The sequence below is a fragment of the Enterobacter sp. QK-SA4 genome (assembly GCF_056856775.1).
The window spans coordinates 1,484,834-1,542,504 of record NZ_JBXFXH010000007.1 but is presented as its reverse complement, the minus strand read 5'-3'; the positions used below and the strand labels follow the sequence as shown (position 1 = coordinate 1,542,504).

Annotated in this window: 46 protein-coding genes, 1 tRNA gene and 1 pseudogene (2 of these 48 running past the window's edge); 27 read left to right on the top strand and 21 right to left on the bottom strand. The window is 56.9% G+C overall.

Annotation, left to right across the window (positions count from 1 at the left end; all coding sequences use genetic code 11):
• The 9 genes from AC1VYI_RS08945 to yejF all read left to right on the top strand — a co-directional run.
• Positions 1-878, top strand: the 3' portion of a protein-coding gene (locus tag AC1VYI_RS08945; protein ID WP_226484061.1) for a mannitol dehydrogenase family protein. Its footprint begins 589 nt before the window's first position; the window shows 878 of its 1,467 coding nt (coding positions 590-1,467); its start codon lies beyond the left edge, outside the window; it ends in the stop codon at positions 876-878.
• Between the two features lie 124 nt (positions 879-1,002).
• Positions 1,003-1,989: a CobW family GTP-binding protein gene (locus AC1VYI_RS08940; RefSeq protein ID WP_196350664.1), complete on the top strand. Its 987-nt coding sequence runs from the start codon at positions 1,003-1,005 to the stop codon at positions 1,987-1,989.
• Between the two features lie 33 nt (positions 1,990-2,022).
• Complete coding sequence (locus tag AC1VYI_RS08935) at positions 2,023-2,724, top strand: phosphatase PAP2 family protein (protein WP_169815238.1); 702 nt, start codon at positions 2,023-2,025, stop codon at positions 2,722-2,724.
• Between the two features lie 427 nt (positions 2,725-3,151).
• On the top strand, positions 3,152-3,721 hold the full coding sequence (gene mepS / locus AC1VYI_RS08930; protein WP_008500946.1) for a bifunctional murein DD-endopeptidase/murein LD-carboxypeptidase: 570 nt from the start codon (positions 3,152-3,154) through the stop codon (positions 3,719-3,721).
• Between the two features lie 127 nt (positions 3,722-3,848).
• Positions 3,849-5,405, top strand: a complete 1,557-nt coding sequence (locus AC1VYI_RS08925) for a cyclic di-GMP phosphodiesterase (protein ID WP_134867353.1) — start codon at positions 3,849-3,851, stop codon at positions 5,403-5,405.
• Between the two features lie 74 nt (positions 5,406-5,479).
• The gene (locus AC1VYI_RS08920) at positions 5,480-7,285 is read left to right on the top strand and encodes an extracellular solute-binding protein (protein WP_134867352.1); all 1,806 of its coding nucleotides are present in this window, start codon (positions 5,480-5,482) and stop codon (positions 7,283-7,285) included.
• A gap of 9 nt (positions 7,286-7,294) precedes the next feature.
• Complete coding sequence (locus AC1VYI_RS08915) at positions 7,295-8,389, top strand: microcin C ABC transporter permease YejB (protein ID WP_023312491.1); 1,095 nt, start codon at positions 7,295-7,297, stop codon at positions 8,387-8,389.
• Positions 8,389-9,414, top strand: coding sequence for an ABC transporter permease (locus AC1VYI_RS08910; protein ID WP_032641492.1), 1,026 nt, complete (start codon positions 8,389-8,391; stop codon positions 9,412-9,414). Before AC1VYI_RS08915 ends, AC1VYI_RS08910 begins: the two co-directional genes overlap by 1 nt.
• Before the next feature lies 1 nt (position 9,415).
• On the top strand, positions 9,416-11,005 hold the full coding sequence (gene yejF / locus AC1VYI_RS08905) for a microcin C ABC transporter ATP-binding protein YejF (RefSeq protein ID WP_134867351.1): 1,590 nt from the start codon (positions 9,416-9,418) through the stop codon (positions 11,003-11,005).
• Between the two features lie 3 nt (positions 11,006-11,008).
• Here yejF and AC1VYI_RS08900 read toward each other — a convergent pair whose 3' ends face one another.
• From AC1VYI_RS08900 to rsuA, 3 genes are all read right to left on the bottom strand, one after another.
• The gene (locus AC1VYI_RS08900) at positions 11,009-11,353 is read right to left on the bottom strand and encodes a YejG family protein (protein ID WP_023312494.1); all 345 of its coding nucleotides are present in this window, start codon (positions 11,351-11,353) and stop codon (positions 11,009-11,011) included.
• Between the two features lie 279 nt (positions 11,354-11,632).
• Positions 11,633-12,829, bottom strand: a complete 1,197-nt coding sequence (locus tag AC1VYI_RS08895; protein ID WP_008500953.1) for a Bcr/CflA family multidrug efflux MFS transporter — start codon at positions 12,827-12,829, stop codon at positions 11,633-11,635.
• A 15-nt stretch (positions 12,830-12,844) separates the two neighbouring features.
• Positions 12,845-13,552 carry a 16S rRNA pseudouridine(516) synthase RsuA gene (gene rsuA, locus AC1VYI_RS08890; protein ID WP_045354252.1) on the bottom strand — a complete coding sequence of 236 codons (708 nt, stop codon included), beginning with the start codon at positions 13,550-13,552 and terminating at the stop codon, positions 12,845-12,847.
• Positions 13,553-13,704: 152 nt separating this feature from the next.
• Between rsuA and radD the strand changes: the two genes are divergently transcribed.
• Both radD and rplY read left to right on the top strand, forming a co-directional pair.
• Positions 13,705-15,465: a DNA repair helicase RadD gene (gene radD / locus AC1VYI_RS08885; RefSeq protein WP_045354254.1), complete on the top strand. Its 1,761-nt coding sequence runs from the start codon at positions 13,705-13,707 to the stop codon at positions 15,463-15,465.
• 125 nt (positions 15,466-15,590) lie between these two features.
• On the top strand, positions 15,591-15,875 hold the full coding sequence (rplY, locus tag AC1VYI_RS08880) for a 50S ribosomal protein L25 (RefSeq protein WP_023312497.1): 285 nt from the start codon (positions 15,591-15,593) through the stop codon (positions 15,873-15,875).
• Positions 15,876-15,927: 52 nt separating this feature from the next.
• Here rplY and yejK read toward each other — a convergent pair whose 3' ends face one another.
• Entirely contained in the window at positions 15,928-16,935 is a 1,008-nt protein-coding gene (yejK, locus tag AC1VYI_RS08875; protein WP_134867350.1) for a nucleoid-associated protein YejK, read from the bottom strand.
• Positions 16,936-17,069: 134 nt separating this feature from the next.
• Between yejK and AC1VYI_RS08870 the strand changes: the two genes are divergently transcribed.
• From AC1VYI_RS08870 to AC1VYI_RS08860, 3 genes are all read left to right on the top strand, one after another.
• Positions 17,070-17,297, top strand: a complete 228-nt coding sequence (locus AC1VYI_RS08870) for a YejL family protein (RefSeq protein ID WP_008500958.1) — start codon at positions 17,070-17,072, stop codon at positions 17,295-17,297.
• 19 nt (positions 17,298-17,316) lie between these two features.
• Complete coding sequence (yejM, locus tag AC1VYI_RS08865; protein WP_134867349.1) at positions 17,317-19,077, top strand: LPS biosynthesis-modulating metalloenzyme YejM; 1,761 nt, start codon at positions 17,317-17,319, stop codon at positions 19,075-19,077.
• A 72-nt stretch (positions 19,078-19,149) separates the two neighbouring features.
• Positions 19,150-19,226 (top strand) — tRNA-Pro (locus tag AC1VYI_RS08860).
• Positions 19,227-19,262: 36 nt separating this feature from the next.
• Here AC1VYI_RS08860 and AC1VYI_RS08855 read toward each other — a convergent pair.
• A complete protein-coding gene (locus tag AC1VYI_RS08855; RefSeq protein ID WP_023312499.1) occupies positions 19,263-20,450 on the bottom strand; it encodes an MFS transporter in 1,188 nt (395 codons plus the stop codon).
• A 137-nt stretch (positions 20,451-20,587) separates the two neighbouring features.
• Positions 20,588-20,848, bottom strand: a complete 261-nt coding sequence (locus AC1VYI_RS08850) for a DUF2534 family protein (protein ID WP_008500962.1) — start codon at positions 20,846-20,848, stop codon at positions 20,588-20,590.
• 209 nt (positions 20,849-21,057) lie between these two features.
• Here AC1VYI_RS08850 and eco point away from each other — a divergent pair, with 209 nt between their 5' ends.
• Complete coding sequence (gene eco, locus AC1VYI_RS08845) at positions 21,058-21,561, top strand: serine protease inhibitor ecotin (protein ID WP_033146052.1); 504 nt, start codon at positions 21,058-21,060, stop codon at positions 21,559-21,561.
• 135 nt (positions 21,562-21,696) lie between these two features.
• Here eco and mqo read toward each other — a convergent pair whose 3' ends face one another.
• The gene (gene mqo / locus AC1VYI_RS08840; RefSeq protein WP_029740950.1) at positions 21,697-23,346 is read right to left on the bottom strand and encodes a malate dehydrogenase (quinone); all 1,650 of its coding nucleotides are present in this window, start codon (positions 23,344-23,346) and stop codon (positions 21,697-21,699) included.
• 187 nt (positions 23,347-23,533) lie between these two features.
• Here mqo and AC1VYI_RS08835 point away from each other — a divergent pair, with 187 nt between their 5' ends.
• Positions 23,534-24,823 (top strand): SulP family inorganic anion transporter, encoded by a 1,290-nt coding sequence (locus AC1VYI_RS08835; RefSeq protein WP_047744219.1) that lies wholly within the window; start codon positions 23,534-23,536, stop codon positions 24,821-24,823.
• Here the strand turns inward: AC1VYI_RS08835 and mgtE are convergent.
• The 6 genes and pseudogenes from mgtE to AC1VYI_RS08805 form a co-directional block, all read right to left on the bottom strand.
• On the bottom strand, positions 24,786-26,222 hold the full coding sequence (gene mgtE, locus AC1VYI_RS08830; protein ID WP_023312503.1) for a magnesium transporter: 1,437 nt from the start codon (positions 26,220-26,222) through the stop codon (positions 24,786-24,788). The genes AC1VYI_RS08835 and mgtE overlap by 38 nt on opposite strands.
• 142 nt (positions 26,223-26,364) lie before the next feature.
• Positions 26,365-28,008, bottom strand: a complete 1,644-nt coding sequence (locus tag AC1VYI_RS08825; RefSeq protein ID WP_047174165.1) for a multidrug ABC transporter permease/ATP-binding protein — start codon at positions 28,006-28,008, stop codon at positions 26,365-26,367.
• A 69-nt stretch (positions 28,009-28,077) separates the two neighbouring features.
• Positions 28,078-28,734, bottom strand: a complete 657-nt coding sequence (gene alkB / locus AC1VYI_RS08820) for a DNA oxidative demethylase AlkB (protein ID WP_045354262.1) — start codon at positions 28,732-28,734, stop codon at positions 28,078-28,080.
• Positions 28,734-29,792, bottom strand: coding sequence for a bifunctional DNA-binding transcriptional regulator/O6-methylguanine-DNA methyltransferase Ada (gene ada / locus AC1VYI_RS08815; RefSeq protein WP_134867348.1), 1,059 nt, complete (start codon positions 29,790-29,792; stop codon positions 28,734-28,736). The genes alkB and ada overlap by 1 nt, the downstream gene beginning before the upstream one ends.
• A gap of 72 nt (positions 29,793-29,864) precedes the next feature.
• Positions 29,865-30,920 carry an FAD:protein FMN transferase ApbE gene (apbE, locus tag AC1VYI_RS08810; RefSeq protein ID WP_023312507.1) on the bottom strand — a complete coding sequence of 352 codons (1,056 nt, stop codon included), beginning with the start codon at positions 30,918-30,920 and terminating at the stop codon, positions 29,865-29,867.
• Between the two features lie 114 nt (positions 30,921-31,034).
• Positions 31,035-32,060 (bottom strand): annotated as a pseudogene (locus AC1VYI_RS08805) (porin OmpC); the annotation flags it as partial.
• Positions 32,061-32,125: 65 nt separating this feature from the next.
• Between AC1VYI_RS08805 and AC1VYI_RS08800 the strand changes: the two are divergent.
• The 4 genes from AC1VYI_RS08800 to rcsB all read left to right on the top strand — a co-directional run bounded on the left by AC1VYI_RS08800 (position 32,126) and on the right by rcsB (position 36,807).
• Positions 32,126-33,106, top strand: coding sequence for an IS5-like element ISKpn26 family transposase (locus AC1VYI_RS08800; RefSeq protein ID WP_000019450.1), 981 nt, complete (start codon positions 32,126-32,128; stop codon positions 33,104-33,106).
• Positions 33,088-33,285, top strand: a complete 198-nt coding sequence (locus tag AC1VYI_RS08795) for a hypothetical protein (protein ID WP_319003431.1) — start codon at positions 33,088-33,090, stop codon at positions 33,283-33,285. The genes AC1VYI_RS08800 and AC1VYI_RS08795 overlap by 19 nt, the downstream gene beginning before the upstream one ends.
• Positions 33,286-33,467: 182 nt before the next feature.
• Positions 33,468-36,140, top strand: a complete 2,673-nt coding sequence (rcsD, locus tag AC1VYI_RS08790) for a phosphotransferase RcsD (protein ID WP_058841535.1) — start codon at positions 33,468-33,470, stop codon at positions 36,138-36,140.
• A gap of 16 nt (positions 36,141-36,156) precedes the next feature.
• On the top strand, positions 36,157-36,807 hold the full coding sequence (gene rcsB / locus AC1VYI_RS08785; protein ID WP_006176468.1) for a response regulator transcription factor RcsB: 651 nt from the start codon (positions 36,157-36,159) through the stop codon (positions 36,805-36,807).
• Positions 36,808-36,897: 90 nt separating this feature from the next.
• Here rcsB and rcsC read toward each other — a convergent pair whose 3' ends face one another.
• Together rcsC and gyrA are read right to left on the bottom strand one after the other, a co-directional pair.
• Entirely contained in the window at positions 36,898-39,744 is a 2,847-nt protein-coding gene (gene rcsC / locus AC1VYI_RS08780; protein WP_134867347.1) for a two-component system sensor histidine kinase RcsC, read from the bottom strand.
• Positions 39,745-39,879: 135 nt separating this feature from the next.
• A complete protein-coding gene (gene gyrA, locus AC1VYI_RS08775; RefSeq protein WP_045354270.1) occupies positions 39,880-42,516 on the bottom strand; it encodes a DNA topoisomerase (ATP-hydrolyzing) subunit A in 2,637 nt (878 codons plus the stop codon).
• A gap of 146 nt (positions 42,517-42,662) precedes the next feature.
• Between gyrA and ubiG the strand changes: the two genes are divergently transcribed.
• The 4 genes from ubiG to yfaE all read left to right on the top strand — a co-directional run bounded on the left by ubiG (position 42,663) and on the right by yfaE (position 47,458).
• Entirely contained in the window at positions 42,663-43,391 is a 729-nt protein-coding gene (ubiG, locus tag AC1VYI_RS08770) for a bifunctional 2-polyprenyl-6-hydroxyphenol methylase/3-demethylubiquinol 3-O-methyltransferase UbiG (RefSeq protein WP_023312512.1), read from the top strand.
• Positions 43,392-43,738: 347 nt separating this feature from the next.
• The gene (gene nrdA / locus AC1VYI_RS08765; protein ID WP_023312513.1) at positions 43,739-46,024 is read left to right on the top strand and encodes a class 1a ribonucleoside-diphosphate reductase subunit alpha; all 2,286 of its coding nucleotides are present in this window, start codon (positions 43,739-43,741) and stop codon (positions 46,022-46,024) included.
• A 49-nt stretch (positions 46,025-46,073) separates the two neighbouring features.
• On the top strand, positions 46,074-47,204 hold the full coding sequence (gene nrdB / locus AC1VYI_RS08760; RefSeq protein ID WP_023312514.1) for a class Ia ribonucleoside-diphosphate reductase subunit beta: 1,131 nt from the start codon (positions 46,074-46,076) through the stop codon (positions 47,202-47,204).
• Positions 47,204-47,458, top strand: a complete 255-nt coding sequence (gene yfaE / locus AC1VYI_RS08755) for a class I ribonucleotide reductase maintenance protein YfaE (protein ID WP_008500234.1) — start codon at positions 47,204-47,206, stop codon at positions 47,456-47,458. Before nrdB ends, yfaE begins: the two co-directional genes overlap by 1 nt.
• Positions 47,459-47,563: 105 nt before the next feature.
• On the opposite strand, the gene glpQ is transcribed toward yfaE, so the two are convergent.
• Both glpQ and glpT read right to left on the bottom strand, forming a co-directional pair.
• Entirely contained in the window at positions 47,564-48,622 is a 1,059-nt protein-coding gene (gene glpQ / locus AC1VYI_RS08750) for a glycerophosphodiester phosphodiesterase (protein WP_134867346.1), read from the bottom strand.
• 11 nt (positions 48,623-48,633) lie between these two features.
• Complete coding sequence (gene glpT, locus AC1VYI_RS08745) at positions 48,634-49,986, bottom strand: glycerol-3-phosphate transporter (RefSeq protein WP_045354273.1); 1,353 nt, start codon at positions 49,984-49,986, stop codon at positions 48,634-48,636.
• 252 nt (positions 49,987-50,238) lie between these two features.
• Here glpT and glpA point away from each other — a divergent pair, with 252 nt between their 5' ends.
• Genes glpA through glpC form a run of 3 tightly spaced genes read left to right on the top strand, consistent with a single transcriptional unit; the run spans position 50,239 to position 54,261 of the window.
• On the top strand, positions 50,239-51,867 hold the full coding sequence (glpA, locus tag AC1VYI_RS08740; protein ID WP_134867343.1) for an anaerobic glycerol-3-phosphate dehydrogenase subunit A: 1,629 nt from the start codon (positions 50,239-50,241) through the stop codon (positions 51,865-51,867).
• The gene (gene glpB, locus AC1VYI_RS08735) at positions 51,857-53,074 is read left to right on the top strand and encodes a glycerol-3-phosphate dehydrogenase subunit GlpB (RefSeq protein WP_134867342.1); all 1,218 of its coding nucleotides are present in this window, start codon (positions 51,857-51,859) and stop codon (positions 53,072-53,074) included. The genes glpA and glpB overlap by 11 nt, the downstream gene beginning before the upstream one ends.
• Positions 53,071-54,261: an anaerobic glycerol-3-phosphate dehydrogenase subunit GlpC gene (glpC, locus tag AC1VYI_RS08730; protein ID WP_134867341.1), complete on the top strand. Its 1,191-nt coding sequence runs from the start codon at positions 53,071-53,073 to the stop codon at positions 54,259-54,261. Before glpB ends, glpC begins: the two co-directional genes overlap by 4 nt.
• 33 nt (positions 54,262-54,294) lie before the next feature.
• Here glpC and AC1VYI_RS08725 read toward each other — a convergent pair whose 3' ends face one another.
• The 4 genes from AC1VYI_RS08725 to menC form a co-directional block, all read right to left on the bottom strand.
• Positions 54,295-55,494, bottom strand: coding sequence for a nicotinamide mononucleotide deamidase-related protein YfaY (locus tag AC1VYI_RS08725; protein ID WP_029740926.1), 1,200 nt, complete (start codon positions 55,492-55,494; stop codon positions 54,295-54,297).
• Between the two features lie 93 nt (positions 55,495-55,587).
• Positions 55,588-56,127, bottom strand: coding sequence for a YfaZ family outer membrane protein (locus tag AC1VYI_RS08720; RefSeq protein ID WP_029740927.1), 540 nt, complete (start codon positions 56,125-56,127; stop codon positions 55,588-55,590).
• A 124-nt stretch (positions 56,128-56,251) separates the two neighbouring features.
• Positions 56,252-57,613, bottom strand: a complete 1,362-nt coding sequence (menE, locus tag AC1VYI_RS08715; RefSeq protein WP_134867340.1) for an o-succinylbenzoate--CoA ligase — start codon at positions 57,611-57,613, stop codon at positions 56,252-56,254.
• A protein-coding gene (menC, locus tag AC1VYI_RS08710; RefSeq protein ID WP_134867339.1) for an o-succinylbenzoate synthase crosses the window boundary here: on the bottom strand, positions 57,610-57,671 show its 3' portion. The gene runs 904 nt beyond the window's last position; the window shows 62 of its 966 coding nt (coding positions 905-966); its start codon lies off the right edge, out of view; its stop codon occupies positions 57,610-57,612. Before menC ends, menE begins: the two co-directional genes overlap by 4 nt.

Genomic DNA, 57,671 nt, shown 5'->3' with positions numbered 1-57,671 from the left:
ACGCGGTGCTGGGCATGGCGCAAAAGCGTTCCGCAGCGCTTTCTGAATGGATTGACAGCCACGTGAGCTTTCCGGGGACGATGGTCGACAGAATTGTGCCCGCCGCGACGGAGGCCTCGCTGGCGGAAATCACCGACGCGCTCGGCGTTGAAGATCCGTGCGCCATCAGCTGTGAACCGTTTATTCAGTGGGTGGTGGAAGATAATTTTGTCGCCGGCCGTCCGGAGTGGGAAGTAGCGGGCGTTCAGATGGTGCAGGATGTTCTGCCCTGGGAGCAGATGAAATTGCGCATGCTCAACGGCAGCCACTCTTTCCTGGCGTATCTGGGGTACCTCGCGGGCTACGCCCATATTAATGAATGCATGGAGGACGCTGCGTTCCGCGAAGCCGCCCGTCGGCTGATGCTGGACGAACAGGCGCCGACGTTACGCATTAAGGATGTCGACCTCACCGCCTACGCAGATAGCCTGCTGGAGCGCTTTGCCAACACGGCACTCCAGCATCGGACCTGGCAAATCGCGATGGACGGTAGCCAGAAGCTGCCCCAGAGAATGCTTGACGGGATCCGCGTTCATCTTGAGCGAAATACACCGTGGTCGCTGCTGGCCCTGGGCGTGGCTGGCTGGATACGCTACGTCAGCGGTACCGACGACCATGGCAATGCGATTGACGTTCGCGATCCCCTCAGCGATAAAATCCGCGCCATCGTTGACGCCAGCAGCGATACCGACCGCGTTAACGCGCTGCTGGGGCTCAGCGAGGTCTTTGGTCACGATCTCGCACAAAACAGCGTCTTTGTGGAGGCTGTCAGCCAGGCATACCAGCGCATCACCCGCCACGGCGCACGTCAGGCTGTTATCGAAACGTTAAATGTTTAACGATTATTGCGCTTAACGCGAACGGATGAGATCTCCGTTCGCCCTTCCCCTTCTCACCGGTCACGTTTTTCGCCAGGATAGAGAGAATAGTGTTATAGCATCACCATTCTCATCTGGAGCGCACGTGACCAAAACCAACCTCATCACCGGTTTTCTCGGCAGCGGTAAAACCACCTCAATTCTCCACCTGCTGGCAAATAAAGATCCGGCCGAGAAATGGGCCGTGCTGGTCAATGAATTTGGCGAGGTGGGCATTGACGGCGCGTTGCTGTCATCCAGCGGCGCGATGATTAAAGAGATCCCCGGCGGATGCATGTGCTGCGTCAATGGCCTGCCGATGCAGGTCGGGCTTAATACCCTGCTGCGTCAGGGCAAACCTGACCGCCTGCTGATTGAACCCACCGGGCTGGGTCACCCCAAGCAGATCCTCGATTTACTGACCGCCCCGGTTTACGAGCCGTGGATCGATCTGCGCGCCACCCTGTGCCTGCTCGATCCGCGTCAGCTTCTGGATGACAAGACGGTGGCCAATGAGAATTTCCGCGATCAGCTCGCCTCGGCTGACGTTATTGTCGCGAATAAAGCAGATCGCGCCACGCCTGAAAGCCAGGCCGCGCTGGACGCGTGGTGGCAACATTTCGGCGGCAACCGCACGCGGGTGCAGGCCACACAGGGGAATATTGATAACGCCCTGCTTGACCTTCCTCGTCTGAACCTCACCGAGCTGCCTGCCAGTGCGGCTCATTCGCACAGTCATCCGGTTAAGCAGGGTTTAGCCGCTCTCAGCCTGCCGGAACATCAGCGCTGGCGTCGTAACCTGAACAGCGGCCAGGGATATCAGGCCTGCGGATGGATATTTGATGCTGAAACCGTTTTTGACACCATTGGGATCCTGGAGTGGGCCCGACTTGCTCCCGTCGATCGCGTGAAAGGGATCATGCGCACCCCAGACGGGCTGGTAAGGATCAACCGTCAGGGTGACGATTTCTTTATTGAAACGCAGAATGTGGCGCCGCCTGACAGCCGAATAGAGTTAATTAGTGCGGTTAACGCCGACTGGAATGCCCTCCAGTCCAGCCTGTTGAGGATTCGTTTAAGTTCGGGCGGCTAACGTTGCCCCAGTTTTCACTCTATGCAGAACGTTATGACAACTCGATTTCCCCTGATATTACTGCTTAATGTCGCCGGTCTGGCGCTTTTCTTCTCCTGGTATATCCCGGCGGATCATGGTTTCTGGTTCCCGCTGGATTCTGCCATTTTTCACTTCTTCAACCAGGAGCTGGTGAAGAGCAACGCGTTCCTGTGGCTGGTGGCAATTACCAACAATCGCGCCTTCGACGGCTTCTCGCTGCTGGCCATGGGCTGCCTGATGCTCTCTTTCTGGCTGAAAGAGGATAAAGCCGGGCGTCGGCGTATTCTCATTATCGGTCTGGTAATGCTGCTGTTTGCCGTCGCCATTAACCAGCTGGCAACCGCGATTATTCCGGTTAAGCGCTCAAGCCCAACGCTATTCTTCACCGATATTTATCGCGTCAGCGAACTGCTGCATATTCCAACAAAAGATGCGTCGAAGGACAGTTTCCCCGGCGATCACGGTATGATGCTGCTTATTTTTTCCGCCATTATGCTTCGCTATTTTGGCAGAAAAGCCTTTGCCATAGCCCTGATTATTTTTGTGGTTTTTGCCTTCCCGCGCGTAATGATTGGCGCTCACTGGTTTACCGATATTGCCGTCGGTTCGCTCTCCGTGGCGCTGATTGCGCTGCCGTGGTGTTTAATGACCCCACTGAGCGACAGGATAATAGCGCTGTTCGATCGCTATCTTCCCGGCAGGGCGCAACAATAATTAAACAAATAACTAACCTAAATTAACGTGAGCTATCAGGGATCGACATGATCCCTGATAGCGTTCTCGCCGCGATCGTTTCTCACTGTCATATTCCTGTCATCACATTCATGATAAAAATGAATCAATTACGCGATTACGCGGCGGATCTGCCGGTATTTTGAGCATTTCCATGTTTTTACTTTCTGTATCACATTTTCTTATAAAAAAAAGGCTTTTTTTACTCGCATTACCCCAGGCAATCGGTTAATCTCGAACTCGTTTTGCCCCATAGAGATAATTATTTCAATGGCGAATAATTTTGTGCGCTGAGCCACAAATGTGACCAGAAAGAATTGTCTCAATGTGAACAGATAATTAGTCTCGTCACGTTTGGCATTTTTATAACGATATTTGTCGTTAAGGACTTCAAGGGATAATAAACAAAATGGTCAAATCTCAACCGTTTCTGAGATATATCTTACGGGGGATCCCGGCGATAGCAGTCGCGGTACTGTTGTCTGCATGTAGTACATCTAACACCGCAAAGAATATGCATCCTGAGACGCGTGTTGTGGGAATGGAAGATTCCTCGTCACTGCAAGCCTCTCAGGATGAATTTGAAAATATGGTACGTAATCTGGACGTGAAGTCCCGCATTATGGACCAGTATGCTGACTGGAAAGGCGTGCGCTATCGTCTTGGCGGCAGCACAAAAACAGGTATTGATTGTTCCGGTTTTGTACAGCGTACGTTCCGTGAGCAATTTGGGTTAGATCTTCCGCGTTCAACCTATGAACAGCAGGAGATGGGCAAGTCGATTTCACGTACTAAACTGCGCACCGGTGATTTAGTCCTGTTCCGTGCCGGTTCTACAGGTCGACATGTTGGCATCTACATTGGTAATGACCAGTTTGTACATGCCTCCACCAGCAGCGGTGTGACCATTTCCAGTATGAATGAACCTTACTGGAAGAAGCGCTACAACGAAGCACGCCGCGTACTGACCCGCAGTTAATATGACTATCGTATCGTTGGTTATCCCTTGGCTGGCGATATGATGAAAAAAAGCACTGCTTCGGCAGTGTTTTTTTTTGCCCGTTACACTGAATACATCCAGCGGCATTTCAGGAATCACGACGTCTATGTTCACCCGCTATTTCTCCAGCAATCGAAAAATACTGATCCTCAGCATTATCACAGGCCTGATCGCCGCCCTGCTCCTGGGTTCGTTGCAATTTTTCTGGAGCTACCACAAGCGGGAAGTCAAATTCGACACCCTGATCCACGATGTGAGCATCTATATGGAGAGCTATTTCGATGAGTTAAAAAATTCTATCGATGTGCTCCAGCCGCTCACGTTAAACAGCTGCCACGACGTCAATCAGGAACTTACCTCGCGCGCTGCCTTTAGCGTTAACGTTCGCGCATTTCTGCTGGTCAGAGACAAAATGGCGTTCTGCTCTTCTGCCACGGGGCCGATGAATTCCCCGATGGAGGAGCTGATCCCCGAGCTGCACATCGAAAAACAGATTGATATGGCGTTGCTTCCAGGCACCCCAATGTTGCCCAACAAGCCAGCGATTGCCATCTGGTACCGTAACCCGCTAGTGAAGGACGGCGGCGTCTTCACCTCGGTGAATCTCAATCTGACGCCTTACCTGCTCTACACCGCTCGCCAGGACGAATTTGCCGGCATCGCCATCATCATTGGCGATCACGCGCTGTCAACGCAGTCCGGCACGCTGGTCAACGCGCAAGATCTGCACGAAACGCCGACCCGAACCGCGACGCTGAAAGACGTCCCCCTGACCATAAACCTGTATGCGGACGCATGGACCAGCGATGAAATTCTCTATGCCCTGTTCTTCGGGCTGGTATGCGGCATTTGTGCCGGATCGCTCAATTACTATATCCTCAGCATTCGCCTCAACCCGGGTAAAGAGATTTTAAGCGCCATTAAGCGCGGTCAGTTTTATGTGGTTTATCAGCCCGTCGTCGATGCTAAATCGCTCCAGATGACCGGGCTTGAAGTGCTGATGCGCTGGAAACACCCGACGATGGGGGAAATTCCGCCGGACGCGTTTATCAACTTTGCCGAAGCGCAGAAGCTGATTGTCCCGCTGACGCTGCATCTCTTTGACCTTATCATTCACGATGCGCCCGTGTTACAAACCCTGTTACCTCCGGGAGCAAAGGTGGGCATCAACATTGCGCCGGGGCATCTGCATGCAGAAAGCTTCAAAGACGATATGCGCACCTTCAAAGCGCTACTGCCGCAGGATTACTTCCAGATCGTGCTGGAAATTACCGAACGCGACATGCTCAATCATCGGGAAGCCAACAGCCTCTTCGAATGGCTACACAACGAAGGGTTTGAGATAGCCATTGATGATTTTGGCACCGGCCACAGCGCGCTGATTTATCTTGAGCATTTCACCATGGACTATCTCAAGATCGACCGCGGCTTTGTTAATGCAATTGGCACTGAGACCGTGACGTCGCCGGTGCTGGATGCCGTCCTGACGCTGGCAAGACGACTGAATATGTCGACCGTCGCTGAAGGGGTGGAAACGCCGGAACAGGCCGCCTGGCTACGCGAACACGGCGTTAATTTCCTGCAGGGATACTGGATTAGCCGCCCGATGCCGCTGGCGCAGTTCCGCGAATGGCGGCCTGATATTTCGCCCGGGGGTGATTAATTTCACATTGCCCGTGACGTCACTTATTATTCAGCTTAACCGAGTCGGACTGTAAAAGAGGGAGCCGCCGCGAGATGCTTATGCGCTTCATGTTGCTGATGTTGGCACTAACGAGCCTGTCCAGCCAGGCGCAAGCCATCAAAGAAAATATCGCCTTCGCGGTGATTGGCGAGCCGAAATATGCGGTCAATTTTACGCACTTCGATTACGTTAACCCTGCCGCGCCGAAGGGCGGAAAGGTCACGCTTTCCGCCACGGGAACATTCGACAACTTCAACCGCTTCGCCCTGCGCGGCGTGGCGGCCGCGCGAACGGAATCGCTTTACGATACGCTCTTCGTCACGTCGGATGATGAGCCCGGCAGCTATTATCCGCTGATTGCCGAGAACGTGCGTTACGCCGATAACTTCGCCTGGGCGGAAATCTCGCTGAATCCGCGAGCACGTTTTCACGATGGTACGCCGGTGAAGGCCAGCGACGTGGCGTTCACCTTCCATAAATTCATGACCGAAGGCGTCCCCCAGTTCCGCATCGTGTATAAAGGCGCATCCGTTAGAGCCATCGCGCCGCTCACCGTACGCATAGAGCTGAGCGAACCGAACAAAGAGAACATGCTTAGCCTGTTCTCGCTGCCGGTGATGCCTGAATCGTTCTGGAAAAATCATAAGCTAAGCGACCCGCTTTCCACGCCGCCGCTGGCAGGCGGCCCATACCGCATCACCGACTGGCGAATGGGGCAATATGTCGTTTACTCCCGCGTTAAAGACTACTGGGCGGCAAATCTGCCGGTTAATCGCGGGCGCTGGAATTTCGACACCCTTCGCTATGATTACTACCTCGACGATAACGTGGCGTTTGAAGCGTTCAAAGCCGGTGCCTTCGATTTACGCGTAGAAAGCAGCGCCAAAAACTGGGCGACCCGCTATATCGGCAAAAATTTCGCAAAAGGCTATATCGTCAAAGACGAGCACAAAAATGAGTCTGCCCAGGACACCCGCTGGCTGGCGTTTAATATTCAGCGTCCGGTATTTAATGACCGCCGGGTGCGCGAAGCCATTTCCCTGGCCTTTGATTTTGAGTGGATGAACAAAGCGCTGTTTTACGGGGCTTACAGCCGCGCCAACAGCTATTTCCAGAACACCGAATATGCCGCGCGCGATTACCCGAAAGCCGACGAGCTGGTCCTGCTGGCCCCGCTGAAAGCGGAGCTACCGCCGGAGGTTTTCACCACCGTGTTTCAGCCGCCCGCGTCGAACGGTGACGGTTACGACCGCGACAACCTGCTGAAGGCCAGCAAACTGCTGGATGACGCGGGCTGGCACCTGAAAAATCAAAAGCGTGTGGATGCCAAAACGGGCAAGCCTCTCAGCTTTGAGCTGCTGCTCTCGTCCGGGGGCAACGATCAGTGGGTACTGCCGTTTAAGCACAACCTTGAGCGGCTGGGCGTGACCATGAACATTCGCCAGGTTGATAACGCGCAGATCACCAGCCGCATGCGCAGCCGTGATTACGACATGATGCAGCGCCTGTGGCCCGCCCAGCCGTGGCCCAGCTCGGACCTGCAAATCTCCTGGGCCTCCAGCTACATCGACTCCTCATACAATGCGCCGGGGGTAAAAAGCCCGGCGATTGACGCGCTGATTGCCAAAATAGTGGCGGCGCAGGGGGATAAAGAAAAGCTCCTGCCTCTCGGACGCGCCCTCGACAGGGTCTTAACCTGGAACTACTACATGCTGCCGATGTGGTATATGGGCGAAGATCGCCTTGCGCGCTGGGACAAGTTCTCCGTGCCTGCCGTGCGCCCTGTCTACTCCCTGGGCTTTGATACCTGGTGGTATGACGTTAACAAAGCCGCCAGACTTCCCGCTGAGCGGCGATAAGGAATCATCATGGGTGCCTATCTTCTCCGTCGTCTCCTGCTGATTATCCCCACCCTGTGGGCTATCATCACGATTAACTTTTTTATCGTGCAAATCGCCCCCGGCGGCCCGGTCGATCAGGCGATTGCCGCCATTGAATTTGGCAACAGCGGCGGCATGCCCGGCGGCGGCAGTGAAGGGATGGGCGCGAGCCATGCGCGAACCGGCGTAGGGAATATCAGCGAAAGCCATTATCGCGGCGGACGCGGGCTGGATCCGGAGGTGATCGCCGAGATCACCCACCGCTACGGCTTTGACAAACCGATTCACGAGCGCTATTTCAAGATGCTCTGGGATTACATCCGCTTTGATTTTGGCGACAGCCTGTTTCGCAGTGCGTCAGTATTAACGTTGATCAAGCAAAGCCTGCCGGTTTCGATAACGCTGGGGCTGTGGGGAACGCTGATTATCTATCTGGTCTCTATACCGCTCGGGATCCGCAAAGCGGTGTATAACGGCAGCCGGTTTGATATCTGGAGCAGCACGTTCATCATTATCGGCTACGCCATCCCGGCGTTTCTGTTTGCCGTCCTGCTGATTGTCTTTTTTGCCGGGGGGAGTTATTTCGACCTCTTCCCGCTGCGGGGGCTGGTCTCCGCCGATTTCAGCTCCCTGCCGTGGTATCAGAAAATCACTGACTATCTCTGGCATATCACGCTGCCGGTGCTGGCCACGGTCATCGGCGGGTTCGCGGCCCTGACCATGTTGACCAAAAACGCCTTTCTCGATGAAATTCGTAAACAGTACGTCGTCACGGCCCGCGCCAAGGGCGTGAGCGAGAAGCAGATCATGTGGAAGCACGTGTTCCGCAACGCCATGCTGCTGGTGATCGCCGGATTTCCGGCCACGTTCATCGGCATGTTTTTTACCGGCTCGCTGCTGATAGAGGTGATGTTCTCGCTCAACGGCCTGGGGCTGCTGGGCTATGAGGCTACCGTGTCGCGCGACTATCCTGTGATGTTTGGCACACTCTATATTTTCACCCTGATTGGCCTGCTGCTGAATATCATCAGTGATATCAGCTATACGCTGGTCGATCCCCGCATTGATTTTGAGGGCCGCTGATGCCGCGTTTAAGCCCCGTCAACCAGGCCCGCTGGGCCCGCTTTCGCCACAACCGCCGCGGCTACTGGTCGCTGTGGATTTTTGCCGTGCTGTTTGCCTTAAGCATGTGTTCGGAGCTGATCGCCAACGACAAGCCGTTGCTGGTGCATTTTAACGACCGCTGGTACGTGCCGGTTATCGCCAACTACAGCGAAAGCGACTTCGGCGGCCCGTTTGCAACACCGGCGGAGTATCAGGATCCGTGGCTTCGCCAGCAGATCGAACAGCACGGCTGGGCGCTCTGGGCGCCGGTGCGCTTTGGCGCCAACAGCATTAACTTTTCCACCACGACTCCGTTCCCTTCCCCGCCCTCCGCGCAAAACTGGCTGGGAACCGATGCTAACGGCGGCGACGTGCTGGCGCGCATCCTGTACGGCACGCGAATCTCGCTTCTCTTTGGGCTGATGCTGACGATCTTCTCAAGCGTAATGGGCGTCGTGGCGGGCGCCGTTCAGGGCTACTACGGCGGGAAAATTGACCTGTGGGGCCAGCGGGTTATTGAAGTCTGGTCAGGCATGCCTACGCTGTTTCTGATCATCCTGCTTTCCAGCGTGGTGCAGCCTGGCTTCTGGTGGCTGTTAGGTATCACCGTCCTGTTCGGCTGGATGGCGCTGGTGGGCGTGGTGCGCGCGGAGTTCCTGCGTACCCGCAATTTCGACTACATTCGCGCCGCGCAGGCGCTTGGCGTGAGCGACCGGGGGATTATCTTCCGCCACATGCTGCCCAACGCGGTAGTGGCAACGCTCACCTTCCTGCCGTTTATTCTGTGCAGCTCGATCACCACCCTCACCTCGCTGGATTTTCTTGGTTTCGGGCTACCGCTGGGTTCCCCGTCGCTCGGCGAACTGCTGCTGCAGGGTAAAAACAACCTGCAGGCGCCGTGGTTAGGCATCGCCGCCTTTCTTTCCGTGGCCGTGCTGCTGTCGCTGCTGATTTTTATTGGCGAAGCCGTGCGCGATGCCTTCGATCCGAACAAGGCGGTATAAAATGACCCAGCCTCTTCTCAGTATTGATAACCTGTCGATTGCTTTTTCAAAGCAGGGCGAGACGCGCACCGTGGTCACCGACCTGTCGCTGCAGATCCAGACCGGGGAAACGCTGGCCCTGGTGGGCGAGTCGGGTTCAGGCAAGAGCGTTTCGGCACTCTCTATCCTGCGCCTGTTGCCGTCCCCACCGGTGAGCTACCCGCAAGGGGATATTCTGTTTCACGGCAGCTCGCTGCTGCATGCCGATGAACAGACCCTTCGCGGTATTCGCGGCAACAAAATCGCCATGATCTTCCAGGAGCCGATGGTTTCCCTCAACCCGCTGCACAGCCTGGAGAAACAGCTCTATGAAGTGCTCTCCCTGCACCGGGGGATGCGCAAAGAGGCCGCGCGGGGAGAAATTCTGGATTGTCTGGAACGAACAGGCATACGCAACGCGGCCAAACGGCTGAATGATTTTCCGCACCAGCTCTCCGGCGGCGAACGCCAGCGCGTGATGATCGCCATGGCCCTGCTCACGCGACCCGAGCTGTTGATTGCAGACGAGCCCACAACGGCGCTGGACGTGACGGTACAGGCGCAAATATTGACGCTGCTGCGGGAGCTGCGTGACGAGCTGAACATGAGCCTGCTGTTTATCACGCACAACCTGAGCATTGTGAGAAAGCTGGCCGACAGCGTCGCGGTGATGCAAAACGGACGTTGCGTTGAACAGAATACCGCGTCCACGCTGCTGAGCGCGCCGCAGCACCCCTATACGCAGCGTTTGCTCGACAGCGAACCCTCCGGCGACCCGGTTCCCCTCAAGGCGGACAGCACACCGCTGCTGCGCGTTGAGGATCTGTCCGTCTCGTTCCCGATCCGCAAAGGTATTTTGCGACGCATCGTCGACCAGAATCCGGTGCTGAAACACATCCGCTTCTCGCTGCGCCCGGGAGAATCCCTGGGGCTGGTGGGCGAATCCGGTTCCGGCAAAAGCACCACCGGTCTGGCGCTGCTGCGCTTAATTACCTCGCAGGGCGAGATCCTCTTTGACGATATGCCGCTGCACCGCTGGAACCGCCGCCAGATGCTGCCCGTGCGGCCCCGCATGCAGGTGGTGTTTCAGGATCCCAACTCCTCGCTTAATCCACGGCTCAGCGTGTTACAGATTATCGAAGAGGGTCTGCGCGTACATCAGCCCGGCCTGAACGCTCAGCAGCGAGAGCAGGAAGTTATGCGGGTGATGGCCGAAGTGGGCTTAGATGCCGGGACGCGCCACCGCTATCCGGCTGAATTCTCCGGCGGGCAGCGCCAGCGTATCGCCATTGCCCGCGCGCTGATCCTGAAGCCGGAGCTGATCATTCTGGATGAACCAACGTCGTCGCTGGACAGAACCGTTCAGGCGCAGATCCTGGCCCTGCTGAAAGGGCTTCAGGAAAAGCACAGGCTGGCCTATATATTTATCAGCCACGATCTTCAGGTGGTACGAGCGCTATGCCATCAGGTGATTGTGTTGCGACAGGGAGAAGTGGTCGAGCAGGGTGAGTGCCAGCGCGTATTTAGCGCGCCAACGCAGCGCTACACGCGCCAGCTGTTGTCGGCAGACTAGCGGTCAGAACGGGTACTGGCCGGAGAAAGGCTCCGCGATGGCAACGCCAAAATTCTTCAGACGACAGGTGGCGGCAAATTCGTCCTGGCTTTTCACAAACAGGCACGGCTCACCTTCACACTCCAGCACGGAGCTATCCACTTCGATATCCGTCAGGGCCTGACTGAGTCGCTCCATCACCCGCCATGCATTTTCGTCGCTCGGGCTCAACAGCTTGAGTGCTACCAGGCAGTTTTCACAGCCCGTGACGTTTTGCGGAATCGGTTCAACTTTCGAACCTGCAAAACCCGTCGACCAGCGATAGCTCTGGGGCAAGCGATGGACAATGGAGAGTTGTAATGTATTCACGTTCGTTCCCCGGAAGCAAAATTTACTTCACAATTTATTTACATTTATAGTAACACATCGTCGCCAGCCTGCACTATTCAGCGCTTTTTTATCCGTTTCCTGGCTCGCGTCGGCGCTATATGTACCCGTTTCTGCGATCTAACTCAACCTTTTTGAATACAATGATGTGACTTTTTACACAAATAGATTTTACATAAAATAAACAAACACGGAATAAACGAACGGGGGTTTGGTTGATATGCATCAACAAAAAAGGCCCTGCCGGGCCTTCTCTGTGTTTTAGTGGGCCGCTTTTCGCGGTCGACTGGCGTAAAGATAGAAGAGTATCGAGCTGGTTGCGCAAAAAGCCATCGCCCACAGCATGGGCCATGCCGTCGTAAAGGTGGCCATCGAAAGCAACGCGCCAACAATAGCGCCGATGCCAAAGCGGAACGTCCCCGCCAGGGAAGAGGCGGTGCCCGCCATATGCGGAAACTCATCCAGGATCACCGCCATCGCATTAGATGACACCATCGACACGCAGCCGACAAAGGCCGCCACGCCGACCACCAGCGCCCAGAAGCCCACGCCCAGAAACGCGCTCACCACCAGCCAGATAGCCATCACAAACTGGATCCACAGCCCGGCGCGGAACATGTTCAGCGCCCCCACCCGCCGGACAAAACGGCTGTTGATGATGGTCATGATGAACAGGAAGACGATGTTAAGCGCGAAATAGTAGCCGAAGTGCTGCGGCGAAACGTGGTTCAGCTCGATGTAGACAAACGGCCCGGCGCTCAGGAAGGAGAACATCCCGGCGAAGCTGAACCCGCTTGCCAGCATATAGCTGAGCACGCGCTTATGGCGAAACAGCGAGGCAAAGTTGCCGATGGTGGTACGGATGTGGAATTTCTGACGGCGCTCGACGGGAAGCGTTTCATCAATAAAGAAGAAGATCATCGCCGAGGCCAGCAGCGCGGCCAGGGCCAGGATCCAGAAAATCACATGCCAGCTAAACCACACCAGCACCGCACCACCGGCCATGGGGGCCACCAGCGGCGCAATCGTCGTCACCAGCATCACGAACGACATCATGCGGGAGAACTCTTCCTTCGGGTAGATATCTCGCATCAGGGCGTTAATCACCACGCTTGCCGCTGCCGCCGCCAGACCGTGGAAGAAGCGCATGATAATCAGATGATCGATGGTCTGCGCCAGCGCACAGGCAACCGCTGCGGCTGCAAAGACCAGCGTCCCGCCCAGAATAACGGGCTTGCGTCCAAGACTGTCCGCCATCGGGCCATAAAACAGCTGGCCGAGGGCAAAGCCGAGAATATAGGTGCTGAGCGTCATCTGCGCGCTGCCCGCCGGGACGCCAAACTGCGCGGAAATGACCGGCAGCGCGGGCAGGTACATATCAATAGACAGCGGCATCAGCATGGCCAGCAGGCCAAGAATGAAGACGATTTTGAACGACGAGTGTGGCCTGGTGGTCACAGAGCTCTCCTGAAATTAGTGCGAAGGCAGACCGACGCTGGCGATCTCTTCTTCCGTTAACGGGCGATATTCGCCAGGCGCCAGGTCGGGATCGAGTTCAATCGCACCAATCCGCTCACGATGCAGACCAACAACGTGGTTCCCCACCGCGGCAAACATACGTTTCACCTGATGGTAACGCCCTTCGCTGATGGTCAGACGGACTTCCGTCGGCGCGATCACCTCAAGCACGGCGGGTTTGGTCAGATCTTTTTCATTATGCAGCTGAACGCCTTTCGTGAATTGCTCTGCCGTGTCATCCGACACCGGCGACTCCAGCGTGACCAGATAGGTTTTCTCGCAGTGGTGACGCGGGGAAGTAATGCGATGCGACCACTGCCCGTCGTCGGTCATCAGCACCAGACCGGTGGTATCGATGTCGAGGCGGCCTGCGGCGTGCAGCTTGTGCGCCACCGGCTCGTCGAGGAAATAGAGCACCGTCGGGTGATCGGGATCGTCCGTTGAGCAGACGTAGCCTTCCGGCTTATTGAGCATGAAGTAGCGCGGACCGTGCTGCTGGGTCAGCGGATTGCCGTCATACTCCACCTGATGGTCAGGTTGCAGTTTGAACGCGCTGTCTCTCACAATATCGCCATCCACGGTAACGCGGCTGGCGCGAATTTCACGCCCGGCAATAGCGCGGCTTACGCCGAGTTGCTGAGCGATAAACTTATCAAGTCGCATGAAATCTTTTTAGCCTTAATGGTGCTGGAAGTCGGACAACAGGTCCGAAAAAAGAAGCAGTCTGGAACGGTTCAGTATAATGGTCTGGTTGCGCCACTCAAGGGAAAAAGTTTCGTGGCATACTATGTGCGGAATAACGAAACCGAGACCCCATGACTTTTACACTTCGTCCCTATCAGCAGGAAGCCGTTGACGCCACCCTCGCCTGGTTCCGTAAACATCGCGAGCCGGCGGCGATTGTGCTCCCGACCGGCGCAGGCAAAAGCCTGGTCATCGCCGAACTGGCGCGTCTGGCCCGTGGTCGCGTGCTGGTGCTGGCGCACGTTAAAGAGCTCGTCGCGCAAAACCACGCCAAGTATTGTGCGCTTGGGCTGGAAGCCGATATTTTCGCCGCCGGGCTGAAGCGCAAAGAGAGCCACGGCAAAGTGGTTTTTGGCAGCGTGCAGTCGGTGGCGCGCAATCTGGACCTGTTTCGCAACGAATTTTCGCTGCTGATCGTCGACGAGTGTCACCGCATCAGCGATGACGACGACAGCCAGTACCAGCAAATCCTGGCTCACCTGAAAGCGGTGAATCCTCACCTGCGCCTGCTGGGCCTGACGGCGACCCCGTTTCGCCTGGGGAAAGGCTGGATCTATCGCTATCATTATCACGGCATGGTGCGCGGTGATGACAAGGCCCTGTTTAGCGACTGCATTTACGAACTTCCGCTGCGCTACATGATTAAACATGGCTACCTGACGCCGCCTGAACGGCTGGATATGCCGGTGGTGCAGTACGATTTCAGCCGTTTGCAGGCACAGAGCAACGGCTTATTCAGCGAAGCGGATCTCAATCAGGAACTGAAAAAGCAGAAGCGTATTACGCCGCATATTATCAGCCAGATTGAAGAGTTCGCCGCGACGCGCAAGGGGGTAATGATCTTTGCCGCCACCGTTGAGCACGCGCGTGAAATCACCGGATTATTGCCCGCCGGCGACGCGGCGTTAATCACCGGCGAAACGCCCGGCCCGGAGCGCGACGGCCTGATTGACGCCTTTAAAGCCCAGCGGTTCCGCTATCTGGTAAACGTGTCGGTATTGACCACCGGCTTTGACGCCCCGCACGTCGACCTGATCGCCATTTTGCGCCCGACCGAATCGGTCAGTCTGTATCAGCAGATTGTTGGCCGCGGCCTGCGTCTGGCCCCGGGAAAAACCGACTGCCTGATTCTGGATTATGCCGGTAACCCGCACGATCTCTATACGCCTGAGGTCGGCGCGCCAAAAGGGAAAAGCGACAACGTGCCCGTGCAGGTCTTTTGCCCTGCCTGCGGGTTTGCCAACACCTTCTGGGGAAAAACCACCGCCGACGGTACGCTGATCGAACACTTTGGCCGCCGCTGTCAGGGCTGGTTTGAAGATGATGACGGGCATCGCGAGCAGTGCGATTTCCGCTTCCGGTTCAAAAACTGCCCGCAGTGCAACGCCGAAAACGACATTGCCGCCCGCCGCTGCCGGGAATGCGACGCGGTGCTGGTTGACCCGGACGACATGCTGAAAGCGGCGCTAAAGCTGAAAGATGCCCTGGTGCTGCGCTGTTCCGGCATGGCGCTGCAGCCCGGCGCCGATGAAAAAGGCGAGTGGTTGAAAATCACCTATTACGACGAAGACGGGGCGGACGTCAGCGAGCGCTTCCGGGTTCAGACGCCTGCCCAGCGAATGGCCTTCGAACAGCTGTTTATCCGCCCGCATACCCGCACGCCGGGCGTGCCCCTGCGCTGGATAACCGTAGCTGATATCGTGCGCCAGCAGATGCTATTGCGCCATCCGGATTTTGTCGTCGCCCGTAAAAAAGGCCAGTTCTGGCAGGTGCGCGAGAAGCTCTTTGACTACGAAGGTCGCTTCCGTCGCGCCAACGAATTGCGCGGTTAGCGGGACTTTTCATTGATGTGAGGGGCATTTGAGTATAAAATGCCGCCCGCTTCACATCCGTGAGGCAGAACACTCACCTGCTGCTGGGTCGCCTGTAGTAGGGTTTTAAATACAGAGAGAAATCAATGTTCACTATCGAAGCAGAAGTACGTAACGTGCAGGGTAAGGGTGCGAGCCGCCGCCTGCGTAACGCTAACAAGTTCCCGGCTATCGTTTACGGTGGCGAAGCTGCTCCAGTTGCAATCGAACTGGATCACGACAAACTGTGGAACCTGCAGACCAAAGCTGAATTCTACAGCGAAGTTCTGACCATCGTTGTTGGCGGTAAAGAAGAAAAAGTGAAAGTTCAGGCTGTTCAGCGTCACGCGTTCAAGCCAAAACTGACTCACATCGACTTCGTTCGCGCGTAATCGCAAACTCGTCGAAAAAAAACCCCGCTTCTGCGGGGTTTTTTTATGGCTGTTATTTCCCACCCGAGGTGCGGCGCTGAAGCTGATCGCGCAGATTCGGCGGCGTACCTTTAATGGTCAGCGTATCGGTGGCCGGATCCCAAAAGATGCGTTCACCCAGCAACATCGCGTCAAAGTTGATGGTTAACCCACCGCCGCTGCCGGCAAACTTGGTTAACTGACGCAGCGTACTGCGATCGGCCGGGAAGCTCTCTTCAAGCTCATAGCCTTTCTCCGCGGTGAATTCCTGGAAGCTGACTTCGCTGACGCCCGCCAGCTCTTTTGACAAGGACTCCAGCTCGATCTCCTCCCCCGCCTGCAGCTGTTCGTTGCAGTAGCTGTAGACCTGCTGACGCACGGTCTGGCGCTCAGACTTATCGAGCTGCGCTTCTGCCGTGAAGTCGTCAACCGCCTGGAGCAGCCCTTTGTTCTGCGCTTTAGCGTTAAGACCTTCGCTGGCACCGAGGAAATCCATAAAGAAATCCGCCACTTTGCGGCCCACGCGCCCCTTCAGGAATGTCAGGTAGCGGGTCGACTCCGGGTTGGTTTCCCATTCGGTCAAATCAATACGCGCCACGATATCCGCATGGTTGATATCCAGATAATGCGTTGAGCTGATATCCAGCTGCTCGTTCACGCGCATGCTGCTTAAGTTATTCAGCACGGTAACCAGCAGATACTCGACCGCCAGGTAGCGATAGTGGCAGAACAGCACGATCCCGCCGTCGGCGAACGGATATTTCGCCAGTTCGTCGCGCAGACGCCCGGTTGCGGCACGGCTAAACGCCAGGAAATCCTCTTCGCCCTGACGCTGCAGGCGCAGACTATCGGCCAGTTCACTCTCTTCGTTGAACAGGCCATAGGCTTTATTTTTGGCGCTATAGACGCGATGCAGCTCTGCCATCATCTCCACCGCGGTCGCCGTGGGTTCCAGTAACGAATCGCGCAGCACCACTTCAAGGGTTTGCTCATCACGCTTGATAAGCTGGTGCAAGGCAATCTGGTTGATTTCCAGACTCATGATAAACTCTCCTTTTAGACCGGGCGGTATTCAACCACCACCAGGGCATGTGTGCAACAACAGATAAAAAAGGGGAAAAAAAGCTGTTGCTACGGTAATATGTTGCCCTTTCATCAACAAACTGATTTTGATTTATGCCACAACATTCCCGCTACAGTGATGAACATGTTGAACAACTGCTCAGTGAGCTGGTCAACGTACTGGAAAAACATAAAACGCCGACCGATCTCTCCCTGATGGTTTTGGGAAATATGGTCACCAACCTGATTAACACCAGCGTTGCTCCGGCTCAGCGTCAGGCGATCGCAAAATCGTTCGCCCAGGCTTTACAGTCGTCCGTCAGCAACGACCCGGCCCATTAAGGGATACGAACAACAGTTTATGGTGACGAATCGTCAGCGCTACCGTGAAAAAGTCTCCCAGATGGTCAGCTGGGGGCACTGGTTTGCCCTATTCAACATTCTGCTGGCGACGGTCATTGGCTGTCGTTATCTGTTTGTCGCAGACTGGCCAACAACGCTAACCGGGCGTATCTACTCCTGGATGAGCGTTGTGGGTCACTTTAGCTTTTTGGTTTTCGCCACCTATCTGCTGATCCTGTTCCCCCTGACGTTTATCGTCATGTCGCAGCGTCTGATGAGGTTCTTGTCCGCCATCCTTGCGACGGTCGGGATGACGCTGCTGCTTATCGACAGTGAAGTGTTCACCCGCTTCCACCTGCACCTCAACCCCATCGTCTGGGAACTGGTGATTAACCCCGACCAGAACGAAACGGCCCGTGACTGGCAGCTGATGTTTATCAGCGTCCCGGTGATCCTGTTGATTGAGATGCTGTTCGCTACCTGGAGCTGGCAAAAGCTCCGCAGCCTGACCCGGCGACGCCATTATGCGAAGCCCGTCGCCGCGCTCTTTTTCGTCTCCTTTATCAGTTCGCACATCATGTATATCTGGGCGGATGCGAACTTCTATCGCCCTATTACCATGCAGCGCGCGAACCTGCCGCTCTCGTACCCGATGACGGCCCGTCGCTTCCTCGAGAAGCACGGCCTGCTTGATGCGCAGGAGTACCAGCGCCGTCTTATCGAGCAGGGTAACCCGGAAGCCGTCAGCGTTCAGTATCCTCTGAGCGACCTGAACTACCGCGATATGGGGCGCGGGCAAAACGTCCTGCTGATCACCGTCGATGGCCTGAACTATTCCCGTTTCGAGAAGCAGATGCCTGCGCTGGCCGCTTTCGCGAGTCAGAACGTCTCGTTTACTCAGCATATGAGCTCCGGTAACACCGCCGATGCGGGCATCTTTGGCCTCTTCTATGGCATTTCAGCTGGCTACATGGACGGCGTACTGTCTACCCGCACGCCTGCGGCGCTGATCACCGGGCTAAATCAGCAAGGCTATCAGTTAGGGTTGTTCTCCTCCGATGGCTTTAACAGCCCGCTCTACCGCCAGGCGCTGCTGTCCGATTTCTCACTGCCGACGGCGCAAAAACAGTCCGACGCGCAGACCGCCAGCCAATGGATAAACTGGCTGCAGCGTTACGCCCAGGAAGATAACCGCTGGTTCTCATGGGTTGCCTTTAACGGCACAACGCTTGCTGACAGCAATAAGAGTGACTTTGCGCGCCGCTACGGTCGCGCGGCTGGCGATGTTGATGCTCAGATAGGCCGCGTGCTTGATGCGCTTCGCGAGTCGGGCAAGCTGGACAATACCGTGGTGATCGTGACCGCGGGCCATGGCATCCCGCTAGGTGACGAGACGAAGAGTATGAGCTGGTCTCGCCCGAATCTGCAGGTTCCGCTGGTGATCCACTGGCCAGGCACACCGGCGCAGCGCATCAATATGCTCACCGAGCATAAAGATGTGATGACAACCCTGATGCAACGCCTGCTGCACGTCAGCACGCCAGCAAACGAGTATTCGCAGGGGCAGGATCTCTTCAGCGCCACGCGCCGCCACAGCTGGGTGACGGCAGCGGGGAATAATACGCTGGTGGTGACCACGCCGAAGCTGACGCTGGTGCTGAACAGCAACGGGAATTATCAGACGTATAATCTGCAGGGTGAACGGCTAAAAGATCAGAAACCGCAGCTGAGCCTGCTGCTTCAGGTCCTGACGGATGAGAAGCGCTTCATCGCTAACTGATTAATAATAAACCAGTTAGCGACAGATTCCCTTGCATTCAAAACGGAATCGAGTAGTATTCTTTTTATGCGTCGGCACGTAGCGCAGCCTGGTAGCGCACCGTCATGGGGTGTCGGGGGTCGGAGGTTCAAATCCTCTCGTGCCGACCAAAAACACACTGAAAACCAGCCTGATGGCTGGTTTTTTTATTTCGCCTCGTCCGGCGTTTTGCGCAGATACACAAGCGTAGCCAGACAAATCACCGCTCCGGCATAAAACGTATATTCCGCGCCAAACGTTTCCCATATCGCGCCGGCTCCCACGCTGGCGATTAATAATCCCACTCCGCTTACCAGACTAAAAATACCGAAAGCCGTGCCGCGCAGATCGCGCGGTGCGGTTTTAGCGATCATTGCCGCCAGTAATCCCTGGGTCATACCCATATGTATTCCCCAAAGCGCAACGCCTAAAATGACTCCCATCCAGTGGCTGCTCAGCGCCAGAACAACATCTGCACCAATCAGCACCATTAGCCCCCACTGCAGAAGTCGGGTGTGGCTCATGCCATCAGAAAGTTTGCCAAAAGGGTAAGCCGAAAGGGAATAGAGTACGTTCATGACCACCATCACCAGCGGAATAAGGGCCAGAGGAACGCCCGACTGCTGCGCACGAAGGACGAGAAAAGCCTCGCTAAACCGGGCAAGCGTGAACACCGCACCAAGGCCAATCACCCACCAGCACGCTTTACCCAGCCGCCTTAAATTCTCTCGTTTAATGGGATTAGTACGTTTATGTTCGAGGGGAGTTTTCGGCTCCTGAAGGCCGAAATAGAGCAAGGCAACTGAAAGCAGACCGGGGATAAGAGCTATCCAGAAAACAGTGCGAAAATCATTGTCCAGCAACAGCATTAAGCTTACGGCCAGTAATGGGCCAAGAAATGCGCCTGTGGTATCCATTGACTGACGCAGGCCATATGCCGCACCACGCATTTCCGGCGGCGTGACGTCTGCAACCAGCGCATCCCGCGGGGCGCCCCGTATTCCCTTCCCCGTACGGTCCATGAGACGTGCGCCTAAAACCATCCCGGAAGAGGACGCTAATGCGAAAAGGGGTTTGCTTAGGGCCCCCAGGCCATACCCTAACAGGGCCAGCCCCTTACGTTGACCCAGGTAGTCGCTGATCGCCCCCGAAAAGACCTTAATAAAAAGCGCAGTGGCCTCCGCCAGCCCTTCAATCAGGCCGATTAACAGCACGCTCGTACCGAGGGTGGTCATCATAAAAAGTGGCAGCAGGCTGTGAATACTCTCTGACGAGATATCCATCAGCATACTGACGCCCCCCACAACCCAGACGCCTTTGGGGATCTGGCTGAGCACTGGAAATCTGGAACGCATCTACCGCTCCTGCTTTAAAAACAGTTGCCTGAATGCTTACAGGATAGGATATCGCGGATTAAAAAAACCTGAGGAGAGTGGGATGAGACCATAAAAAAGCCATCCGGCAGGATGGCTTAGCTATTGCGAGTCAGCGCTTAATGCTTCTCACGTCCGCCCAGGAAGAAAATGCCCAGCGGGATGGCCAGCAGAACGGTGAACACCAGGCTGTAGACGAAGATCATCGCCGACTGCAGGACATACATGCTGGTTGTCCAGGCAGAGAGGGGGATATTGTACTGTTCGATAACGCCAACAATGGTTGCCCGCCCCACGCACGCGGCAGCAATCATAAATACGACCAGCAGCGCCAGGAGGAACTTGCGGCCTTCAGGCGTTTTCAGTTTTGCACGAACCATCTCTCTTCCCTTTTACAGATGAATAACAATATATAGGGGCTAAAATAACACGAACTGACACCTGACTCCACACCAGCATAAACAACCACTAAACAGGCAAATTAAAAGCGCATAACGCTACCCATAGTGAAAATGTAAGTAAATAACACCGTTCATTCATCGTTGTTATGTTAACCTGCGCAGGATCGTTTTGACATAAAGGAATGACAATGAAAAACGCACCTAAATTTGCCATCGCCCTCATCGCCGCCGCGTGCGTCAGCAGCAGCGCTTTCGCCAGCGAAACCCCAAAACAGCAGCCGCTGGAAAAAGTGGCTCCGTACCCGCAGGCGGACAAAGGGATGAAGCGTCAGGTGATTCAGCTGCCGGTTCAGCAGGATGAAGCGAACTTTAAAGTGGAACTGTTAATTGGTAAGACGCTGGAAGTGGACTGCAACCAGCACCGTCTGGGCGGTCAGCTGGAAAGCAAAACCCTGGAAGGCTGGGGTTACGACTATTACGTCTTTGACAAAGTGACCTCTCCGGTCTCCACCATGATGGCCTGCCCGGACGGCAAGAAAGAGAAGAAATTTGTAACGGCGTATCTGGGTGACAACAGTCTGCTGCGCTACAACAGCAAGCTGCCGATCGTGGTCTATACGCCTGAAAACGTAGAAGTGAAATATCGCATCTGGAAGGCTGATGAGAACATCGGACAAGCCGTAGTACGTTAAAAATAAGTCGGGTGGCGGCTTCGCCTTACCCGACCCGGAAAGGGTGCGCTCTGGTGCCCTCACCCCAACTCTCTCTCACCGGGAGAGGGAGAAAACACTAAAAACGGTAACGGATGTTACCGTTTTGCTTTTACCTTACAGCGCGATATCCGCAACCGGTTTGTTTTCCGGCTGAGGCTTCAGCTCCGCTTTTGGCGCAGCATCCGCAGCCTGCGGTTTGATGTACTGCAGCTGCAGTACGCGGCTGGTGTATTCCAGCTCCTGCTCCGTCGCGCTCACGTTGCCGTTCAGCTTCGTGCCGTAGGATGGAATAATGGTTTTCAGCTTTGCCTGCCATTCCGGGCTGGCGACTTTGTCTTTAAACACTTTTTCCATCAGGTGCAGCATGATTGGCGCAGCGGTAGACGCGCCCGGCGACGCACCCAGCAGCGCGGCAATGGTGCCATCCTTATCGCTTACCACTTCGGTACCCAGACGCAGCACGCCACCCTCTTTCGGATCGCGCTTGATGATCTGTACGCGCTGACCCGCCTGCCACAGACGCCAGTCTTCTTTCTTCGCCTGCGGATAGTACTCTTTCAGCGCCTCGAAGCGGTCGTCGTCAGAGAGCATCACCTGGCTGATCAGGTATTTCACCAGGTCGAAGTTATCCAGACCCACGTCCATCATCGGCTTGACGTTAGAGGTGGTCGTGGCGCTGAGCAGATCCCACAGGGAGCCATTTTTCAGGAACTTTGTGGAGAAGGTCGCGAACGGCCCAAACAGCACCACGCGTTTGCCGTCAAGCATACGGGTGTCGATGTGCGGAACAGACATCGGCGGTGCGCCAACGGAAGCCTGGCCGTACACTTTTGCCAGATGACGGTTCACCACTTCCGGGTTTTCTGACACGAGGAACTGGCCGCCCACCGGGAAGCCCGCGTAGTCGTCCGCTTCAGGAATACCGGACTCCTGCAGCAGCTTCAGCGCCGCGCCGCCCGCACCGATAAAGACAAACTTCGCCTTAATGACGTGCTCGGCTTCGTTGTTTTTCAGATCGGCAACGGTCACGCTCCAGCTGTTATCCGCGTTGCGCTTGAAACCGCGCACTTCGGTGCTGAGCTGCAGGTTGAAGTTCTCTTTTTTCTTCAGAGACGTCACCAGCTGACGGGTAATTTCACCGTAGTTAACGTCGGTACCAATTTCGGTACGGGTCGCCGCCACTTTCTGGTTCGGGTCACGACCTTCCATGACCAGCGGAGCCCACTCTTTAATCTGCGCGTGGTCTTCAGAGTATTTCATCCCGCGGAACAGCGTGCTCTGCTGCAGAGCGGCGTAGCGCGCGCGCAGGAAGTTGACGTTCTGCTCTCCCCACACAAAGCTCATGTGCGGCACGGTGTTGATGAAAGAGTGCGGGTCGTGCATCACGCCGCTGTTGACCTGATGAGACCAGAACTGGCGAGAAACCTGGAATGCTTCGTTGATCTCTACCGCCTTCTCGATACTAATGGAACCGTCCTTTTTCTGCGGCGTATAGTTCAGTTCCATGAGTGCCGAATGTCCGGTACCGGCGTTATTCCATCCGTTCGAACTCTCCTGCGCCACGCCATCAAGGCGCTCGACCATGGTCATAGACCAGTCAGGCTGCAGTTCTTGCAGATAGGTTCCCAGCGTGGCGCTCATGATACCGCCACCAATTAAAAGGACGTCCGTTTCCTGCTCTTTTGGTGCGTCAGCTTTCGCCGCCATGGAGACGGTGTTAAGCCCCACGGCCAGAGAAAAGAGCATGGCAGTCATTTTTTTCATAATTTATGCCTTAGTGTAAAAGTGCTTGATGCGTGGAAATTGCAGGTGAAAAAAGCTGCGGGGGCACGGTAACAACTTTTAAATATTGTTTAAAGGTTACGAAATTATTGTAATTGTGAAATTTAATGATGGATTGTTTGTGAGGAATTATCGATGCGTCTGGTAAAGCGCGGTTTTACTGGCTAGTATGTTGCGTTTTGTGATCGCGCGCACGGAAGCCTGCCCTAACCAGCGAACTGTTATGTCCTTACCCCATTCTGCTGTATCCCCCGAAGACCGCGTAGCCAACGTGCTGCGTTCCCCAAAGCGGCTAACGCGTGAAACGCTGGCAGGCGTGATTACCGCCCTGGCGCTGATCCCCGAGGTTATCTCTTTTTCGGTGGTGGCGGGCGTTGACCCGAAGGTCAGCCTGATCGCCTCCGTGGTGCTGTGTCTTACCCTGTCGGTACTGGGTGGCCGCCCGGCGATGGTCACGGCAGCGGCCGGTTCCGTGGCGCTGGTCATTGGTCCGATGGTGCATCAGCACGGCGTACAGTACATTCTTCCCGCCGTGCTGATGGCTGGCGTGATTCAGATTCTGTTTGGCGTGCTGGGCATGGCAAGGCTGATGCGCTTTATCCCCCAGTCGGTCATGACCGGGTTTGTTAACGCCCTGGGCATTTTGATCTTCTTCGCTCAGGTACCGCATTTCTGGAGCCGAAGCCCTCTGATTGTGGGCCTGTTCGTCCTGACGCTGCTGATCGTGCTGTGGGTGCCGCGCTATATCAAAAGCATCCCTTCCCCGCTGATTGCGATTGTTGTGCTTACCTTGTTTACCGTTTCAACCGGTCAAATCCTGCCGACCGTGGGCGATGAAGGCTCCATGAGCGGCGGTTTGCCGGGTCTTACCGAGCTGCTGGTCCCGCTCAATGTGCAGACGCTGAGCATTATCTGGCCGTGCGCGCTGAGCATCGCGTTTGTCGGCCTGCTGGAATCCCTGCTGACGGCAAAGCTGGTGGATGAGCTGACCGCAACGCCGTCGAGCAAGCGCCGTGAGAGCATCGGGCTGGGCGTGGGTAATATTCTGGCCGGATTTTATGGCGGAATTGCAGGCTGCGCGATGATCGGACAAACCATCGTCAACGTGGAGATGGGGAAAGGTCGAAGCCGCATTTCAACCTTTGCGGCGGGCATTGTGCTGCTGATCCTGGTGACGGCGCTCAGCGACGTGATGGCCAAAATCCCGATGGCGGTGCTGGCGGGTATTATGGCAATTGTTGCCGTCAAAACCTTCAGCTGGCACAGCCTTCAGCCAGCCACGGTGAAAACGGCCCCGATTGCAGAAACGGTCGTCATGCTGGTCACCGTAGCCGCCACGGTATCAACCGGCAATCTGGCGATTGGCGTGCTGGGCGGGATTATCGTCATGGCACTCCTCCCCGCCCGCATTAAGCGTCGGCTTAAAGCAGAAAAATCGTCGCCAGCCCAAGAAAAATAAAGAAACCGCCGGTATCGGTGATGGCGGTGATCATCACGCTCGACCCCACCGCGGGGTCGCGGCCCAGTTTGGTCATCGTCAGCGGGATAATCACGCCCATTATCGACGCTACCAGCAGGTTCAGCACCATCGCCAGCATCATCACGCCGCCCAGGGCCATATCGTCGTACAGCCACCAGGTGATGCCGCCCATAATCCCGCCCCACACCAGGCCGTTAATTAGCGCGACGCCCATCTCTCTAAAAATGAGCCACGAAAAGTTACCTGGCTGAATGTTTTCCAGCGCCAGCGCGCGGACGATCATGGTGATGGTCTGGTTTCCGGTGTTGCCGCCGATTCCGGCCACAATCGGCATCAGCGAGGCCAGCGCCACCAGCTGCGAAATGGTGTGTTCAAACCCGTCGATCACGCGGGAGGCGATAAACGCGGTGCACAGGTTAATGGCCAGCCACGCCCAGCGCGTTTTTACCGCCTTGCCGACGGAGGCATGGACATCATCTTCGGCGCTGATCCCGCCGAGCGCGCGCAGGTCGTTGTCGGTTTCTTCATAGACCACGTCAACGATTTCATCGATGGTCAGACGCCCCATCAGTTTGCCGACGGAATCCACGACGGCGGCACTCACCAGGTCGTCACGCTCGAAGGTACGCGCCGCTTTCTCCGCATCGTCTTCCGGGGAGAAGACCATCGGCTCGTTTTCCATCACCTCGCTCACCTTCCGCTGGGTGCTGTTGAGCAGGATGGTTTTCAGCTCAAGTTCGCCAAGCAGGGTTTTATCCCGGGAGGTGACAAACAGTTTATCGGTGTTGTCCGGCATTTTGCCCAGGCGACGCAGATAGCGCTGCACGGTACCGAGCGTCACGTCCGGGCGCACCGTGATAACGCCGAACTCCATGATCGCGCCGACGCTGTTTTTCTCGTAGTGCATCACCTGACGCACGCGCGCCCGCTCCTCCGCAGGCAGTGACGCCAGCAGGCGGCCGGTCAGGTTTCGCGGCAGGTGCTGAACGAGGTAAATCTGCTCGTCGATATCCAGGGTTTGCACCGCGTCGAGAATATCCCGGTCGCTCATCTCGTCGATCAGGTCGTCCCAGACGTTTTCGGAGGCCTCAAGCAGCACCTGCCCGCGCTCGTGATCCTGCACCAGACGCCACAGGGCGTGGCGCTCTTCCGAGGGAAGCGCCTCAAGGGTATCCGCCAGATCCGGCGGGGGTAAATGAGCAACCAGCGCACCTACCTCAGCAATATCGTCGGCCAGGGTGCCGACATCATATTGCTCAGCCAGGGTGAGTTTGCCTAAAAGCGTAGAAGTGACCGCTTTATCGGTCGTGAGAAGCCAGATGAGTCGCGCGCGCTCCTGGTCACGCTGTCTGGCGCTGTTTTTCTTTAATACCGACATCAATCATAAATCCATTAAATGAGTTGGGGTTAAGCATAGCGCGGGCATATGTAAATAAGAATAAACAACGGGACGGGATGGAGAAAAAAGCGTCATTACAGCCACGATCTATCCCCTCTCCCTGTGGGAGAGGGTGAGGGCATCAGGCCGTACGCGCCACCGCGTCACGCGAGGCCGCATCGCGCTCTTCACCGGTCAGCTCGCTCAGCTTGCCGTCGCGCATCTCCAGCAGGCGGTCAGCATGTATGAAGTAGTGATCGTCGTGGCTGATGGCGAAAATGGTTTTGCCCATCTCCTGCATCAGCGGCAGCAGCACCTGATAAAACTCGCGGCGGAAATGCGGATCCTGATCCGCAGCCCACTCGTCCAGCAGGATGATGTCACGCTCTTCCGCCAGCGCCAGCAGCAGCGCCACGCGCTTTTTCTGCCCTTTGGAAAGCTTCAGATTGAGAATTTTACCGTCCTGAAGTTCCAGCTTGTGCGACATCTGCAGCTGCGCCAGCCATTTTTCCACCAGCGCCGGATTGGCCTGTTGCCCTTCCGGCCCCAGCAGCCGATCGAACAGCCAGACGTCGGTGAACACCGCCGAGAAAAGCTTGCGGTAATCCTCGGGCTTCTCCGCGCTTAGCGCCTTGCCGTCCAGCAAAATCTCGCCCGACTGCGGCTGATAGAGTCCGGTCAGCAACATCGCCAGCGTAGATTTACCGCTGCCGTTACCGCCGATGAGGAACAGCAGTTCACCGCGGCGGATCGTCAGGTTGACCGGTCCCACGGAGAAAGCGCTGTCCTGATAGCGGAACTTGACGTTACGCAGCTCCAGCGTCTGCCAGTTCGGGAAGGCCTGCGGGCGTGGGAATTCGGCCTTGAACGGCGCGAGATCGAATTTTTTGAGCTTATTAAAGGCCACCTGCGCACTCAGTAAGGTGGGCAACGCGCCGACCGCCGAGAGCAGAGGCGTGCGCAAAAACAGCAGCGTCAGCGAGTAGGTTGCCGCGACGTTGGTGTCCGCCCAGCCCAGGCCGTTCGCCATCCAGAATACCAGGCCAATGGCACCCAGCATCATGATGTTTGACCAGTTCACCGCGCTCAGGTGGAAGGTGTCGGCGCGAATAATATGATGACGGTATTCGCGCGCGTCCGGGATATAGAGATGATTAAAGATATGCTCGGCGCGCTCGCGGTTCAGGGTGAGCTCTTTGCGCCCTTCCAGCACCGTCTGGTAATCGTTATAAAGCTTATCTTCGGTTTCGCGCAGTACCGCCATGTGTTTATAGACGCGCGACACCAGCATAAAGCCGCCCCAGATGGTAATGACAATCCACAGCGCGGTCACCGCCAGCATTTTGCTGGAGAGCCAGGCGAGATAGGCGGCCGAACCAAAGGTCAGAATGATCCCCTGCACCAGCTCCGGCAGACGAACGAACGCGATGGTAATGGCGCGCACGTCGCTGGTCAGCCCCGCCAGCAGGGAAGCGCTGCCGAGCTGCTCAACGCGCTCTACCTGAGTATCGAGGATCCGCTTGATAAACTCACTGCGCAAACGGAAAACGAAATGGTGCCCGAGCGTGGTCAGCGCCAGCTGGGAACCGAGCGTAACCGCCATCAGCAGGAGCAGCAGGCCGAGAAACTCCGGCAGAACGGAGAGCGAAGTGTCGGTCATTTCAATCAACCGCACGTTAATAAACGCGATCAGGCCAATCCCCAGCGCGGCGCTGGCAAGGCTTAACGCCATTACTGCGATGAAGGGCCAGCGATACTGACGCCAGACGAGGAGAAGTAGTTGCATGCAGGCAATCCGGACAATAAAAATCAGCCAGCAGTGTAAACTGCCCTGCGTGTACATCAAGAATAATTCTTATTTTAGTTTACTGTGCCCCGCCTGACGGAAGGTCAGGTTGAAACGGTACTCGCCCGTGAGCGGGTGAACCCCGGGCTTCAGCGGCTGAATGCCGTGATAATAAAGCCGCGACTCCCTGCCCCACACCACCACATCGCCATGTTCCAGCATAATGCGCTTGAGCGGGTCGTTGCGGCGTAATCCCCCAAACTGGAAGACGGCAGGCAAACCTAACGATACCGAGACGATAGGCGCGCGAAGATCGGGTTCATCCTTGTCCTGATGCAGCGAGAGCTTCGCGCCAACGGCGTAGCGGTTGATCAGGCAGGCATCCGGCCGGAAGTCAGGATACTGCGCTGCCACGGCGGCCTCGTGGCAGAGAGACTGAAAAATCGCGGGCATCGGGGGCCACGGCTGGCCGGTAGCGGGATCGTTCGGAGCATACAGATAGCCCCGCTCGTTCGTCGCCCAGCCCAGTTCGCCGCAGTTGGCCATGGCCACCGACATGGTGTAGCCGCCCGGCGTCACCATATGGCGAAATGGCGAAACCGCCGTCACCTCGTCGATACCGGCAAGAAGCGCCGCCGCACGGGAGAGTGCAAAACGGCGCAGGATCACCGCTCCCGGAGCAAGCGGCTCCTGCCAGGGTTCAGCATCCGCAAAAAGATCGAGCATTATCCCTCCTGGCGTTTCGCCTCACGTTTCAGTAATAGCGCCTTTCGCGCCGAGCCCCAACGGTAACCCGACAGCGCGCCGTCGTTCCGAACCACGCGATGACAGGGGATCACAATCGCCAGCGTGTTTGCCGCACAGGCTCCGGCAACGGCGCGTACCGCACTGGGCTGGCCAATCGCCTGCGCCACCTGCCGGTAACTTGCCGTTTCGCCGCAGGGAATGTTGCGAAGGGCCTGCCAGACGCGCTGCTGGAACGCGGTTCCGCGAATATCCAGCGGCAGCGCAAGTGGTACATCGCGGTTATCAATACTGGCAATCACCTGCTGGATCCGCTGTGCGAAATCCTCTTCCAGCGGCGCATGCGCTGCTTTTGGAAAATGCGCGGCAAGCTCTTCGGCTAATTCTTCATCGCTGTCACCCAGCAGGATCGCGCAGATCCCCCGCTCGCTTTCTGCAACCAGACAGCGTCCTAACGAGCAGTCGCTGATGGCATAACGCACTGCCGCATCCCCTTTGCGGTACTGCTTCGCCGTCATGCCCAGCGCATCGTTGGCTTTGCGATAATAGCTGCTGCTGTCGGGAAACCCCGCCGCCAGCACGGCGTCGGTAATTTTGTCTCCCTGTGCAAGCGCGGTGCGCAGGCGCTGGCCTCGCGCCGCCTGCTGCCAGGCCTTTGGCGTCATGCCGGTCACGGACTTAAACAGACGGTGGAAATGGAAAGGACTCATGGCGACCTGCTGCGCCAGCCCCTCCAGGGTTAGCGTGGGATCCTGCTCCAGAAGACGGCAGGCGTGTTCCACTTTTGCCAGCTTCTGCGCCTGCGGATCGCGTTTGTCCGGCATGCAGCGCTTGCACGGGCGAAACCCTGCCTGAACGGCATGTTGGGCATCGGGATAAAAGCGGACGTTTTTACGCAGCGCGTGGCGGGCGCGGCATGACGGGCGGCAGAAAATACCCGTCGTCTGCACGGCGAAGACAAACTGTTCGTCAGCGAGCGGATCGCGGGCCAGCACGGCCTGCCAGCGATCCTCATCGGTAATAAAGGTTGAGTTTCTCATTATCAGCTCCTCTTGTAAGCATACATAGAGCCTGCCTGAGTGCCACTGATAAAAAACCCGCAACCTTGCTTTTTAATTTTTGTCGCGCACCAGGAAGCTATTGAACTGCGGCGAGCTCCAGGTTTTGAACCCGTCGCCCTCTTTGGTGATCATATAAACCGCCAGCCCTTCCTGGCGAACCACCTCTTTGGCTTTTTCCGGGCCGAGAACCATTAAGCCAGTATCCCAGGCATCCGCTTCCAGCGCCGTTGGGGCGATGACCGTCACCGAGACCAGGTTATGCGTGATGGGACGGCCGGTCTGCGGATCGATAACATGCGAAATACGCTTCCCGTCAAGCTCGTAATAGTTACGATAGCTCCCGGAGGTACTGATGCCATGTCCGTTGATATCCACTATCGCCTGTACGGCATTTTGCCGATCGGTCGGCTTTTGAATCGCTACGCGCCACGGCTTATCGCTGGCGTTCATCCCCCGGCTGACTAGCGCGCCGCCCACGGAGACCAGATAGCGGGAAATACCTTCCTGGGCCATCAGCGCTGCAAGATGATCCGCCGCATAGCCTTCCCCTACCGTCGACAGATCGACAAACAGATCGGGGATATCCTTTTGCAGGTACTGTTGTCCGTACTGATTGATCACCGTCAGATGCTGCAGCCCTGTCCGGGCGCGGGCGTCATCAATGGCCGCCTGTTCGGGCGTGGTCACCGGCTGTTTGTTAGGTCCAAATCCCCAGAGGTTTACCAGGGGTCCGACGGTCACATCCATCGCGCCGTTGGTTTTATAACCCACGCGTATAGATTCGGTCACGATATCGGCCATCGCCTCGCTCACCGGCCACAGGGAGGTGCTGGTGGAGAGGTTAAAGCGCATCAGCGCCGAGTCATTTTTATAGGTTGAGAGCAGCTGATCGTCGGCATCCAGCTGAGACTGGATTTTGCCGCGTAGCTCATCTGTGCGTGTTTTATCGAGGTTCATCACGCTGACGCGCCAGAAGGTGCCCATCGTTTTGCCTTCGAGCACCGTCGCGGCGGGTGCGTCGGCTTTCGCCACGGGCGCGGAATCGTCACACGCGGTCAGGAAAAAAAGCATAGCCAGAAAGCTGGCGCGTAAAAAAGTCATATCCATTCATTATTATCCTCATGCCAGGGCGGCAAGAGTACACCAAAACGGGTGAGTTGTGAGAATCTGCGAGACACAAAAAAGGGGCCAGCAGGCCCCTTACGTCACACGATGAAGCGATTAGAACTGGTAAACCAGGCCCAGCGCTACGATATCGTCAGTACCGATACCCGCCTGACGGGTGAATTCATTTTCATCAACCAGGTTGATTTTGTAATCCACGTAGGTGGACATGTTTTTGTTGAAGTAGTAAGTCGCACCAACATCAACATATTTCAGCAGATCCTGATCGCCGTAACCTTCGATGTCTTTCCCTTTAGACTGCAGGTAAGCCACGGACGGACGCAGGCCGAAGTCGAACTGGTACTGAGCAACCACTTCGAAGTTCTGCGCTTTGTTAGCAAAGCCGTAAATGTCGCTGCTGCTCTGAGAATTGCCGAAACGGGTTGCGTTGTAGGTCTGGGAGTACTGCGCCGCAAGGTAGATGTTGTTGGCGTCGTATTTCAGACCACCAGAATAGACTTCAGCACGATCGCCTTCGCCCTTCAGCGCCAGGTTAGCGGTGTTGTTCTGGTCAGCGGTACGTTTGGAAGAAGACATTGCACCACCGATGCTGAAGCCTTCACCCAGGTTATAGGTCACGGATGCACCGTAGCCGTCGCCGTTCTGTTTCAGCAGGCTACGGCCGGTGTCGTTTTCACCGCTTACGCTGCCGTTTTTACCCTGATACTGCAGGGCAAAGTTCAGGCCATCCACCAGACCAAAGAAGTCCTGGTTGCGGTAGGTCGCCACGCCGTTAGCACGGGACTGCAGGAAGTTGTCCGCACCGTAAGTATCGCCGCCAAATTCTGGCAGAACGTCGGTCCAGGAGGTTACATCGTAGATTACGCCGTAGTTACGACCGTAATCGAAAGAACCCGCGTCAGCGAATTTCAGACCCGCGAACGCCACACGCGTCCAGGCCTGGTTGTCGCTTTCAGAGGTGTTGCCCTGGATCTGGTATTCCCACTGGCCGTAACCGGTCAGCTGATCGTTAACCTGAGTTTCGCCTTTGAAGCCAAGACGCATGTAAGTCTGGTCGCCGTCGGCACTCTTGTCGTCAGAGAAATAGTGCAGACCATCGACTTTACCGTACAGATCTAAGGAAGGTGCGAACAAGTTCCTGATATGAGATCATCATATTCATCCGGAGCGCATCCCAGAGGGACATCATGAGCCATCAACTCACCTTCGCCGATAGTGAATTCAGCACTAAGCGCCGTCAGACCCGAAAAGAGATTTTCCTCTCCCGCATGGAGCAGATTCTGCCATGGCAGAATATGACCGCTGTCATCGAGCCGTTTTATCCCAAGGCGGGCAATGGCCGACGGCCCTATCCGCTGGAGACCATGCTGCGTATTCACTGCATGCAGCATTGGTACAACCTGAGCGACGGTGCCATGGAAGATGCCCTGTACGAAATCGCCTCCATGCGCCTGTTTGCCCGATTATCCCTGGATAGCGCCCTGCCGGATCGCACCACCATCATGAATTTCCGCCACCTGCTCGAGCAGCATCAACTGGCCCGTCAATTGTTCAAGACCATCAATCGCTGGCTGGCCGAAGCAGGCGTCATGATGACCCAAGGCACTTTGGTGGATGCCACCATCATTGAGGCACCCAGCTCGACCAAGAACAAAGAGCAGCAACGCGATCCGGAGATGCATCAGACCAAGAAAGGCAATCAGTGGCACTTTGGCATGAAGGCCCACATTGGTGTCGATGCCAAGAGTGGCCTGACCCACAGCCTGGTCACCACCGCGGCCAACGAGCATGACCTCAATCAGCTGGGTAATCTGCTTCATGGAGAGGAGCAATTTGTCTCAGCCGATGCCGGCTACCAGGGAGCGCCACAGCGCGAGGAGCTGGCCGAGGTGGATGTGGACTGGCTGATCGCCGAGCGTCCCGGCAGGGTAAAAACCTTGAAGCAGCATCCGCGCAAGAACAAAACGGCCATCAACATCGAATACATGAAAGCCAGCATCCGTGCCAGGGTGGAGCACCCGTTTCGCATCATCAAGCGGCAGTTCGGCTTCGTGAAAGCCAGATACAAGGGGCTGCTGAAAAACGATAACCAACTGGCGATGTTATTCACCCTGGCCAACCTGTTTCGGGTGGACCAAATGATACGTCAGTGGGAGAGATCTCAGTAAAAACCGGAAATAACGCCAGAAATGGTGGAAAAAATAGCCTAAATAGGCTGATTCGATGTGTTTGCGGGAAAAAAATCGGCCCAGATCCGCGAAATTTTAATCAGCGAGTCAGCTTGGGAAGAAATGACCTGCTTATTCGCACCTTCCTTAATTTCTTGTTAATTCGTGCTATTTATTGACGGCGTGGGTCGATTATTTGTACGCGCATGGCGAGTTTGTACATGTTTTCTGCACTCCCCGCCGCCGATATTGTCCGGAGAAAAAGTCGCCTCTTCCCGGACAGTCGCGCTGGAAATTCAGTTATTACCCTTTATACTGCCCTATCGCCACAGAGCACGACCATAACGGGTTAAAGATATCAATGAGTCAGACTGAAACTACCGCCCCGAGCAAATTCTCCCTTCTCCCCGGGAGCATCACCCGTTTCTTTCTTCTTTTGATCGTTGTGCTGTTAGTCACCATGGGGGTGATGGTACAAAGCGCGGTTAACGCCTGGCTGAAGGATAAGAGCTATCAGGTCGTGGATATCACCCACGCCGTGCATAAGCGCATAGACACCTGGCGCTACGCCACCTGGCAGATTTACGACAATATCGCTGCTGCCCCGACCTCCTCGTCCGGGGATGGACTTCAGGAGACGCGACTTAAGCAGGATGTCTATTATCTCGAAAAACCGCAGCGTAAGACCGAGGCCCTTATCTTTGGCTCTCACGACAGCGCGACGCTTGAGATGACGCAGCGTATTTCGACCTATCTGGATACCCTCTGGGGGGCCGAAACGGTACCGTGGTCGATGTACTATCTGAACGGTCAGGACAACAGCATGATCCTGATCTCTACGCTGCCGTTAAAAGATCTCTCGTCCGGCTTTAAAGAGACAACCGTGGGCAGCATCGTCGATTCCCGCCGGGCAGAGATGCTGCAGCAGGCGAACGCCCTTGATGAGCGTGAGAGCTTCTCTTCCCTGCGTCGTCTGGCCTGGCAAAACGGTCATTATTTTACCCTGCGCACCACGTTCAACCAGCCAGGGCATCTGGCGACGGTGGTGGCCTTCGATTTACCGATTAATGATTTAATCCCGCCGGATATGCCGCTCGACAGCTTCCGCCTGGAGCCAGACAGCAGCACCCAGAACATGCGTGCGGCGTCCGACAAAGAGGCCGCAGAGAGCGTATCGATCTCCTTTAACGGTTCGAAAATCGAAATTGCCTCATCGCTGAACTCGACCGGCATGCGTCTGGTGTGGCAGGTGCCGTTTGGCACGCTGTTGCTCGACACCCTGCAAAATATTCTGCTGCCTCTGCTGCTGAATATCGGTCTGCTGGCGCTGGCGCTGTTTGGCTACAGCACCTTCCGTTTCCAGACGGGGCGTCAGAGCGACGCCTCTGCGGTTCCGGCCGGCACCAGCAATGAGCTGCGCGTATTACGTGCACTGAATGAAGAGATTGTTTCCGTGCTGCCGCTTGGCGTCCTGGTTCACGACCAGGAGGCGAATCGTACGGTGATGAGCAACAAAATTGCCGACCATCTGCTGCCGCATCTTAACCTGCAGAACATCACCACCATGGCGGATCAACACCAGGGGGTGATTCAGGCCACCATCAACAATGAACTGTACGAGATCCGTCAGTTCCGCAGCCAGGTGGCTCCCCGCACGCAAATCTTCATCATTCGCGACCAGGATCGCGAAGTGCTGGTCAATAAAAAGCTCAAGCAGGCGCAAAGGCTGTATGAGAAAAACCAGCAGGGGCGCGCCGCATTTATGCAGAACATTGGCGATGCCTTCAAGCAGCCGTTAAAAACGCTGGCGACCCAGGCGGCGGCGTTAAACACCTCTGAAAGCCACCAGCTTGCCTGTCAGGCCGATTCGCTGGTCAGAATGGTTGATGAGATCCAGCTGGCGAACATGCTGGAAAATGATTTCTGGAAGGGAACACCAGCCCTCTTCTCCATCCAGGATCTGATCGATGAAGTGGTGCCGGAAGTGCTGCCCGTCATTAAGCGCAAAGGGCTGCAGCTGCTGATCAATAACAATCTCCCTGCGAATGACGAACGCCACGGCGATCGCGAAGCGCTGCGCCGCATTCTGCTGATGATTATTCAGTACGCCGTGACCACCACGCAGATCGGCAAGATCACCCTTGAAGTCAGCACCGAGGAGTCGGCAGAAGATCGTCTGACGTTCCGCATCCTGGATACCGGGGAAGGCGTCACAACAAGTGAAATTGATAATCTGCACTTCCCGTTCCTGAATGACACGCAGAGCGATCGCTACGGCAAGGCCAATGCCCTGACCTTCTGGCTGTGCGATCAGCTGGCGCGTAAGCTTGGCGGCCACCTGAATATCAAAGCCCGTGAATCCCTCGGCACCCGCTATTCTCTGCATGTGAAAATGGCGGCCAATCCGCAGGAAGAGGATGAAGAACGTCTGCTGGATGACGTCGTGGTGATGGTCGATGTGACCTCGAACGAGATCCGCAATATTGTCGTTCGTCAGTTAGAAAACTGGGGAGCGGCCTGCATCACGCCGGATGAAAGACTTGCAAGTCAAGAATTTGATCTGTTTTTAACTGATAATCCGTCTAATCTTACTGCCTCCGGCTTGCTTTTAAGCGATGATGAGTCAGGCGTGCGGAAAATCGGCCCTGGCCAGCTGCGCGTCAACTTTAATATAAGCAATGCGATGCAGGAAGCTGTACTACAACTAATAGAAGAGCAGCTGGCGCAAGAAGAGATAACGGAGTCACCGTTAGGCGGCAATGAAAATGCCGAGCTTCACGCCAGCGGATACTATTCACTCTTTGTTGATACAGTACCAGATGATGTTAAGCGGTTGTATACTGAGTCCGCTGCGAATGATTTTGCAGCGCTGGCACAGACAGCACACCGGCTTAAAGGGGTGTTTGCCATGCTTAATCTGGTTCCCGGCAAGCAGTTATGTGAAACGCTGGAACATCTAATTCGTGAGAAAGATGCCTCTGGCATTGAAAAATACATCAGCGACATTGACGCCTACGTCAAAAGCTTGCTGTAGCAAGGTAGCCTTATACATGAACAATATGAACGTAATTATTGCCGATGACCATCCGATTGTACTGTTCGGTATTCGCAAATCACTTGAACAGATCGAGTGGGTGAATGTAGTCGGTGAATTTGAAGACTCTACAGCACTGATCAATAACCTCCCAAAGCTTGATGCACACGTGCTCATTACCGATCTCTCCATGCCTGGAGACAAATACGGTGATGGGATCACGCTCATCAAATACATTAAACGTCACTTCCCGGATATCTCGATCATTGTTCTGACCATGAACAACAACCCGGCGATCCTGAGCGCGGTGTTGGATCTGGACATCGAAGGGATTGTGCTGAAACAGGGCGCCCCGACCGATCTGCCAAAAGCGCTCGCTGCGCTGCAGAAAGGCAAGAAGTTCACGCCTGAGAGCGTCTCTCGTCTGCTGGAAAAAATCAGCGCGGGTGGCTACGGTGACAAACGCCTGTCCCCGAAAGAGAGTGAAGTTCTGCGCCTGTTCGCAGAAGGTTTCCTGGTGACCGAGATTGCCAAGAAGCTGAACCGCAGCATTAAAACCATCAGCAGCCAGAAGAAATCAGCGATGATGAAGCTGGGCGTGGACAACGATATTGCTCTGCTGAACTATCTCTCCTCCGTTACGCTGAGCGCATCGGACAAGGATTGATCCCGGACGGGTGTGCGGCCTGAGGCCCTCACCCCGTCCCTCTCCCGCGGGGAGAGGGTGAAAAAACGAAAAGGCCCTTGCGGGCCTTTTTTATATTCTGGTTTTTCTCACGCGATCCGCGTAAATCGACAATGTCTGCTTCAGCACGTCCAGCGTCACCGGCTTCGACAGACAGCTGTCCATGCCTGACTCCAGACAACGCTGTTTCTCTTCCGCCAGCGCGTTCGCCGTTACGCCCACCACCGGCAGCGTCAGGCCCAGCTGTCGGATGCGCTGCGTCAGACGGTAGCCGTCCATGTTTGGCATGTTGACGTCGCTAAGCACGATATCAATATGATTTTTACTCAGCACATTCAGCGCATCCACGCCGTCATTGGCGGTTTTGCACTGGTAGCCCAGCGATCCAAGCTGGTCTGCAAGCAGGCGACGGTTAATCGGATGGTCATCCACCACCAGAATCATCATATCGTCATTTACCGACGCCAGAGACTCCGGTGACGGCAATCCGCCCGCGCCGTCACGCTCTTCCAGCTCCACTTTGTAGATGCGCGCCAGCAGGCTCAACAGCTCGTGCGGCGTTGCAACACTGTGTACCCATTCCCCAGGCGCACGCTCGACAGGAATGCCGATGTGGCGACGGCAAAAGAGCACCGACCCTCTCCCCTGCCACGGCTGCTCCGGCATCTCGTCGGCGATAAGCACATCGTCCACATCCGGTGTTTGACCTTCATAGAGACACACCCTGACTCCACTGTGGGCAAGCAGCGCCGTCAGGTAGTCATTCAGCGAGGCGTTATGCACCGCCAGCCAGCAGCGCTTGTCGCGCAGCCCGTCTACCGTCGCTTTTGCCGGATACTGCGCCGAATAGAGCGGAATGCGGATGGTGAACTGGCTGCCCATGCCGGGCTCGGTATCCACAGAGATATCGCCGTCCATCATGCTGACGAGCTTCTCACAAATCGCCAGCCCCAGTCCGGTGCCCTGGAAGTTACGCTGCACGCCGGTCCCGACCTGGAAGAACGGGTCGAACAGGCGGACCACTTCCTTCGCCGGGATGCCGACGCCCGTGTCGCGCACGCGAATGCTCAGGTAATCCCCTGCCCGGCAAACGTGCAACACGATACAGCCAACGTCGGTGAATTTGATGGCGTTGCTGAGCAGGTTTGAGATGACCTGTTGCAGGCGCATCGGATCGCCGTGCAGCGTCAGCGGCACGTCTGGTTCAATAAAGCAGTAGAGCCCCAGCTGTTTACGCACCACCAGCGGCAGATAGTTGGCGCTGATGTGGTTCATCACCTCGCGCGGCGAGAACTCCCGCGGTTCGATTTTCAGCTGCTCAGACTCAATTTTAGAGAAGTCGAGAATATCGCTGATGATTTTCAGCAGCAGGCTGGAGGAGTTGTTCATTGCCGTCACCAGCCTGTCGACCCCTTTCGGCAACTCTTTGGTCTGCAGCAGGTCGAGGTTACCGATGATCCCGTACAGCGGCGTTCGCAGCTCGTGGCTGACGGTGGCAAGGAACATGGATTTCGACTGGCTGGCCTGCTCCGCGGCCTGGGCCATCTCCTGCAGAGACTCTTCCATCTTCACGCGCGCGGAGACATCCACCAGCACGCAAATCGCCACGTTTTCATTGCGATAGCGGGAATGCACAAAGCTGATCTGCAGGTTGGTGTGCGTGCTGGTGAGCACGTCGACAAAGTTAACCTGCTGGCCGCAGATAATTTGCGTCAGCCTCTGGCGGTCTTCGTGCGTCAGCATGTTCAGGTAGTTATGCGCCAGCTCGTTACTCAGGATGTTGGTTCCGTCCTGGGTACGCAGAATGCAGATCCCCACCGGCGCCGACGCGACAATCTTCCGGTTAAACTGCTCGTGTTCCTCCAGCCGCTGGGCATCGCTTTCGGCCGGAATAAAGATTTTCCGCTCATACATGCGCGCCAGGGTGAACAGCGCACCACCCGCGATCAGGTTCAGCAGAATGGCATTCATGATGAGAATGCGTATCCGCTCAAGCACCATGTCCACTGGCACCGAGTAGACAATACTTAGCGACGAAGGCGGCAGGCTCTTCTTCAGCACCAGTTCGCGGAAGCCGGAGGTATAGCCAAACCACGACCGCTCCTGCATCCAGTGCGGTTCGACGTTTAACCGGTTATCCGGCCCGGCAAGTGAGATCAGCTGATGACCGTTTTCATCCAGAATGGTCACCCCCATAGGCAGGCTGCCCGGGGTGAAAAAGTTTTCCATACGAATGGTCTGCTCAATCCCCAGCAGCGCCTGCAGGCGATTGCCCAGATACACCGGCGTCAGGGCGTAGAAATAGCCCACGCCCGGGCGCGGGCCCTGGCTAACCCAGAAGATGTTATTCCCGCGCTCGTCCTGCGGCGCATTGCGGTATTTCACAATACGTTCATGCAGGCTTTTCAGCGCATCGTCACGCTCAACGGGCACGTCGCGCAGGCCAAAGTCAGCCATGCAGAGATTTTCACTGCCAATCAGGAATACGCGGTTCAGGTCATAGGCGGCGGAGAAATTGTCGCGCCAGTAGCGCATAAACCAGGCAAGGGATTCCAGCGACCCGCGCCAGGTATTGCTCATGGTGGAGCAATCGGAGTCCGGGAACAGCGGCTGGAAGTCCGGGACTTCGGTATTGTCATTCCGCCCGCGAAGCGCAAGGATGCCGTTTTCCGCCGTCAGACGATTTTCGGCAATATACTTCAGCTCCTTCATCACGTCAGACGTTCGCTGAATGTAGCGCTGGGCCTGGTCGGAGCTTAAGTTAAACTCCTGGCGGATCTCCGCTTCTTTCTGGTGCAGCGCGTTAACGATGTAAAACACCGAGAACAAGGCCACCAGCAGCCAGAGCAAGAGCGCCAGCGCCCGAAACAGATAGCGAGAAACTTTCAGCGTAGTACGAAAGGAGACGAGGTATTTCAAGGGGGCGAGGCTCCGCCATCGGGGTCAAAAGAATGTGGTTAAGGTAGCGGTAAACGCGCCAGGTCGCAACGTTGACTTATCTGCTTGTGCAAAAGAAAAGGGCCGGAATCCGGCCCTTTTTTGCATCAGGAGACATTACTCGTCAGCGTCATCCGCTACGTCATCGTCGGTGTCGGCTTCCGGCGCGATATCATCATCGCCTTCCGCAACGCTACCGTCGATGGAATCGAGCTCTTCGTCATCCACCGGCTCAGCAACGCGCTGCAGACCCACCACGTTTTCATCTTCCGCTGTACGGATGAGGATCACGCCCTGGGTGTTACGCCCCACCACGCTGATCTCAGACACGCGGGTACGCACCAGCGTACCGGCATCGGTGATCATCATGATCTGGTCGGCATCGTCTACCTGCACCGCGCCCACAACGGAACCGTTGCGCTCGGTCACTTTGATAGAGATAACGCCCTGCGTGCCGCGAGACTTGGTTGGGTATTCCCCTTCCGCCGTACGTTTACCGTAACCATTCTGCGTCACGGTCAGGATAGCCCCTTCACCGCGCGGAATAATCAGAGAAACAACGCTGTCTTCGCCAGCCAGTTTGATACCACGAACGCCCGTAGCGGTACGACCCATTGCACGGACGGCGTTCTCTTTAAAGCGCACCACTTTACCGGCCGCAGAGAACAGCATCACTTCATCAGAACCGGAGGTCAGATCCACACCGATCAGCTCGTCGCCTTCGTTCAGGTTCACCGCGATGATCCCGGCGGAACGTGGGCGGCTGAACTCGGTCAGCGCGGTTTTCTTCACGGTACCGCTGGCGGTCGCCATAAAGACGTTCACGCCCTCTTCGTACTCGCGTACCGGCAGGATGGCGGTGATACGTTCGTTCGCTTCCAGCGGCAGCAGGTTGACGATTGGACGGCCACGCGCGCCGCGGCTCGCTTCCGGCAGCTGATAAACTTTCATCCAGTACAGACGACCGCGGCTGGAGAAGCAGAGGATCGTGTCATGGGTGTTCGCCACCAGCAGGCGGTCAATGAAGTCTTCTTCTTTAATACGCGCTGCAGACTTGCCTTTACCGCCACGACGCTGTGCTTCGTAGTCGGTCAGCGGCTGATACTTCACATAGCCCTGGTGAGACAGGGTGACCACCACGTCTTCGCGGTTGATCAGATCTTCAATGTTGATATCAGAGCTGTTCGCGGTGATTTCGGTGCGACGCGCATCGCCGAACTGGTCGCGGACCAGCTCCAGCTCTTCACGGATCACTTCCATCAGACGCTCTGCGCTGCCCAGGATATGCAGCAGTTCAGCAATCTGTTCCAGCAGCTCTTTGTATTCGTCGAGCAGTTTTTCGTGCTCAAGGCCGGTCAGTTTCTGCAGACGCAGATCCAGAATCGCCTGAGCCTGCTGTTCAGTCAGGTAATACTGACCGTCACGCACGCCGAATTCAGGTTCCAGCCACTCTGGACGCGCTGCGTCATCGCCCGCACGTTCCAGCATCGCGGCAACGTTACCCAGATCCCACGGACGGGAAACCAGGGCTGCTTTCGCTTCCGCCGGGGTTGGCGCACGACGGATCAGTTCGATGATCGGGTCGATGTTGGCCAGCGCAACCGCCAGCGCTTCAAGGATGTGCGCACGGTCGCGCGCTTTGCGCAGTTCGAAGATGGTACGGCGGGTCACCACTTCACGGCGGTGACGCACGAACGCGCTCAGGATCTCTTTCAGGTTCATGATCTTCGGCTGACCATGGTGCAGCGCAACCATGTTGATACCGAAGGAGACCTGAAGCTGAGTCTGGGAGTACAGGTTGTTCAGCACAACCTCACCCACCGCGTCGCGTTTGATCTCAATCACGATGCGCATACCGTCTTTGTCAGACTCGTCACGCAGCGCGCTGATGCCTTCAACACGTTTTTCTTTTACCAGCTCGGCGATTTTTTCAATCAGACGCGCTTTGTTCACCTGATACGGGATCTCGTGAACAATGATGGTTTCACGGCCGGTTTTAGCGTCCGCTTCCACTTCGGCGCGGGCACGGATGTAAATCTTGCCGCGGCCGGTGCGGTACGCTTCTTCAATACCGCGACGACCGTTGATGATCGCCGCCGTTGGGAAGTCCGGACCCGGGATGTGTTCCATCAGCCCTTCAATGCTGATGTCTTCATCGTCGATATAGGCCAGGCAGCCGTTGATCACCTCGGTGATATTGTGCGGCGGAATGTTGGTTGCCATACCGACCGCGATACCGGACGAACCGTTAACCAACAGGTTCGGGATCTTGGTTGGCATCACATCTGGGATGCGCTCGGTGCCGTCGTAGTTATCGACGAAATCAACGGTCTCTTTTTCCAGGTCGGCCATCAGCTCATGAGCGATTTTCGACATACGGATTTCCGTATAACGCATCGCCGCAGCGGAGTCGCCGTCGACTGAACCAAAGTTACCCTGACCATCTACCAGCATGTAACGCAAGGAGAATGGCTGCGCCATACGAACGATGGTGTCATAAACGGCGGTATCACCATGCGGGTGATATTTACCGATGACGTCACCGACGACGCGGGCAGATTTTTTATAGGCTTTATTCCAGTCATTGCCCAATACGTTCATGGCGTATAGTACGCGACGGTGTACCGGCTTAAGGCCATCGCGGACGTCCGGCAGCGCACGGCCAACAATGACCGACATCGCATAGTCCAGATAGGAGCTCTTCAGCTCTTCCTCGATGTTAACCGGTGTAATTTCTCTCGCAAGGTCGCTCATCTAACCGCTATCCCTCTACTGTATCCCGGATTCAAAGGTCGCAAATTATAACACAGCCGAGGTGATTGAGGTAAACCTATACGCTTTATTCACGGGGATTGCCTGATATACTCCTTTGTCTTGCTAAATAAGGAGTAAAAGCGCCCATGAATGCCGAAAAATCCCCGGTGGCTCACAACGTTGACCACGAAGAGATTGCCAAATTTGAAGCGGTGGCGTCCCGCTGGTGGGATCTCGAAGGTGAGTTCAAACCGCTGCATCGCATTAACCCGCTGCGTCTGGGCTATATCGCGGAGCGTTCCGGCGGTCTGTTCGGTAAGAAAGTGCTCGACGTCGGCTGCGGCGGCGGCATCCTGGCTGAGAGCATGGCGCGCGAAGGGGCGAATGTTACGGGCCTGGATATGGGCTTTGAACCGCTCCAGGTTGCCCGCCTTCACGCGCTGGAGTCCGGCATACAGGTGGAATACGTGCAGGAAACCGTGGAAGAGCACGCGGCAAAACACGCCCATCAGTACGATGTGGTGACCTGCATGGAGATGCTGGAGCACGTACCCGATCCGCAGTCGGTGGTACATGCCTGTGCAAAACTGGTGAAGCCGGGCGGCCAGGTCTTCTTCTCAACCATCAACCGCAACGGTAAAGCCTGGCTGATGGCCGTTGTCGGCGCGGAGTATGTGCTGCGCATGGTGCCGAAAGGGACGCACGACGTGAAGAAATTCATCAAGCCTGCGGAGCTGTTAAGCTGGGTTGACCAGACGTGGCTCAAAGAGCAGCACATCACCGGCCTGCACTACAATCCGCTAACCAATAAATTCAAACTCGCACCGGGCGTTGATGTTAACTATATGTTGCACACAACCGCCAAAAACGACTAACGTCATTCGTTATTCTTATAAAGATTGCGCGACATCATGTTGCGCAATTCTGACCTCCCGTTGAAGAAATCAGCACTCGATCAAATTTTGAATTTTTTTTCTTAATTATTGACATGTCTTCCAGGCCTTACGGTACGAGGACTTAGCCTTTTTTACCCTTTCACAACCTCAATTTAACGCCAAAATCAACCCTTGTGCTGAAAAGATTCGATACTAGAATACTCACCATATAGCGTTTTTCTTATCGCAAACCCCCTACATGTAGTATTTATCCACAGAGTTAGTCACAAGACGGATCTGTGGATAAACGGGGGATATTTTTTATTTCACGGACAGGTAAAACCCACATGAATCAGAGTCTGCTGGTGACAAAGCGCGACGGTACTACCGAGCGTATCAATCTGGACAAAATCCATCGAGTTCTCGACTGGGCAGCAGAAGGACTGAACAACGTATCTATCTCCCAGGTTGAACTGCGTTCTCACATTCAGTTCTACGACGGCATCAAAACGTCTGATATCCACGAAACGATCATTAAAGCAGCGGCAGACCTCATCTCCCGCGAAGCACCGGATTATCAGTACCTCGCTGCACGTCTGGCGATTTTCCATCTGCGTAAAAAAGCCTACGGTCAGTTTGAGCCGCCGAAGCTTTACGATCACGTGGTGAAAATGGTTGAGCTGGGCAAATACGACACGCATCTGCTGGAAGACTATACGGAAGAAGAGTTCGAGCAGATGAACGGGTTTATCGATCACTGGCGCGACATGAACTTCTCCTACGCGGCGGTGAAGCAGCTCGAAGGCAAATACCTGGTTCAGAACCGTGTAACCGGTGAGATCTACGAAAGCGCCCAGTTCCTCTATATTCTGGTGGCCGCCTGCCTGTTCTCTAACTACCCGCGTGACACCCGTCTGGAATACGTGAAGCGTTTCTACGATGCGGTATCCACGTTCAAGATTTCTCTGCCGACGCCAATCATGTCTGGCGTGCGTACTCCAACCCGTCAGTTCAGCTCCTGCGTACTGATCGAGTGTGGGGACAGCCTGGATTCCATCAACGCCACCTCCAGCGCCATCGTGAAATACGTCTCCCAGCGTGCCGGTATCGGCATCAACGCCGGTCGCATCCGTGCGCTGGGCAGCCCGATTCGCGGCGGTGAAGCGTTCCACACCGGCTGTATCCCGTTCTATAAACACTTCCAGACGGCCGTAAAATCCTGCTCTCAGGGCGGCGTGCGCGGCGGTGCTGCGACCCTGTTCTACCCGATGTGGCACCTGGAAGTGGAAAGCCTGCTGGTCCTGAAAAACAACCGCGGCGTGGAAGGCAACCGCGTGCGTCACATGGACTACGGCGTGCAGATCAACAAGCTGATGTACACCCGTCTGCTGAAAGGCGAAGACATTACGCTGTTCAGCCCGTCCGACGTTCCGGGCCTGTATGACGCGTTCTTTGCCGATCAGGACGAGTTCGAGCGTCTGTACACCAAATACGAAAAAGACGACAGCATCCGTAAGCAGCGCGTGAAGGCGGTAGACCTGTTCTCTCTGATGATGCAGGAACGCGCCTCTACCGGCCGTATTTACATCCAGAACGTGGACCACTGCAACACCCACAGCCCGTTTGATCCAGTAGTTGCGCCAGTGCGCCAGTCTAACCTGTGCCTGGAGATCGCCCTGCCGACCAAACCGCTGGAAGACGTGAACGACGAAAACGGCGAAATCGCGCTGTGTACGCTGTCCGCGTTCAACCTGGGCGCGATTAAGAGCCTGGACGAGCTGGAAGAGCTGGCCGTGCTGGCGGTTCGCGCGCTCGACGCCCTGCTGGACTACCAGGATTACCCGATCCCGGCCGCTAAACGCGGTGCGATGGGCCGCCGTACCCTGGGTATCGGCGTGATCAACTTCGCCTACTGGCTGGCGAAAAACGGCAAGCGTTACTCCGACGGCAGCGCTAACAATCTGACGCACCAGACGTTCGAAGCGATTCAGTACTACCTGATGAAAGCCTCTAACGAGCTGGCGAAAGAGCAAGGCGCGTGCCCGTGGTTCAACGAAACCACCTACGCGAAAGGCATTCTGCCAATCGACACCTACAAGAAAGACCTGGATGCGATCGTCAGCGAGCCGCTGCATCTCGATTGGGAAGGCCTGCGCGAGTCCATCAAGACCCACGGCTTGCGTAACTCTACGCTCTCTGCCCTGATGCCGTCCGAGACCTCTTCGCAGATCTCTAACGCCACCAACGGTATTGAACCGCCGCGCGGCCACGTCAGCATCAAAGCGTCGAAAGACGGCGTGCTGCGTCAGGTGGTACCGGACTACGAAACGCTGGGCAACAACTACGAGCTGCTGTGGGAAATGCCAAACAACGACGGCTACCTGCAGCTGGTGGGTATCATGCAGAAGTTTATCGACCAGTCGATCTCTGCCAATACCAACTATGACCCGACGCGCTTCCCGTCCGGCAAGGTACCGATGCAGCAATTGCTGAAAGACCTGCTCACCGCCTACAAATTTGGCGTGAAAACCCTGTACTATCACAACACCCGTGACGGTGCGGAAGACGCGCAGGACGACATGGTACCGTCAATTCAGGACGATGGCTGCGAAAGCGGCGCATGTAAGATCTAATGAAGGGCGGGGATATCCCCGCCTTTATTTCGTAAGACAGGACACACTCATGGCATATACCACCTTTTCACAGACGAAAAACGACCAGCTCAAAGAGCCGATGTTCTTCGGCCAGCCGGTCAACGTGGCACGCTACGATCAGCAAAAATATGACATCTTCGAAAAGCTGATTGAAAAGCAACTCTCCTTCTTCTGGCGCCCGGAAGAAGTGGACGTCTCCCGCGACCGTATTGACTACCAGTCGCTGCCGGATCACGAAAAACATATCTTCATCAGCAACCTGAAGTACCAGACGCTGCTGGACTCCATTCAGGGTCGTAGCCCGAACGTGGCGCTGCTGCCGCTGATCTCCATTCCGGAGCTGGAAACCTGGGTGGAAACCTGGGCGTTCTCCGAGACTATCCACTCCCGCTCTTACACCCACATCATCCGCAACATCGTGAACGATCCGGCGGTGGTGTTTGACGATATCGTCACCAACGAGCAGATCCAGAAGCGCGCGGAAGGCATTGCCCATTACTACGACGAGCTGATCGAGATGACCAGCTACTGGCATCTGCTGGGCGAAGGTACGCACAACGTGAACGGTAAAACCATCACCGTGAACCTGCGCGCGCTGAAAAAACAGCTTTACCTGTGCCTGATGAGCGTCAACGCGCTGGAAGCGATCCGCTTCTACGTGAGCTTCGCCTGCTCCTTCGCCTTTGCCGAGCGCAAGCTGATGGAAGGCAACGCCAAAATCATCCGTCTGATCGCCCGCGATGAAGCCCTGCACCTGACCGGTACCCAGCACATGCTGAACCTGCTGCGCAGCGGTACGGACGATCCGGAGATGGCGGAAATCGCCGAAGAGTGCAAGCAGGAGTGCTACGACCTGTTCGTGCTGGCGGCTCAGCAGGAGAAAGAGTGGGCCGACTACCTGTTCCGCGACGGCTCCATGATTGGCCTGAATAAAGACATCCTGTGCCAGTACGTTGAGTACATCACCAACATCCGCATGCAGGCCGTCGGTCTTGACCTGCCATTCCAGACGCGCTCTAACCCGATTCCGTGGATCAACACCTGGCTGGTGTCCGATAACGTGCAGGTTGCGCCGCAGGAAGTGGAAGTCAGCTCTTATCTGGTCGGTCAGATTGATTCTGAAGTCAACACCGACGACCTGAGCAACTTCCAGCTCTGATGTCACGCGTCACGTTAAGTCTTTCCGGCACTGAGGTGCTGTGTCGGGAGGAGCACCCTTCTCTGCTGGTGGCGCTTGAGGCGCATCAGGTAGAAGTAGAGTACCAGTGTCGTTCCGGCTACTGCGGCTCCTGCCGCTGCCGCCTGGTCGCCGGCCAGGTGGACTGGCTGACCGAGCCGCTGGCCTTTATCAACGAAGGGGAAATTTTGCCCTGCTGCTGCCGGGCAAAAGGCGATATAGAGATCGAGATGTGATGTTGTCCTTATCCCCTCTCCCGGTGGGAGAGGGTTAGGGTGAGGGCATCAGGCCGCAGAGCCAGATTGTCGGGTGGCGGCTTCGCCTTACCCGACCTGCCAAACCTACTTCCGGTGAATGAATTCGACCGCTTTATCCGGGAAATCCGTAAACAGTCCGTCCACGCCCGCCTGGTTATACAACACCTCATAAAGCTGATTCACGTCCGTGGCATACGGCGGCAGCTGGTCTGCACGCACGGTATACGGATGTACCTGCATCCTGCTGGCGTGCGCCTCTTTCACCATCGCCGTCAGCTTCACGTGGCCCGGCGCTGAGCCTTCCGCCACCAGCATGTGGTAATCCGGCCCGATGCCGTCGGCGTACTGCGCAATCTGCTTCATCGCGCCCGGCTTAAACATCCAGTCGTAGTTATAGTTCACCCACTTGCCGTCCGGCTGCTTCTCCTGGGTTTCATTCCAGTCGGTATAGGCAATCAGCTGCACCAGATTGAGGTTCATCCCCATCTTCGGCTCCAGCTCGGTTTTGATGCGCTTCAGCTCGGCGGCGTCAAAGCACTGCAGGTAGACTTTGTCCTTCTTGCTGGTGTAGCCGTACTGTTTCAGCACCTCCAGCGTCTTCGCGGCAATGTCTTTGCCTTCCTGATGGTGGAACCACGGCGCTTTGATCTCCGGGTAGATGCCGATATTTTTACCGGTTGAGTGGTTCAGCCCCTGAACAAACTCAATCTCTTCCTGGAAGGTATGGATCCGGAAGTCAGATTTGCCCATCGGGAAACGTCCCGGATAGACCTGCACCCTCTTGCCGTTTTCGATCTCGAAGCCTTCGGTAAACTTCAGGGAACGGATCTCCGCCAGGGTGAAATCAATGGCATAGTAGCGGCCATCTTTTCGCGCGCGGTCCGGGAAACGCTCCGCCACGTCCGTCACGCGGTCCAGGTAGTGGTCATGCAGTACGACCAGCTGGTCGTCCTTGGTCATCACCAGATCCTGCTCCAGATAATCCGCGCCCTGGGCATAGGCCATCGCTTTCGCCGGGAGCGTATGCTCCGGCAGATAGCCGCTGGCGCCGCGGTGGGCGATAACGATTTTATCCGCCGCCAGCGCGGAGCCTGTCATCAGGCCCGCCAGCAGCAGGCCGGTTGTTACGTAAGATAATTTCATCGCAATGCTCCTTATTGACGACGCGCCAGCACTTCCGCGTGGTGACGTTTCTCACCGATCATGACCACAATGAGCAGCAGTACCGCCAGCACGCTGCCGCCGATCATCACCATAAAGCCGCCGTCCCAGCCGAAGAAGTCAACGGTGTAGCCCACAATGGCGCTCGCCGCGACCGAACCGCCGAGGTAGCCGAACAGGCCGGTAAAGCCTGCCGCCGTGCCCGCCGCTTTTTTCGGCGCCAGCTCCAGCGCGTGCAGGCCGATCAGCATTACCGGACCATAAATCAGGAAGCCGATAACGATCATGCAGGCCATGTCTACTGATGGGTTGCCCGGCGGGTTGAGCCAGTAAACGACGGTCGCGATGGTGACCAGGGTCATAAAGAACACGCCCGTCGCCCCGCGGTTGCCTTTAAACACTTTGTCCGACATCCAGCCGCAAAGCAGCGTGCCCGGGATCCCGGCATATTCATACAGGAAATAGGCCCAGGAAGACTTATCCAGCGCGAAGTGCTTAACCTCTTTCAGGTAGGTTGGCGACCAGTCGAGGATGCCGTAGCGCAGCAGGTAAACGAACACGTTTGCCACCGCGATGTACCACAGCAGCTTGTTCGGCAGCACGTACTTCATGAAGATCTGTTTGGCGGTCAGCTCTTCTTCGTGCTCCTTGCTGTAATCATCTGGATAATCGTTTTTGTACTCTTCAATCGGCGGCAGGCCGCAGGACTGCGGCGTATCGCGCATCAGGGCGAAGGCAATAATCGCCACCAGAATGGCGCCAAAGGCAGGCATATAGAGCGCCGCGTGCCAGTCGTTGAACCAGGCCATCCCCAGCAGGAACAGCAGCGGCGGAATACCGCCGCCCACGTTATGCGCGCAGTTCCACACCGACACGATGCCGCCGCGTTCCTTCTGCGACCACCAGTGCACCATGGTACGTCCGCACGGCGGCCACCCCATCCCCTGGAACCAGCCGCAGAGGAACAGCAGCACGAACATAATCGCAATACTGGACGTCGCCCACGGCACAAAGCCCATGAACAGCATGACCGCGGCCGCCAGGATCAGGCCGGCGGGCAGGAACACGCGCGGATTCGAGCGATCCGACACGGAACCCATGATGAATTTGGAAAAACCGTAGGCGATTGAGATCCCCGACAGCGCGAAACCCAGATCGCCGCGGGAGAAGCCCTGCTCCACCAGATACGGCATGGCGAGCGCGAAGTTTTTACGTACAAGGTAGTACGCCGCGTACCCGAAGAAAATTCCCAGGAAAATTTGCCAGCGCAGACGGCGGTATAGCGGATCAATTTCTGCCTCTGGCAGACGCGCCCTGTGCGGCGCAGGTTTGAAGATACTGAGCATAACAGCCTCCGTGGCCTTGAATTGAATGGGCAGGTGGCTCGCACCTGAATTCCAGAGGCGGGGATGTTAAGAAATCACGGTGATTGTTACTGTGAATCAACGCACAGATTGTTACAGAAATATGTCAGAATGCGCAAAAAAGCGCATGAAATCACGTTTCACTTTCGAATTTCGCGCGTTTATGTTCGAAATCAAACAAACCACACTATTGATATGGCTAAATGATAAAAAAACGAACATAGAGGGTAAACAATGACCATTCACGATCCTCGCCACAGCGATGTGATAATCATTGGCGGTGGCGCAACCGGCGCCGGGATCGCACGCGACTGCGCCCTTCGCGGCTTGAGCGTCACGCTGCTGGAGCGCCACGATATCGCCACGGGCGCAACCGGGCGTAACCACGGCCTGCTGCACAGCGGCGCGCGGTATGCGGTCACCGACGGTGAATCCGCACGCGAATGTATTGCTGAAAACCAGATCCTCAAGCGTATCGCCCGCCACTGCATTGAGCCAACCAACGGCCTCTTTATTACTCTTCCCGAAGATGATCTCGCCTTTCAGGACACCTTTATTACCGCCTGCACTGCGGCGGGCATTCAGGCTGAGGCCATGGACCCGGCGCTGGCGCGGCGACTGGAACCGTCGGTTAACCCGGCGCTTATCGGCGCGGTGAAAGTGCCTGACGGCACCGTTGACCCCTTCCGCCTGACGGCCGCCAATATGCTGGACGCCCGCGAGCATGGCGCGCGCATCCTGACCGGGCACGAAGTGACCGGGCTTATCCGCGAGGGGAATCGTATCTGCGGCGTGCGGATCCTTGATACGCAGTACAACGAACACAGCGAGCTGTATGCCGCCGTGGTGGTCAACGCGGCGGGGATCTGGGGGCAGCGCATCGCGGAATACGCGGACCTGTCGGTGCGCATGTTCCCGGCGAAAGGCTCGCTGCTGATCCTCGACCACCGCATTAATAACCACGTGATTAACCGCTGCCGCAAGCCGTCCGATGCCGATATCCTGGTGCCGGGCGACACCATTTCGTTAATCGGTACCACCTCAACCCACGTGGATTACAGCGAGATTGACTACAACCGCGTGACCGCCGAAGAGGTCGACGTCCTGCTGCGCGAAGGGGAAAAACTGGCCCCGGTGATGGCGCAGACGCGTATTCTGCGCGCCTACGCGGGCGTGCGTCCGCTGGTTGCCAGCGACAACGACCCGAGCGGACGTAACGTCAGCCGGGGAATCGTGCTGCTCGATCACGCCGAGCGCGACGGCATGGACGGGTTTATCACCATCACCGGCGGCAAGCTGATGACCTACCGCCTGATGGCCGAGTGGGCGACCGATGCCGTCTGCCGCAAGCTGGGGAATACCGAAACATGCGTGACGGCAGACCAGCCGCTGCCCGGCTCGCGTCAGTCCACCGAAAAAACGCTGCAAAAAATCATCTCCCTGCCCGCGCCGCTGCGCGGATCCGCGATTTACCGCCACGGCGACAGAACGCCGCAGTGGCTCGGTGAAGGACGCCTGAGCCGCAGCCTGGTATGCGAGTGCGAAGCCGTCACCGCCGGTGAGGTGCAGTACGCGGTGGAGAGCCTGACGGTCACAAGCCTGCTCGATCTTCGTCGCCGCACCCGCGTGGGAATGGGTACCTGTCAGGGCGAACTGTGCGCCTGTCGTGCCGCCGGGCTGCTGCAGCGTTTTCATACCACCACCGCCACCCAGTCGCTCGATCAGCTCAGCGCGTTTTTAAACGAGCGCTGGAAAGGCATTCAGCCTGTCGCCTGGGGCGATGCCCTGCGCGAAAGCGAATTTACCCGCTGGGTCTACCAGGGGCTTTGCGGTCTTGAGAAGGAGCGACGCGATGAAATTTGATACCGTAATCGTCGGCGGCGGGCTGGCAGGCCTGCTCTGCGGCATCAAGCTCTCGAAGCAGGGTCTTCGCTGCGCCATTATCACCCGGGGCCAGAGCGCCCTGCACTTCTCGTCGGGCTCTCTGGATCTGGTGGACGAAGCGTACCGCGACAAGCTGCCGCCGGAGCACCCGTATCACCTGATTGGCGCCCAGCATATTGACCGCTTTGCGCTGGAGACCGAAGCGCTACTGGCGGACTGCGGCGCGCGTCTGAAGGGAAGCGCCCGGCTCAATCATCAGCGCGTCACCCCGCTCGGCACCCTGCGCTCTGCCTGGCTCAGCCCGGAAGAAGTGCCCGTTGCTCCCTTCAATGCCGCACGCGTCCGGGTCGTGGGCATTAGCGGCTTTCTGGATTTTCAGCCCCATCTCGCGGCCGCGTCGCTCTGTCGTCAGGGCGTCAATGCCGAAACGGCAGAGATAGAGCTTCCTGAGCTTGATGTCCTGCGCGACAACCCGAGCGAGTTTCGCGCGGTGAATATCGCCCGTTTTCTGGATAACGAGGACAAATGGCCGCTGCTGTATGACGCGCTCAGACCGCTCAGCGATAGCTGTGATGCCCTGCTGATGCCCGCCTGCTTCGGTTTACGCGACAACCGGCTCTGGCGCTGGCTCTCGGATCGTCTGCCCTGCACGCTCGGCCTGCTGCCAACCCTTCCCCCTTCCGTACCCGGCATTCGCCTGCATACCCAGCTCCAGCGCCAGTTTGTCGCGCAGGGCGGCGTGTGGATAGCGGGTGATGAGGTGAAAAAAATCACCCTGACCGACGGCGCGGTGAGCGAAATCTGGACGCGCAACCACGACGATATTCCGCTTCGTGCCCGCTATACGGTGCTGGCAAGCGGCAGCTTCTTCAGCAACGGGCTGCTGAGCAGCCGGGAGGGCATCCGGGAAGCCATCATGGGGCTGGATGTTCGTCAGCGAGCCTCCCGCGCGGACTGGTATCAGAGCGATTTCTTCTCGCCGCAGCCCTGGCAGCAGTTTGGCGTGATCGTCGATAACCAGTTACATCCGCAACTTTCCGGTAAGCCCGTCAGTAATCTCTTTGCCATCGGCTCGCTGCTGGGCGGGTACGATCCCATTGCCCAGGGATGCGGTGGCGGAGTCTGCGCCGTCACGGCGCTGTATGTGGCAGAGCAGATTAGCCAGCGCACGGAGGCTGAACAATGAACGACACCCGTTTTGAAAGCTGCATTAAATGCACGCTGTGTACCACCGTCTGCCCGGTGAGCGGGGTCAACCCACGCTATCCCGGGCCAAAGCAGGCCGGGCCGGACGGCGAGCGTCTGCGCCTGAAGGACGGCAAGCTGTACGACGAGGCGCTGAAATACTGCATCAACTGCAAACGCTGCGAAGTCGCCTGCCCGTCGGATGTGAAAATCGGCGATATCATCCAGCGCGCCCGGGCGCGCTACAGCACGCAAAAGCCGACGCTGCGTGACGCTATTCTGAGCCACACCGATCTGATGGGCAGCGTCTCGACGCCGTTTGCCCCGCTGGTGAATGCCGCGACCTCTCTCAAACCGGTGCGCCAGCTGCTGGATGCCACGCTGAAGATAGACCATCACCGCAGCCTGCCGAAATATTCTCACGGCACCTTCCGCCGCTGGTACAAATCCGTTGCGGCGGAACAGGCGCAGTACGCCGATCAGGTGGCCTTCTTCCACGGCTGCTATGTGAACTACAACCACCCGCAGTTGGGTAAAGATCTGCTGAAGGTACTGAACGCCATGGGAACGGGCGTTCAGCTACTGAACAAAGAGAAGTGCTGCGGCGTGCCGCTGATTGCTAACGGGTTTACCGATAAAGCGCGCAGTCAGGCTCGAAGCAATGTCACCTCCCTGCGTGAAGCCATCGTCGACAAAGGCATACCGGTGCTGGCGACCTCGTCCACCTGTACCTTCACCCTGCGCGATGAGTACCCGCATCTGCTGGACGTGGATAACACCGGCCTGCGAGAGCACATCGAGCTGGCAACACGCTTCCTGTGGCGCAAGCTGGACAGCGGGCAGACGTTGCCGCTGGGGAAAGTACCCCTGAAAGTGGTGTATCACACGCCGTGTCATATGGAGAAAATGGGCTGGTCGCTCTATACGCTGGAGCTGCTGCGGTTAATTCCGGGCCTGGAGCTGACGGTGCTGGATTCGCGCTGCTGCGGGATTGCGGGAACCTACGGCTTTAAGCGTGAAAACTATGAAACGTCGCAGGCGATCGGCGCCCCGCTGTTCCGTCAGATTGAGGAGAGCGGCGCGGATATCGTGGTGACGGACTGCGAAACCTGCAAGTGGCAGATTGAGATGTCCACCAGCAAGCGCTGCGAGCATCCAATCTCCCTGCTGGCGAAGGCGCTGGGCTAAACAGTGCCGGGGCGAAACGCCCCGGCACAGGTTTTACTCAATGAACAGCGACTCGACAACGTTAATCCAGCCGTGCTCGCTGGCAACCTCTTTGCCATTCAGCCAGCGGCGCAGCATGTTCAGCGCCATCATGGCGCAAACCTCCTGACGCACCGCCAGGCTGTGGCGGGTGATGCTCATTTTTACCCGCAGGGCCCAGGTGCCTTCCGGCGTCGCCAGCGCGAAGTTAAGGTATTCCTCGTCCAGCCCCCCGACGAACAGCGCCAGACCGGCAAAATGCTTCACCCTTCTCTCGGAAGCCCAGCGGGCGGTTTGCGCCAGGGTCTCCTGCTGGAAAGGCACCACTTCGCTGGCCAGCAGCGGCGCGTTGACGCGCGACAGCTGCAGCGCCAGCAGGCCACCGGTGAACTGCTCGCTTAAGGTCACGCTCAGCTGACGCGACTGCAGATGCGTCGCAATCTGCGCGGGCAGCCCTTCCGTCCCTTCAAAGATCAGGCTTTCGCCAGCCACGCGCTGCACCTCGGGCCACAGGGCCAGCATCGCCTCTTTCTGCTCGGCCGGGCCTGTCAGCTTGAGTTCAATGATCGGCATGGAGGAGCGGTAGCCCATGGAGACGCCCGGCGGCAGCGGGAGAGGGTCAAGGCTCTGGGCCAGATCGCTTTCCGAGCGGCCAAAGGTGGTCAGACGCAGGCACAGCGGCGGTTCAGGCAGGGTAAAACGATCGCGAAGGCGCGGCAGGATCTGCTGCTCGACCATCACTTTAAATTCTGAGGGCACGCCCGGCGTAAAGAACATCAGGCAGCGGTTCAGCTGCATGGCAAACCCGCACGCGGTACCCACCGGGTTATCGACCAGCTCGGCGCTGGCGGGAATTTCAGCCTGTTTGCGGTTGCTGGGGGCCATGACGCGGCCACGTTCGGAGAAAAAGCGCTCCATCTGCGAAAGCCACGCCTCGTGCAGCACCAGCCCTTCGCCTTTTGCGGTCGCGGCGGCCAGCGCGCTGAGATCGTCACCGGTGGGGCCGAGTCCGCCATTCACAATCAGCACGTCGCAGTGTTCGCTGCGCTCGCGCAGAATAGCGACCAGCGACTCAAGATTGTCGCCCACCGTATTGCGGCGCGTTAACGGTAATCCTTGCTCAAAGAAAAGATCGGCAAGCCAGGCAGCATTGGTATCAATAATTTGTCCATGCAGCACTTCGTCGCCGGTGGATAACATCTCCACGTTAATCATTATGTTCTCCCGCTTATTTGGTCAAAACACTATAGCGCAAACGCGGGGTGGAGAAGAGAGAAACTGGCGCGACAGAACGCCGCGCCGGAGTGATTAGAAGCCTGCGCTGACGCCCACGTACGGGCCGTCGGCCAGCGCGTTGTCGCGGTTGCCGTCTTTGCCGGCCAGGTTCAGATAGCGATAGCCCGCTTCGATGGTAATCGGACGCATGATGGTCCAGCGCGCGCCGGCGTTGGCCTCTTCATAGCTTTCGATACCGCTTGAGAGGGAGTCCGGCGAATAGTAGTACTCACCAAACAGGCCGAAGCTGTCGCCAATTTTCCACTGCAGGCCGCCGCCCACTGCCGCCGCGTACCCTTCGTCACCGTCATTTGGGTTGGTATAGATACCTTTACCGCCGACGGTGGCCAGGAACGGGCCAAGAGGAACGTTCAGACCCAGGCCGAGGCTCGCCGCGTCGCCGTCGTCATCGTTATGCGTCCAGCCGCCGGTCATCGCCAGACCGGAAGTCTCGGTACCCATGCCAAAGCCCAGGTGGGTATAATCCTGACCCGCCGAGCCGTTAATGCTGATGGCGTTAGCCGCCGCAGATACAACCATCAGGCCGAAGCCCACTAATGCCACTTTTTTCATTGTCGTGATCCCGCACAATTATTATAAAGAAGTCCCAAAACCGCGAGATTTTAACCGGAGTCTCCCGGGGATCAAGCACTCTGCGTGCGGCAGGTCAGTAGATTGTAATTATTTGAAACGGCTATTATCCCTTCAGCGAGGCGTTCACCCACTGCTGCAACGCGCGGCGCGAGACTTTAATCCCGCCATTTTTGAGTTCGGTCGGCAACAGCAGCCAGCGGACGGGTTGCTCAAAACGCGCCACCTTATCCCTGATCCAGTCAGGTAAACAGCTGATATCCGTTCCCGGTTCGCACTCCACCACCGCCACCGGACGCTGTCCAAACTCGGCGTCGTCCAGCGGGACGATAAACACCTGGTTAATCTGCGGATGGCGGGCGATAACACGCTCAAGGCTCTCCGGCTGGATCCCTTCTCCGCCGCTAAAAAAGAGGTTATCCATGCGGCCGAGGATCGTCAGGCGGCCGTCATGCCATTCACCGCGATCGCGGGTGGCGAACCATCCCTGCGCGTTGGTCAGCGGAACCAATTCGCCGTCCCGCCAGTAGCCTGAGGCCATACTCTCTGCCCGGATCCAGACCTCACCGTTAACTACCTGCACCTCTCTGCCCGGCAGCGCATAGCCTACGTCCGGCTCGCCGTCCGCCGCTTTTGCGCAGACGGTAGAGGCAAACTCGGTCAGGCCGTAGCCGCAGAAGGTGCGAATTCCCTGCTCGCGCGCCTGCTGCGTCAACTCCACAGGGATGGCGGCACCGCCCAGCAGCACCGCTTTCAGTGTGACAGGCTGACGGGTATTAAGCAGACGCCAGAGCTGGGTCGGCACCAGCGAGGCGTGGGTACAGTCGCGCAAAGCCTGCGCCAGCGGCTGTTTCTCGCGCACGGTTAACCGCGCGCCGGCCTGCAGCCAGCGCCATAAAATCCCCTGGCCGGAAACGTGAAACAGCGGCAGCGAAAGCAGCCAGTCGTCGTCTTCGCCGTAGGGCATCAGCGCCAGCACTCCGCGCGCGCTGGCGAGATGGGCGTCGCAGGTATGCACCGCCGCTTTCGGCAGCCCGGTGGAGCCGGAGGTTAGCGTCATAGACGCCAGCCGCGCCGGTTGCCACGCAACGCGATATTCCCCCGCGCGCTCGCGCATGCTCAGGGCAGGAAGACCGTCAAAGGTACCGTCCAGCACCAGCGCAAAGCGCAGCGTCATCTGCGGGAGCAACACGTCCAGCAGCGGGCGAGGCAGCTGCGGATTAACGGGAAGAATACGCGCCCCGCACTGGAGCAGGGCCAGCCACGCAAGCAGAGTTTGCGGGTGGTTATGGGCCAGCAGCAGAACGCCGTCGCCCTCCTCCACGCCCTGCAGATGAAACTCTGCCGCAAGGCGGTCGACGCGGGCGCACAGCTGTTGCCAGCTGAGCACCTCGTCGTTCAGCTTCAGGGCCGGTTTATCAGCAAACTGCGCGCGCCAGTGCCGCCACGGCCAGTCGGTAAAACTCATAACAACGGCTCCAGCGCCGTGACGTCGAGGCACGGCAGCGCGCTGTCCGGCCACGTGC

What these genes read in the sequence shown, in the direction of transcription:
- AC1VYI_RS08825 (WP_047174165.1), bottom strand. Translation starts at nt 28,008, where the DNA reads ATGCAACTACTTCTCCTCGTCTGGCGTCAGTATCGCTGGCCCTTCATC.
- glpC (WP_134867341.1), top strand. Translation starts at nt 53,071, where the DNA reads ATGAACGACACCCGTTTTGAAAGCTGCATTAAATGCACGCTGTGTACC.
- apbE (WP_023312507.1), bottom strand. Translation starts at nt 30,920, where the DNA reads ATGGATATGACTTTTTTACGCGCCAGCTTTCTGGCTATGCTTTTTTTC.
- alkB (WP_045354262.1), bottom strand. Translation starts at nt 28,734, where the DNA reads ATGCTCGATCTTTTTGCGGATGCTGAACCCTGGCAGGAGCCGCTTGCT.
- AC1VYI_RS08925 (WP_134867353.1), top strand. Translation starts at nt 3,849, where the DNA reads ATGTTCACCCGCTATTTCTCCAGCAATCGAAAAATACTGATCCTCAGC.
- AC1VYI_RS08725 (WP_029740926.1), bottom strand. Translation starts at nt 55,494, where the DNA reads ATGATTAACGTGGAGATGTTATCCACCGGCGACGAAGTGCTGCATGGA.
- nrdB (WP_023312514.1), top strand. Translation starts at nt 46,074, where the DNA reads ATGGCATATACCACCTTTTCACAGACGAAAAACGACCAGCTCAAAGAG.
- yejF (WP_134867351.1), top strand. Translation starts at nt 9,416, where the DNA reads ATGACCCAGCCTCTTCTCAGTATTGATAACCTGTCGATTGCTTTTTCA.
- eco (WP_033146052.1), top strand. Translation starts at nt 21,058, where the DNA reads ATGAAAAACGCACCTAAATTTGCCATCGCCCTCATCGCCGCCGCGTGC.
- mgtE (WP_023312503.1), bottom strand. Translation starts at nt 26,222, where the DNA reads ATGTCGGTATTAAAGAAAAACAGCGCCAGACAGCGTGACCAGGAGCGC.
- glpA (WP_134867343.1), top strand. Translation starts at nt 50,239, where the DNA reads ATGACCATTCACGATCCTCGCCACAGCGATGTGATAATCATTGGCGGT.
- rsuA (WP_045354252.1), bottom strand. Translation starts at nt 13,552, where the DNA reads ATGCGACTTGATAAGTTTATCGCTCAGCAACTCGGCGTAAGCCGCGCT.
- radD (WP_045354254.1), top strand. Translation starts at nt 13,705, where the DNA reads ATGACTTTTACACTTCGTCCCTATCAGCAGGAAGCCGTTGACGCCACC.
- gyrA (WP_045354270.1), bottom strand. Translation starts at nt 42,516, where the DNA reads ATGAGCGACCTTGCGAGAGAAATTACACCGGTTAACATCGAGGAAGAG.
- mqo (WP_029740950.1), bottom strand. Translation starts at nt 23,346, where the DNA reads ATGAAAAAAATGACTGCCATGCTCTTTTCTCTGGCCGTGGGGCTTAAC.
- ubiG (WP_023312512.1), top strand. Translation starts at nt 42,663, where the DNA reads ATGAATGCCGAAAAATCCCCGGTGGCTCACAACGTTGACCACGAAGAG.
- AC1VYI_RS08870 (WP_008500958.1), top strand. Translation starts at nt 17,070, where the DNA reads ATGCCACAACATTCCCGCTACAGTGATGAACATGTTGAACAACTGCTC.
- rcsD (WP_058841535.1), top strand. Translation starts at nt 33,468, where the DNA reads ATGAGTCAGACTGAAACTACCGCCCCGAGCAAATTCTCCCTTCTCCCC.
- AC1VYI_RS08935 (WP_169815238.1), top strand. Translation starts at nt 2,023, where the DNA reads ATGACAACTCGATTTCCCCTGATATTACTGCTTAATGTCGCCGGTCTG.
- glpB (WP_134867342.1), top strand. Translation starts at nt 51,857, where the DNA reads ATGAAATTTGATACCGTAATCGTCGGCGGCGGGCTGGCAGGCCTGCTC.
- AC1VYI_RS08835 (WP_047744219.1), top strand. Translation starts at nt 23,534, where the DNA reads ATGTTGCGTTTTGTGATCGCGCGCACGGAAGCCTGCCCTAACCAGCGA.
- ada (WP_134867348.1), bottom strand. Translation starts at nt 29,792, where the DNA reads ATGAGAAACTCAACCTTTATTACCGATGAGGATCGCTGGCAGGCCGTG.
- nrdA (WP_023312513.1), top strand. Translation starts at nt 43,739, where the DNA reads ATGAATCAGAGTCTGCTGGTGACAAAGCGCGACGGTACTACCGAGCGT.
- glpQ (WP_134867346.1), bottom strand. Translation starts at nt 48,622, where the DNA reads ATGAAATTATCTTACGTAACAACCGGCCTGCTGCTGGCGGGCCTGATG.
- yfaE (WP_008500234.1), top strand. Translation starts at nt 47,204, where the DNA reads ATGTCACGCGTCACGTTAAGTCTTTCCGGCACTGAGGTGCTGTGTCGG.
- AC1VYI_RS08720 (WP_029740927.1), bottom strand. Translation starts at nt 56,127, where the DNA reads ATGAAAAAAGTGGCATTAGTGGGCTTCGGCCTGATGGTTGTATCTGCG.
- AC1VYI_RS08800 (WP_000019450.1), top strand. Translation starts at nt 32,126, where the DNA reads ATGAGCCATCAACTCACCTTCGCCGATAGTGAATTCAGCACTAAGCGC.
- AC1VYI_RS08910 (WP_032641492.1), top strand. Translation starts at nt 8,389, where the DNA reads ATGCCGCGTTTAAGCCCCGTCAACCAGGCCCGCTGGGCCCGCTTTCGC.
- AC1VYI_RS08850 (WP_008500962.1), bottom strand. Translation starts at nt 20,848, where the DNA reads ATGGTTCGTGCAAAACTGAAAACGCCTGAAGGCCGCAAGTTCCTCCTG.
- AC1VYI_RS08920 (WP_134867352.1), top strand. Translation starts at nt 5,480, where the DNA reads ATGCTTATGCGCTTCATGTTGCTGATGTTGGCACTAACGAGCCTGTCC.
- mepS (WP_008500946.1), top strand. Translation starts at nt 3,152, where the DNA reads ATGGTCAAATCTCAACCGTTTCTGAGATATATCTTACGGGGGATCCCG.
- rplY (WP_023312497.1), top strand. Translation starts at nt 15,591, where the DNA reads ATGTTCACTATCGAAGCAGAAGTACGTAACGTGCAGGGTAAGGGTGCG.
- yejK (WP_134867350.1), bottom strand. Translation starts at nt 16,935, where the DNA reads ATGAGTCTGGAAATCAACCAGATTGCCTTGCACCAGCTTATCAAGCGT.
- AC1VYI_RS08915 (WP_023312491.1), top strand. Translation starts at nt 7,295, where the DNA reads ATGGGTGCCTATCTTCTCCGTCGTCTCCTGCTGATTATCCCCACCCTG.
- glpT (WP_045354273.1), bottom strand. Translation starts at nt 49,986, where the DNA reads ATGCTCAGTATCTTCAAACCTGCGCCGCACAGGGCGCGTCTGCCAGAG.
- rcsB (WP_006176468.1), top strand. Translation starts at nt 36,157, where the DNA reads ATGAACAATATGAACGTAATTATTGCCGATGACCATCCGATTGTACTG.
- menE (WP_134867340.1), bottom strand. Translation starts at nt 57,613, where the DNA reads ATGAGTTTTACCGACTGGCCGTGGCGGCACTGGCGCGCGCAGTTTGCT.
- yejM (WP_134867349.1), top strand. Translation starts at nt 17,317, where the DNA reads ATGGTGACGAATCGTCAGCGCTACCGTGAAAAAGTCTCCCAGATGGTC.
- AC1VYI_RS08855 (WP_023312499.1), bottom strand. Translation starts at nt 20,450, where the DNA reads ATGCGTTCCAGATTTCCAGTGCTCAGCCAGATCCCCAAAGGCGTCTGG.